Genomic DNA, 42,698 nt, shown 5'->3' with positions numbered 1-42,698 from the left:
AAATACTTTCTTACCATATGGGTCTCAACCCTGCGCGCGAGCCCGCACCTTATATCCGGCTCTTCTTTTTCTGCAAGCTCGTCTATGGCCACCCTATCGCTGGAATACCCCGACAAACCCAAAAGCCCTGATTTTTTGTTGAGCATTTCGTCAAGCCCGTCCGGGGTAAGGTCAGGAATGGAGTCAAGCAGGTATTTAAAGACCCCGGAATCAAGGGATCCCGACCTTGTTCCCATTAGCGGGCCTTCATTCGGAGTAAGGCCCATGGTGGTATCTATGGACAGGCCTCCCCTGACAGCGCAAAGGCTTGAGCCGTTGCCAAGATGCAGCGTGACCAGGTTAACATCCTTAAGATCTGCCCCCATCATGACCGCAGCCACTCTTGACACATAAAGGTGGGAAGTGCCGTGGAAGCCGTACCGTCTTGCGCCAAGAGCGTCCCTGAATTCCAGAGGAAGACCGTAAGTGTAGGCCTCCTCTGGCATGGTCTGATGGAACGCTGTGTCAAACACAGCTACCTGCGGAACTCCGGGGAACAGCTGCCTAGCCGCCCTGATCCCGTTAAGGTTGGCGGAATTATGCAGAGGGGCAAGGGGGATAAGTTTTTCTATCGCGCTTTCAACCGCATCATCTATCAGAGCTGAACAGGTAAAAGAACTCCCCCCGTGAACCACTCTATGGCCAACCCCGGTAAGAGTGGCAACACTTATATCATGGACGCTTAATTCTTTTACTATATGGGAAAGCGCCTCACTATGGTCCGGCGCCTTACAATCCCACTCTCTCTTTACCGGCAGGGACATCTTATACACGGCGTCCCTTCCTATCTCGGTCACATTCCCTGCCGCTACTGATGTTCCGCCTCTGAGCAACTGGTATTTGAGCGAGGAACTTCCTGCATTCAAGACAAGAACCGTTTTTTCTGCTAAAGACATATTGGCGCTACTCCCATTTGAAAGGCTTATCTGTTGGATTTATCGTTAAGAAAAATCTGTAATTTCAGGGAACATCGGCCAAAATTGAGGGATTGTTGGGGAAGCATCCTGGCATCCAAGATTACATGTAAGCCCGCGGTCAGGATCGAACTGACGACCTGCGGTTTACGATACCGCTGCTCTACCAGCTGAGCTACACGGGCCTGACCTGAGCCTGTCGAAGGTTCGCTCGACTCGTCGCTGCGCTCCTCGCTCGGGACAAGCCTATCTGTTGGGCTAAAAGCACCTATCCGATCGTTTCTTTGACCGTCTGTCTCAGCTCTTCCAGATCGAACAGTTTGACTATAAAGGAATTCACTCCCAGAGCGATAGCTTTTTCCTTGTCGATCGGCTCATCCTTTGCTGTAAGCATTATGATAGGTATGCCAAAGGTGTCTTTGTTGGTCTTCAATTTTTCCGCGGTCCCGAACCCGTCCAGATTAGGCATCATTATGTCAAGGATAATAAGGTCCGGCTTTTCGGCAAGCGCTTTTTCAAAACCTTCCCTGCCGTCGGCGGCTTCAAGTATCTGATATCCCTCGTTCTCGAGGATGGCTTTCAGGATCTGCTTAATGTCGCTTTCATCATCTACCAGAAGGATCCTTTTTTGCATGGCCTATCCTCCTTAGCTTTTAGCCCGCGGTCAGGTTTGAACTGACGACCTGCGGTTTACAAAACCGCTGCTCTACCGCTGAGCTACACGGGCCAAAAATGCCGCAGGGCGGAATTGAACCGCCGACACATAGCTTTTCAGGCTACTGCTCTACCAACTGAGCTACCGCGGCACCTCAAACAAAAAAAACGGGCCCGAAGGGATTTGAACCCTCGATCTCATGCGTGACAGGCATGCGTGTTAGACCAGGCTACACCACGGGCCCCCATTTGAGCCACCCGCGACTTGAACGCGGCACCACTTGCTTAAAAGGCAAGTGCTCTACCAGATGAGCTAGTGGCTCGGACACAGATTAAATTATAACACAGCAGAATAATGAAATACTGTTTTAAGAGGACCTTATCTGGAATTTCCGTACAGATAAAGCGTTTGCGTCGGAAAAGCAAATTCAAGGCCGCGTTTTTCGACCTCTTCCTTGATGGCAAGGTTGATTTCCTGCTGAAGGTCCATATAGGTATTGTAATCCGGACTGTTAACATAATACACGACCTCAAAGATAAGGCTGGAATCCCCGAAAGAGGCAAAGTGGGCCCTGTCAAGCTCGGCTTTTCCGGTTTTTCTGATGATACCAGCTATCAAACCCGGGACCTCTTTAAGCTTTACTGTTTCTGTGCTGTAGGTCAGACCAAACTTGAACACCACCCTTCTTCTGTCCATCCTTTTGTAATTACGCACCCTTGAGTTGGTCAGGTCCGTGTTGGAAAAAATGATCTGCTCGCCGCCAAGACTGCGCAGTCGAGTTGTCTTGATGCCTATATGCTCCACGGAGCCCATAAAGTCGCCGATCACGATAAAATCACCTTCTTCAAAAGGCCTGTCAAAAAAGATAGCAAAATAGCTGAACAGATCGCCAAGAACAGCCTGCGCTGCAAGTGCAACGGCAATGCCCCCTATCCCGAGCCCCGCCACAACAGCAGAAACTTTGAAGCCGAGATTATCCATCAAGAAAGTCAGGCCTATTCCCCATATAATGATCTTTAGTGCTGCTACGATGCTCTTGAGGCTCTTTTCTCTTTTTTCATCTTTCTGCTTTTTGATCCATAATTTTTCAAGGGCATGTTCGATGATCGAGACCAGGAAAAAGATAAAGGATATTGAAAGCGCAGCCGTCCAGCTCATATCCACCAGACGCTTTATCTTTTGCGGCAGGACCAAATAATTGAGACTGAGGTAAACCACAAAAACATAGGCCAGAGGCAATAGCGTTCTTTCAAAGATACGCACAACAAGGTCATCCACGGTGGTCGCTGTTCTCTTTGCCTGCACCTTTATCCTGGTCAGCACGACAAAAGCAAAGAGCTTGACCGCAAATACTCCTCCCGCGATGATCGAAGCAAAGATCAGGTAGTCGGAGAGTTTGTTGCCTAAAATGACATTTGACAGTATCGGGTCAAAAGACATATATGACCCCTTTCAAAAAGCATATCAGTTGGCTGTATGGACCTTTGCTCCGTCCCCCTGGAACGGTTTTGCCAGTTCCATCTGCCAGATATTCCAGCTTTTCCCGAGAAAAGAATGGAAGTATACATACTTGCCGTCATAGGAACAGGCCGGGGCTCCTTCATAGCTGTCCTGTATCGTAAGCTGGGTAAGTTCCGTGCCGTCTATCTTCTGGCTCCAGATATCATAGTTGCCCGCGGCGTTGGAGGCAAAGACCAGCCTTCCGTCGGGCGTCCAGGACGGCTCTATCGAGTTATACTCTCCATTGGTAAGCTGGGTCTGGTTGCTGCCGTCAGCATCCATGACCCAGACCTGGTAATACTTTCCCGTCTGTTTATAATATGCGATCTTTTTGCCGTCGAACGACCATACAGGTCTTATACCCTCGGTGAACTGGGTCAGGTTCCTGCCGTCCACATCCACCATCCAGATAGTGGGCATCTCCCCCAGCATTCCCCAGATCATCCACCTTGCCCCGAGGTTGGCGACAGAAAGCGGCGGGGTAAAAAATTTCATAAAAGAGGAGAAGACCACTTTTTTGCCGTCGCGCGAAACATTGGGGAAAAAGTCGTTGGTATTGCTTGATGTCAGCTGTATAAGGCCGCCCTTGCCGGAAGCATCCGCTATCCAAAGTTTTTCGTTCCACATCCTGTTGGAACTGAATATTATCTTTTGGTCGTTCACAAAGGCGGGGAACTCATTTTTATGCTTGTCATTGGTCACCATGCTGTAGGTGTTGCCGTTGCTTATCATGATGTTGAATACACCTACAGGAACTTTGTTGCCCTCGGAGTTAACCGTTTCTTCCTCGGTATATGTTTGAAAGGCTATATCCCCGTCGCCGGCGCAGGCAGGGTATACATTATGCCCCGTGCTTGTTATTTTGGTAAGTTTGGTCATTATGGGCGAAGGTTTTATGACATCCGAAGAGCCCATGAACTTCATCTCGTCCGAGGCCCCCTCCCCCATTGCAAAAACTGCGGCGGTCATTACCGTCAGAAGACACAAACAAACCGGCAGCCTGGCAATTTTCATGTTGTTCCCCTTTTTACTTTCGTATAACAATTATACTGCGGCAGGTCCTTAAGTCAAGGCAACCTACACATGTCCCGAAGAGATTAACAAACAAGATCACTGACACAATGCCGAGAATGCCACATTGATTTTTGCGCATATCCGAGGAGTTTGCTGTATAATTGCAGTGATCATCATACCTGGAAGGAGAACATAATGACTGTAATACAAGCACTTCTTTACTACATCCCTACCTCTTTGCTCGGCTTCCTGCTCGTAGCGCTTTTTTGCGCTTTTGCGGCATCCGGACTGTTCGTTTTTAGAAAACTCATCCCGGTACACAGATCAAGACTGCACAACGACATAGCCGGCTTCATCTTTTCCACAATGGGCGTGATGTACGCCGTGCTCGTGGCTTTTATGGTAATAGTTTCCTGGCAGTCCTTTGATAAAACATCGGTCAATCTGGAAAAAGAGGCAAATTATTACGCCGATCTTTACAGAGATTCCGCTGCCCTGTCTGCTGACGCTCAAACTAAGATAAGGGCAGCCCTAACGGCCTACATAAGCTCGTCCGTAGATGATGAGTGGCCGCTTCTTGCAAAGGGAGGGTCAAGCGAAAAGACGAACAAGCTCTTCCTTAAGGTCTGGGATGTTTACACGGGATATTCCCCAAAAACAGAGATGCAGAAAGTGTTCTTTTCCGAATCCGTCCAGAAGCTGAACGATGCCAGCGAGCTGAGGAGAGAAAGGATATTGGACGCAAGGACCGGGCTTCATCCCGTTCTATGGTTCATCCTTATCCTCAGCGGGGCTTTGACCGTTCTTTTCACTTTTTTCTTCGGGACGGAGAACCGTATCGAGCAGCTTTGCATGACATGCCTTTTGTCCTCTCTAATTGCCATGGTGCTGTTCACCATAATGGTTTTCGACTATCCTTTCACAGGGGGTGTCAGCGTGCCTTCTTCCGTTTTTAAGCAGCTGCTGGGAAGCCTTGGGACTATCTAGCTTGCCGACTTAAAAGAGCGGTTAATTTGGGATCGTCATGTTATATAATGGTCAAGTATTGGTTACGGGTTTGAGTATTTAGTCTTCAGCGCTCAATACTCAAGACTCGCACTATTGCTCAAGACTGTTACGGAGAGGTGGCCGAGCGGTTGATGGCGGTAGTCTTGAAAACTACTGTAGGGGCAACTCTACCGGGGGTTCGAATCCCTCCCTCTCCGAACGAACGAAGCGAGTAAGGAGCTTTCCGCGAACGCGGAAAGGTTTTGCGTCAGCAAAAGAAAGGGAGGAATAAGAATGCCAAAACCAGTAAAATACGCCCCTCAGATATGTACAGCGCTTAGCCTGCTGACCCTTGCCGGGGTGGTCTGGGGACTGCTGATAACCAGCCCTCTTGTCATGCTCATCTTTCTTCTTCCGGCTGTTGCATATGAAGTTTACCGGACAGAAGGGGCCTCAACAAAATGGGCATCATGGGGCATTTTAGCAGTTCTTGTTTTGGAATTTGTCCTCATCTTGTTCCGAATTGATATTGATCTTGCCGCTTTAATGGGCGCCAGTTCGCAGTATGTCGGAGGATACCATGTGCCCCTCGGCAGGATAAGCGCGCTCGGGCCTGTACTGATAGGCATTTTGTCCGTCATACTATTTACAAGGACCAACGGGCCATACACCAAATGGCTCTCGGTAGTGATCCTGGCAACCTGTCTTGCGATGCTGTTCACCATAGACACCGGCATTTTTAAACAGATACTCAGGCTGGGGGTCGACCAGGGTTTTAACAGGCTCAGGTTTTAACCTTTACAAAAGGAGCTCGGCCCCATGAAAAAATTGATCGTGGGCCTGCTGATCGTTCTTTTTGGCGCTTTGGAGGGTATTCCTCTCTATGCCATTGAAAGCCCGACAATCCCCTATAACTTCCGCGTTATAGATGAAAATGTCTGCGCGGGAGGCCATCCCCTTGGTCCTGACAACAATTTTGGAAATTCCGACAAGAAAGTCCTGTCGATCCTGGGCTCCCTTAAAGCCCGTGGGATAGATAAAGTAATTGACCTTGAAAATACAGGACGCATCCAGGACAGGTACCGCAGGCTCCTTGACACGGCAAAGATGAAAAGACTTCATGTCCCGATGCATTCAAGCAGAGTACCGAACTCAAGGGAATGGGCTATGATAAAAGAAGCGATGAAGAGCCCTGTCTATGTTCACTGCAAATGGGGGGCCGACAGGACGGGCGCCGTTATCGGCCGGTATCTTGTTGAAGAAAAAGGTTTTGCGCCCGAAAAAGCCTACAGGGAGGTGATAACAGGAGGAAAGTTTGCCGGGCCCAGAGGAGGGCTCAAGATAGCACCTGCATACGACAATTTAAAGGAGTTCATACTAAAATGATAAAAGATATCCTGACCCTGGCTGCTTCGATCGCCGTCTGTCTGCTGGCCGGAGTGATAGGCTCTATCTACACCTATCCTTCTATCCCCACCTGGTACGCGGGTCTTATCAAGCCGGCGCTTAATCCGCCGAACTGGGTCTTTGGTCCCGTCTGGACAACGCTTTATGTGTTCATGGGGATCGCACTGTTCCTTGTAATAAGAAAATGGAATTTTGACAAGGCCTCAATAACGGCCCTGTCCGTGTTTGCCCTGCAGCTCGCTTTTAATTCTCTGTGGTCTATCGTCTTTTTCGGCTGGCGCCAGCTTTTTGGCGGCCTGCTCGTTATTGCGGTACTGTGGTGCCTTATTGCGGCGAGCATTTATTTGATGGGGAAACTGAACAAATGGGCAGGCGCACTTCTTGTCCCATACCTGCTCTGGGTCAGTTTTGCGTCCTATCTGACCTGGGCCGTCTGGGTACTTAACAGATAATTTGCAACCCTAACACCCTTTTGTTAGAATGAGTCTTGAGCCATAGTGTGAGTACTTAGTCTTGAGCGCTCAATACTCAAGGCTCAAACTCACACTCAATACTGTGCTAACATGTTTGATTTCGAAAAACTAACCGTATATCAAAAAACCAGAGAAGCCAGGAAACTCCTTTATTCTATTCTCCGGGAAAAGCACGGGACAGAAAAAAGCATTAATGATCAATTAAAACGAAGCGTTCTCGGGATATTGCTGAATATCGCCGAAGGTACCGGCAAGGCGACAAAGGCAGACAAAAAGAACTTCTTTACGATTGCCAGAGGGTCACTTATGAAACTGTCGCGATCATTGATATTTTGAGAGATGACCGGATTATTAGCGATCAAGAGCACAACAGTCTTTATTTGATTTTTGAAGAAATATCAAAAATGCTTTTTGGGCTGATAGATTCATTATAATCCGCTATAATTGATTAGTATTGGGTTTGCGGTCCTGATCAGTCTTGAGCCATAGTGTGAGTACTTAGTCTTGAGCGCTCAATACTCAAGGCTCAAACTCACACTCAATACTGTTCTGGAGGGGTACTCAAGTGGCTTAAGAGGGCGGTTTGCTAAACCGTTAGATCCCGGAAACGGGAGCCGTGGGTTCAAATCCCACCCCCTCCGAACTCACAAAAGCAAGTCCAAATAATTATTGATGCGAATGCTATTTTTGCGAGCTTCCTTGTCCTTGAGCAAGTCTTGCAGGCTTGTGTCATCTGTTAGATAATATCCTGAAGGAGGAACGCTAAATGAAAATACTAGAATGGGGCGCGATTTCGCTTCTGGTGCTTGCTGCGGCAATTGTGTCTTTTCTGGTCTATATGGGCGTATTTAGCTCCGTGAAAATTGAAGAAAAGGAAATGGGCCCTTATACTCTGGTTTATGAGCACTTTGTCGGCCCCTACTCCCAGACCGGAACTGTTTTCAGCAGGGTCTATGAGTCTCTGAAAGCCGACAAAATAACGACCCGCGACGGCATCGGCATCTATTATGATGACCCGTCAAAAGTTAGCAAGGACCGCCTGCGCAGCGACTGCGGCTGCTTAATTGACAGCAAGGACATGAAAAAAGTCAAAAGTCTCGGAAAAAAGTATAAGCTCAAAACTATCAAGAAAAGTTTGAGTATGGTCGCGGAATTTCCCATCAGGAACTCTCTGTCGTATATGATCGGCCCCATGAAGGCCTACCCTGCCCTTGAGGCCCACATGAAAAAGAACGGGTATTTTTCCCAGAAGAACGGCAGGTCTGCCGTTCCGTTTGAACTCTATCAAATGGGCTCGAACAGGATCCTTTTTGTGACGGAAATATTTAGATAACCGGACAAAATATACGGATTTGGACCCGCAGTCTTTGCACCCTTGACATCTTATATAGTTTACTATATACTTTTTCATATGAAACCTCATAACTATATAACACAATTGAGAGAGATCCTGGACAAAACGGGCATTTCCCAGGCAAAATTAGCATCCGAACTGGGCGTCACCTTTGCCGCGCTTAACCGATGGCTTAACAAAAGGGCTGTGCCCCGCCTTTTAGCGCAGAACAAAATAAGCGCTTGCTACAAGGAAAAGGTCGGCATCAAGCCGGTCCCCGCAAGCCAGATAAGACGGCTCTTGAAAGACATAAAAGAACTCAAGAAGAGGTTCAAAGACTGCTCGAGGCTCATCAGAGACGACCTGCGCATCAGGGAGGAGATCATGCTTGAGTTGACCTACAACTCAAATGCCATCGAAGGAAGCACCCTGACAAAGAAGCAGACCGACACGATAATTTTTGATAAAGGCCATATTGCCGACAAATCGTACATCGAACATCTGGAGGCTACCAATCACGCAGCAGCCCTTAACATGGTCTTTGACGGAGAGATGGAGGGGCCTCTAAAAGAAGACACAATTAAGAGCCTTCATAGGGTCCTTATGCAGGGGATCAGAAGCGATGCGGGAAAGTATTCCAGGCACCACAGGGCCATAAGAGGCGTTACGTTTGCCCTGCCTGCTCCTGAAGATATCGAGGACGAAATGAGAGCGGCTATCAAAGAAGCAAAAAGACAAAAAGGCAGTATCGTAGAAAGGGCGGCGGCCTTTCATGCGGCTTTTGAAGCGGTCCATCCGTTTGGGGACGGGAACGGAAGGGTCGGGCGCATTCTTGCCATCATGCAGCTTATTGACGCCGGATACGCACCCTGCATAATTGAAAAGAATAGGAAAGCGGATTACTACGAGGCGTTGGAATATGCACAAAAGGGGTCTTTGTCCCATCTGGTCGAGTTTATCGGAACAAGCGTCCTTACCGGATACGGTATCATTGCAAAACATCATCAAAGAAAAAGGAGGGTAAAAAATGGAGGATCAGAACGCCGAAAACAAATATAACGCTCTTGAAAAATACGGCAGGGACCTGACGGAACTGGCTAAAAAGGGAAAGATAGACCCGGTCATTGGAAGAGATGAAGAGATAAGGAGAATAATCCAGGTCCTCTCAAGAAAGACCAAGAATAATCCTGTCCTTATCGGCGATCCCGGCACGGGAAAGACCGCAATAGTGGAAGGCCTTGCCATGAGAATAGCAAGAGGAGATGTGCCATCCGGCATCAAAGACAAGCGTATCGTGGCGCTTGATCTGGCCTCTCTTGTTGCGGGGGCAAAGTTCAGGGGCGAATTTGAGGACAGGCTCAAAGCGGTTCTCAAGGAAATAGTAAAGAGCGAAGGCGGAATAATACTATTTATAGACGAACTTCACACTCTTGTGGGCGCCGGAGCAGCCGAAGGCTCGATCGATGCCTCCAACATGTTAAAGCCGATGCTGGCAAGGGGGGAACTGCGCTGCGTAGGGGCAACGACACTTGATGAGTACAGAAAATATATAGAAAAAGACAAAGCGCTCGAGCGCAGGTTCCAGACCCTTCTGGTAAAAGAACCCACCGTGGAGGAGACTATCGGCATCCTGCGAGGGCTTAAGGACCGCTACGAGGTCCATCACGGTGTAAGGATAAAGGACTCCGCGATAGTGGCAGCCGCCACGCTATCCAACAGGTACATCACCCAGAGATTTTTGCCCGACAAGGCAATTGACCTGATAGATGAAGCCGCTTCCAAGTTGAGGATAGAAATTGACAGTCTGCCTTCCGAGATAGATGAGATCGACAGAAAGATACTTCAGCTCCAGATAGAAGAACAGGCTCTCAAGAAAGAAAAGGACGGGGCCTCTGTCCAGAGGCTGGAAAAATTGAGGAAGGAAATGGAAGAAGCCAAGACAAAGAGCGCTTCCATGAAAAAGAAATGGGAACAGGAAAAGGAACTTATAAATGCCAATAAAGCAGCCAAAGTAGCTATAGAGCAGTTAAAGAACGAGGAGCTTAACGCGACAAAGGCCGGCAACCTGGAAAGGGCTGCCCAGATCAAGTACGACCTCTTGGTAAAAGCGCAGAAGGAGCTTGAGGAAAAGGAAAAACAGCTGAACGCGCTTAAAAAAGAAGGCTCCATCATAAAAGAAGAGATCGACGAAGAGGACATTGCGGAAGTCGTGTCCAAATGGACGGGTATCCCGCTGAGCAAGCTCATGAGTTCCGAGATACAAAGATATGTCGAGATGGAAGAAAGGCTTAAAGAAAGGGTGATCGGCCAGGATGAGGCTGTGTCGATCATCTCGAACACGATCAGAAGGTCCAGAAGCGGCTTGACCGATCCAAACCGGCCGATGGGCTCTTTTATGTTCGTGGGACCTACCGGAGTAGGAAAGACCTTTCTTGCCAAGACCTTAGCCCGGTTCCTGTTCGATGACGAGAACGCTCTGGTCAGGATAGACATGTCCGAATATATGGAAAAATACTCCGTCAGCCGCCTGATAGGCGCTCCTCCGGGCTATGTGGGCTATGAAGAAGGCGGCCAGCTTACCGAAAAGGTTAGAAGGCGCCCTTACTCCGTAGTGCTGTTTGACGAAATAGAAAAGGCGCATCCCGAAGTTTTTAATGTGTTCCTGCAGATACTTGACGAGGGCCGCCTTACCGACGGACAGGGGCACATTGTGGACTTTAAGAACACTTTGATAATAATGACCTCCAATATAGGGTCGGACCTGTACGCCGAGGGACCCGTGCAGAAAGAAACAAAGGACAAAGTGCTTTCTCAGATCCAATCCCATTTTAAGCCTGAGTTCCTGAACAGGCTGGACAGCATAGTGTTCTTTAACCGGCTGGACAAAGAACAGATAGAGCATATCGTAAGGCTTCAGCTTGCCGAGCTTAAGAAACGGCTTGAAGAAAGAAAGATCTATCTTGACCTGAGCGCAAAGGCCGTTGCGGCGCTTTCAAAAGAGGGGTTTGACCCCCTGTACGGGGCGCGGCCATTAAAAAGGCTGATAGAACAGAAGATACAGAACGAACTGGCGCTCTCTATGCTAAAGGGCGACTTTAAGGAAGGCGACAGGATAAAGATAGACCATGACAGCAAGAGCGGGTCTTTTATTTTTTCTAAGGAGTAAAGCGAAATGAAAAAACTGTTCAAACGGCTCGGGATAGCTGCCGCAGCCGTTATCATCCTGGCCGCCGTTGCCTCGGTATCGCTGGCGCTCTTTTTGCCGCTGGACAGGATAAAGGATATGGCAGCCGCCGAGCTGACAAAACTGCTCCGCCGTGAAGTTAAGATAGAAAAGGCATCGTTCAATATCTTTACCGGACTAAAGCTTGAAAAGCTTTCTATCGCCGACCTTGAAAGATACGGAAAAAGGGACTTTATCTCTGCCGATGCCATAGAACTGCATTACGACCTTTGGCCTCTTTTGCGGCGCAGGGTCGTGATAAGGAAGATCGGTCTTCTAAAGCCGCAAATACTCTTAGAAAAGCAGCCCAAAGGAGAATTCAACTTTTCGGACCTCCTTGCTCCGGGTAAAAAAGATGAAATAAAAAAGAAAGAAGAAAAAGCCGGCTTGCCTTTTGAACTCTTTGTCAACAGTTTTTATATCAAGGAAGGAAAGATCACCTACCGGGACAGGGCAGCGGATACGGTATCCGGGCTGAACAATTTTGACATGTCGGTTTCCGGCTTTGAGCTGGCCATGAAAAAACCCATCGGCTTTAAGGCGTCCGCGGATGTTTTGTATCAGGGCAAACCGGTCCCGATAGCGCTCTCGGGCAGGATAGAGTTGGAGCTCGACAAAGAAAAGATAAAGGTCTCCCCTCTCCTTCTGTCGGTAGCAGGCGAAAACGCCTCTGCCTCTGTTCTGGCTTCCAATTTTAAAGGCGGACCTGACATTGTGCTGGACCTGTCCACCAAAAAACTATCCATTGATCCGCTGATAGCGGTGTTTTCCGGACAAAGCGTTAAAAAGTCCAAGCCCGCTGACCTGACAGAAACTGTCAACGCCTTAACAGCCTCCATTCCAAGGACGCTGTCGCTAAAGGCCTCTGCCGATATAAACGCGCTGACCTTCCAGAACTTTACCGTGGACAGGATCGCTCTTTTTGCACAGCTAAAGAATAAAAAGGCTGCTATCGATATAAAAGAGATCGGCTTCTACAAGGGCGTTTTGTCCGGCGCTCTTTTGGCGGACCTCAATGTGCCCGGTCTTGCCTATTCGGCAAAGGACCTCAAACTTGCCGGATTTGACGCTCATTCGTTTTCGAATGTGATCATCGACACTTTCCTGACAAGGCTTGAAGACTACAAGGACCTTAAGGACAAGCTCTACGGAACAATGGATGTCGGGCTGTCTTTTAGCGGCAGAGGGGTGGACCCAAAAGCGGCGCTCAAAAACCTCTCGGGCAGCGCAAAGGTGGATATCCGCCAGGCAGAACTTAAAAGGACAAAGATACTGGCTTCGATAGCAGACCTGATCAGATCCAACTCTCTTAAGAACGACCTCAAACTTGAAAGGCTGACTGCTGACGCAGCTATAAAGAACATGGTCATAAGTGTCAGAACGCTGGCTTTTGCCCACAAGGACCTTATGCTTGATTTTTCCGGCGGGATAGACCTTAACAGCCTGACCTGGGTGCCGGGCAACCGCCTTTCCCTTAACCTGTCTCCCAGGATCACGACAGGGCTCGGCAGGGAATACTCTCTCTTGAGGGGTCCTACGGGCTGGTTGGAGACCGTTTTTGAGCTTACGGGAAGCCTGAAGCTGCCGATCCCCAGGCCTGTGCTGGATAAACCGATAGAGAACCTGAAAAAGAAGGCCGAAGAAAAAATACAGGCTGTGCTAGATGAAGAAAAGAAGAAGGCGGAAGAAGCTATAAAGCAAAAAGCTGCCGAGGGGACCGAAAGGCTTAAAAAAGAAGCTTCCGAAAAACTCAGAGAGCTTATCAAGTTCTGATGCTATAATCTGTACGGACCCTTTTGGGCGGCCAGGCGGTCAAATACTTTGAGAGGAGAATACATGTGAAAGGCAAAACGGCGCTGAGGTCCGCGGCAGTGTGTCTGGCATTCCTAATTCTGTGCCAGGCAAGCGCTCCGGCACAGGGTAAAAAAGAAATAGACCAGACCGGCATCATACTGAGATTAGACCTCACAAAAGAACAAAAAGACAGGATAACAGCAAGGGAAGTGGCTGCAGAAAGCGAAATGGCTGTTCTGGCCGATACGCTGCGCGCCCAAAAAAATGAGCTCAACGAACTGCTTGTTGCAAACCAGCCCGACAGGGCCAGGATAGACAAACTGACAGAGGAAACATCCAGGACAATGACCGAGCTCCAGAAAAAGAAGATCGACTTTATGCTTTGGGTTAGGGAACAGTTGACACCTGAACAGAAGCAGAAATTGAACGAGCTCTTTCAGGCCAGACAAACTCTTTCTCCGGCAGGAAATTGATCACGGACAGAAGTGATAATGAGATCTATTAGTATTGTCCTGTTGACAGCGTTCTTTCTTGCGGCGGTTTGCTGCGCGTCAGCACATGCAGATCCGTCTGCCAGCTACCTGAACGTGACAGGAGGCGTGGGAGCCGGTTATTTCTATCTATATCCCAAAGACATCCAGATAAGGGATTATTACAAGGGAGGAATGACCTACAAAGCCTTTTTGGGCTTTAGGGCAGAAAGCGGCATTTCAGCCATCGGCGACATCTCCTATTATTCCGAAGGCAACCGCTCGCCTCTTGCTCCCTACGGAACGGCGCTTACGATAATACCCGTTACGGCTTCAGTTGCTTATTATCCGTTCAAAAAGAGCTCCGTTTCTCCATATCTGGGCGCCGGCGTCGGCCTCTATTACATAAATGAAAGCGACCCGGACTACAACTATCTGCAGACCACAAAGTTCGGAAAACATATATTTGCCGGAGCGGACCTATACATAGACCGGGGCACAATAATCAGGGCCGAGCTCAGGCAGACCTTTATTGACCCCGTCAGCTCGGCGCTTTTATATCAGGCTTCCTTCAGCGGACTAACGGCTTCTTTGAACATAGCGGTTGAATTGCCCTTTTTCGGGAAAGGCGCTCCAATGACCACAGAAGAGGCCGAGGCCTACCACCAGCGCAGGATAGCCGAGAACGAGCACAGGGCTGTGACGAAAAGGATGGATGACATAGACGCTTTTTTTGACCAGCGCTATTGGGACCACTCAGTCTATTATTATCCCTGGACCACTCCCACAACCTATTTTAACCCTGCCATACAGCCGACCCAGCAGCAGATAGACGAACAGAGGGCAAAAGCCCAACAGGCAAAAGCCGAACAGGACAGAAAGCGACAGGACTACCTCAACCAGAGGCAACAGCTGCGACAGGACAAAAAAGGGTCGGTCAATCCTTCAAGATAAGAAAGCCCTTGCATTCTAGGATGCTCTGTGCTAGTATAAGCATGTCGAAGTTAATGATTGATAACTAAAAAGGCTGTCTGCTTCCTTTTTGTGAGTGTTACCACGCAGTTGGTCCTCTCTATCATTATCCAGCAGAGAAATTTAATAAGGAGTTACAAACAAAATGAAAAGCATTTTCGTAGGCAATCTTCCCTGGTCGGTAACTGACGCGGAACTGTCGGAAAAGTTTTCCCAGTTCGGCAATGTTATCTCAGCCAGAATAGTGAACGACAAGTTCACCGGAAAGTCCCGCGGATTTGGTTTTGTTGACATGGAAGACGCGGACGCCGCCAAGGCTATAGCAGGCATGACCGGCTATAAATGGAACGACCGCGAACTGACCGTCAACGAAGGCAGACCGAAAACCGATCGCCCCAGAGGCGACGGCGGACAAAGACGTTCGTTCGACAGATATTAATTGATATCTTAGATCGATCAAAGACCCCCGTCTAGGCGGGGGTCTTTTTTATTGCCCGACTTACCTGAAATAATGCCCTCTTTCTTGCGATAAACCTTTAGATGAACACAAACACTGCAATACCTGCTCACAACCTGCGCCCCAGGGCCGTATGCGGACTTAGGGAGATAGCGCGCTCCTTCGGGTCCGCAATAAAATCGTCAAAGACCTCCGGACTGGAGCATCCTGTCAATGCCTTTCTGCAGCTGCCGTCATCAGAAGTTGCGGAAATGATCACCAGCGAGATCAAAGGGTTGTCCGGGCTCGGCAGAGCACATCTATACCACCATATGACAAAAGAAGAAAGGGCCGCTTACAGGGATCTCGAAAGACCCTTCGTCGAAAGTATTTTTTCGGGTCTCAGGGACAGGGGCATAGACCTGACCTCGTCCACGCTCCCAGGAGCTTGCGGCTACCCGGACCTGACCCGGCTTTTCATGAACGAACTGCATAGGGCTAACGGCATGGGCTACAGGATGGTAAGTGTTGTCGCCGATGAGGATACCTACAGCGGAAAAGCGCTCCAATTTGCTTTTAGATTGGGCCGGGAATTTGCGGCAAGAAAGCTGCTTCCCGTTGTGGGGCAGTACAACAGGTTTATCCGCGCCTTTGTCCTGGGCCTGGAGGAAAGCTGCGCCCCGGCCGTTGGATTGTTTCCGGGAGATTCTCCGATAAGAGAGACCGACCTCAATATAGTGGCCAGCACCGGAGATATCCGCGCCCCTATCATGGGAAGGGCCGGCAGGGCGCTGCTGCGGATAGGCGGGGACGATATTTTTGGAGGAGCTTTCCAGAACGGAAGACAGAGTGTTTTTGGGGCCTTTGATCAGCAGTTCCCTCTGGGGGCGCAGTTGGTGGCACAAAACGAATTTATCCCGTGCATGAGCGCCGGGGCGCTGGCACCCGGTTCAATGGACAACATATTGGCCTGGATAGATTCTGTAATGCTGCCTGCGGAAGAAGACAGCAAATACGATCTTCTGGCATCAAGGGATCTGTTTCCTATATCGGTGATAGGTTCATCCAATATAGACATAGAATGCCCGGTTGAGAATCTGGCCTCGGACGGGATACTGCTTGGAGAAGCACTGGCAGATAACGGGTTCATCATTATTAACGGCGCCGGTCCGGGGGTGATGCTGCAGGCGGCTATAGGCTCTGCAAGGGCCGGAGGTATCTCCGCAGGGATAGTGCCGGGACTCTCTTATGCGGCTTCCAACCACTCTATTGACATACCTGTTGTGACGGGGATCGGGCTCTCAAGGGACGCCATTGTCGCCAGAAGCGGAAAAGCAGTCATAGCTTTTCCCGGCAAAAGCGGCACAATGGACGAGATATTGATAGCGATGGCAGCGGGAAAACCGATAATAAGCTACCATGCCCCTATCCCGGACAGCTGTTCCTATCCTAAACTTTACAGGGCCGGCTCCATCGATCAGATAATGGATATTCTCTCAAGAATAAAAGCTCACCTGTAGTCTTTCATCATCTTCTTGATAGCGTCCATATCCGCCTTGCTCGGCATTTTTCCCGCGGAAGGAACTGACATCTTTTTGTACCCTGCGGGCAGCTCGAACAAAGACGGCGCCTGCCTGCCCACTTTAACATTCTTCATTTCGCTGGACCACGAACCGTCCTGGGAAGCGCTCTTCATCGGGATACCGTCTTTTGACATCCACAAAAAAAGCACCGAAGTCCCCCCGGCGTTTTTATATGTTATTTTGTATTTGTCGCAGTCCATCCCGCTTATTTTTTCCCTTCCAACTTTTTCCCTTTTAACCTCTCCAGGCACTTCCTTTCCCGAAGCCGCAGCCTGCGCAGGATCCAACTTATTTTCCATATAAGACTTCTGATCGGGCATAAGGGTCCACGAGACTTTTTTGTCTGCCCGGATTATGGAAACAGTGTGTTTTCCCATGAACTTTGATTCCGACCTCCATTTGTTGTCGGAAAAATTCAATTTTCCGGTGACCGGCGCCATGCCCTTCATCTTAACGACCTGATCGGCAGAAAATTCCAGAGCAAACGCCAGTCCGGACAAGGCAAACAAGGCAAGCAAGGCAGACAAAACCGTTTTTTTCATCATATTATTTCCCCTTTCTTTTTAAGGTAATTATAACACCCTTGCCCGCCAGCAACGCGTCAGGTATAATCAAGGCATGAATACAAAAGAGCAGTTTAAGGCGATACAAAAGTTTGTGGAGCACAATTTCAGGCATTTTAACGGCGCTGTTGTAAAAGACGCGTCCGAATCCTATATCTCCCATTTAAAAAGCGGCGGCAAGATGTTTTTGGCAATGGCCGGTGCTATGAGTACTGCCGAGATCGGCATCACTTTGGCAGAAATGATCAGGCAGGACAAGATCCACGCAATATCAACAACAGGAGCAAATCTTGAAGAAGATATTTTCAACCTTGTGGCCCACGACTTTTATGTAAGGGTCCCGGGCTACAGGTACTTTACCAAAGATGACGAGGAAGCCCTCCTTGCCAAACATCTTAACAGAGTAACGGACACCTGCATTCCGGAAGAAGAGGCAATGAGGAGGATAGAGAGGATAGCCCAGCAATATTGGTATAAAGCTCAAAAAGAAGGTAAAAGATATTTCCCTTATGAATATATGTACCAGATGTTGAGGGATGGCGCGCTTAAAGAGCATTACCAGATAGACACAAAGGATTCCTGGATGATAGCAGCCTGCGAAAAGAATATCCCTATCTTTGTCGGCGGCTGGGAAGATTCGACGATCGGGAATGTGCTTGTTGCAGACCACAAAAGAGGCAAGATCAAGGACATGTCCATAGTCAGGTCCGGGCTGGAAACCATGAGCTTTCTTATAGACTGGTACAAGGACACATCCAAAAAGAACTCTGTTGGCTTTTTCCAGATAGGCGGAGGCATAGCCGGGGATTTTCCCATCTGCGTTGTGCCGCTTATTGAACAGGACCTTTTTGAAGAAGGCGTCCAGAAATGGGGCTATTTCTGCCAGATATCAGACAGCACCACCTCTTACGGCTCATACAGCGGAGCGGTACCCAACGAAAAGATAACCTGGGGCAAACTTGGGAAAGAAACACCAAGTTTTGTCATCGAAAGCGACGCTACCATCGTCGCGCCTTTGATGTTCGCCTATATTTTGGGTAAAGAATAGTCCGCAGACCCGAACCTGAAGGTTCGGCTCCTGCCCGAACGGAGCCGACGCTTCAGCGTCGGGTCACCCCTCCCCCACTATTGACACATTTGCGCGTCCCGTGTATCATAGTTATGAACACATGTTCATAACTATATGAGACCAAAAAAGACAAGACATATCAAATGCGACGGAGACTTCCGCTTTTTTAAGCCAAAGTGCGTTCCTGAAAAGCGTCTTGAAGAAGTGATCGTCACTCTGGATGAATTTGAAGCCATCCGCCTGTATGATTTTGAAGGGCTTGACCAGGAAAAGGCAGCAAAGAGAATGAAGGTCTCAAGACCCACATTTTCGAGGATTTTATCGTCAGCAAGAAAAAAGATAGCACAGGGACTGGTTAATCTGCAGGCACTTAAGATAGAAGGCGGATGTTGTACATTTGGAAAATGAGAAATGTCCAATTTCCAATGTCTAATGTCCAATTAAGGAAATACATTATATTAATTTGTAATTGGAAATTGGCAATTGGACATTGGAAATTAAAAAGGAAAACTGATCATGGCTACTAAAAAACTATCATTTATAGACAGGTTTCTTACTGTATGGATCTTTTTGGCCATGGCAATAGGTGTAAGCGCAGGACATTTATATCCTGGTATTGCATCCTTCTGGGACAAGTTCCAGGCCGGCACAACAAACATCCCTATAGCGATAGGGCTTATATTGATGATGTACCCTCCCCTAGCAAAAGTAAAATATGAGGAGCTTGGGGATGTATTTAGAAATACAAAGGTCCTGGGGCTGTCTTTGATACAAAATTGGATAATAGGCCCCGTTTTGATGTTCATCCTCGCGCTTGTATTTCTTCATGGGTATCCGGAATACATGGTAGGCCTAATTATGATCGGCCTTGCAAGGTGCATCGCCATGGTAATAGTATGGAACGACCTGGCAAAAGGAGACACCGAGTATTGCGCCGGGCTGGTCGCTTTAAATTCGATCTTTCAGGTATTCCTTTATTCCGTGTATGCCTGGGTCTTTATCACCGTACTTCCCCAGTGGTTCGGGCTCAAGGGAATTGAAATAAATATCACCATTGGTCAGATCGCCCAAAGCGTATTTATATACCTGGGCATTCCTTTTATAGCGGGGTTTATAACAAGAACCGTTCTTATAAGGGTAAAAAGCAAGGAATGGTATCATGATAAGTTCATTCCTGCCATAAGCCCCCTTACTCTGGCAGCCCTTCTGTTCACCATATTTGTAATGTTCTCGCTCAAAGGGGAATACATTGTAAAGATACCTTTTGATGTTCTGCGGATCGCATTGCCGCTGCTTCTATACTTTGTCATCATGTTCCTCATCTCTTTCTATATGGCAAAAAAAGCCGGGGCGGATTACGGCAAGAGCGCAACACTGTCCTTTACGGCCTCCAGCAACAACTTTGAACTTGCAATAGCCGTGGCAGTAGCGGTATTCGGCATTAATTCAGGAGTTGCTTTTGCGGCAGTGATCGGGCCCCTTGTTGAAGTCCCTGTGCTGATCGGACTTGTTAATGTTTCATTATATTTTCAAAGGAGGTTCTACTGATGAAGAAAAAGAGCGCGGACGAGACAAAGAAACTGGTGAGAGAGAGCTATTCCAGGTTCATTAAGCAGGGTTCCTCCTGCGGCTGCTCCAAAGGCTCTTGCTGCGGGAGCGGGCCTGACACAAAGGCGATTAGCATGGCGGTAGGCTATTCCGAAAATGAGATACGAGCTGTTCCTGACGGCGCCAATCTTGGTTTTGGCTGCGGCAATCCAACCGCGATCGCATCTTTAAAAGAAGGTGAAACCGTTCTTGACCTTGGCAGCGGCGCGGGGCTTGACGCTTTTCTTTCCGCCCAAAAGGTGGGGCCAAGCGGCCGAGTTATCGGGGTGGACATGACCCGTGACATGATAGAAATGGCTCGCCTCAACGCACAAAAAGGCGATTTTAAGAATGTGGAGTTCAGGCACGGAGAGATCGAAGCTTTGCCTCTGGACGACAGTTCAGTTGATGTCGTGATCTCCAACTGCGTCATAAATCTTTCTCCCGACAAAACAAAGGTATTCAAAGAAGCCTTCAGGGTCCTAAAACCGGGAGGAAGGATGATGGTCTCGGACATAGTCCTGACCAAAGAACTGCCGGATGAGATAAAGAAATCCCCCGAGTCTTATGCTGCCTGTATTTCCGGAGCGTGCCTTAGGGAAGAATATCTGGGCCACATAAGATCTGCCGGTTTTGACAATATCAGCATAGCAAAAGAAACTCCTTATGATGCGGGACGATCATCGAGCTTTGTGTCCAGCATTACGGTCGAGGCCAAAAAGACCGGACGGCATTAACAGAAAGGGGTGTTTTACAATGAAAGACAGGTACATTAAGAACATAGATACGGAGGCGGCTCTGGAGCTGGAGGGCCTGGTATCATACCAGAAGGGGCAGATAGTGAGCAAAACTCTGGCGCAGAACGGTTCCGTCAGCCTTACCCTGTTCGCGTTCGATGAGGGGGAAGAGATCAGTTCGCATGAATCAGACGGCGATGCGATGGTGATAGCGCTGGACGGAGAAGGACTTATTACTATCGGCGGAAAAGAACATTTGCTTGAAAAAGGAAAAACCATCGTAATGCCCGCAAAGATACCGCATGCTGTTCATGCAAAAAAACCGTTCAAAATGCTCCTTATAGTGGTGTTTGCAAAATGAGTGCAATAAAACGAGCTCTCTGGATCTCAGCCGGATTTCTGGCCGTATATTTTATGCCGGTAGGATACCCGCGTTTCGACAATGCGGTGTTCGAAGCGCTGGCGCTCACAAAATGGTACGCGCAGGAGCATGTTCTTCTCTGCCTGGCCCCGGCTTTTTTGATAGCAGGGGCTATCTCCATTTTTATCAGCCAGGCTTCTGTAATAAAGTATTTCGGAGCCAAAGCAAACAAGGTGCTTTCCTACGGGATAGCTTCTGTATCGGGAACGATACTTGCGGTGTGCTCCTGTACTGTGCTGCCCTTGTTCGCCGGGATCTATAAACGAGGAGCCGGTCTTGGCCCGGCAATAGCCTTTTTATATTCGGGGCCTGCCGTCAATGTGCTTGCAATAATACTTACTGCGCGCATCCTTGGCTGGCAGCTGGGGCTGGCCAGGGCGCTGGGAGCAATAACCTTCAGCATCGTAATAGGGCTTCTGATGCATTTCATCTTCAGGAACGAAGAAAAGGAAAGGCTTTCCGGTTCGGTGCTTGATCTACCCGAAGAAAAAAGCCATCGGCCGCTGCAACAGACGGCTTTGTTCATCGCCTCTCTTGTCTTTATCCTTGTCTTTGCCAACTGGGGAAGACCTATTGCCGGGGACAGCGGCATATGGGGAGCGGTCTTTGCGCTTAAGTGGTGGTTCACGGGCTTTTCCGCTCTGGGGCTGCTTGCGGCATTAGTTAAGTGGTTCAAGAAGGACGATATAAAGTGCTGGCTTATGGAATCCTGGGCATATGCGGCGTATATTCTCCCGCTCCTGCTGATGGGAGTGCTGATCTCCGGCTTTTTGTTGGGAAGGGTCGGACACGAGGGCATGATCCCTTCAAGATATATTGCAGCTCTTGTCGGGGGAAATTCTATTGAGGCTAACTTCTTTGCCTCAATAATTGCCGCTTTCATGTACTTTGCTACTTTGACCGAAGTGCCCATCCTCCAGGGGCTGCTTAATGCCGGCATGGGAAAGGGCCCCGCTCTTGCGCTACTTCTTGCCGGTCCCGCTTTAAGCCTTCCCGGGATGCTTGTGGTAAGAAGCGTTATTGGAACAAGAAAGACCATCGTTTATGTTTCCCTGGTCGTTGTTATGGCCACGATATCAGGCATTTTATTCGGATGGTTAATGCAGTAAAAAGGAGGACCGGAATGAAGAAACTGGTTAGATACTTTGCGGTTCTATTGGCAGCAGCGGTGTTTGGGCTTTCTATCGGTTTTGCAGCGGAAAAAACTCTAAAGCAGCCCGTTGTCCCCACAAAAGGAATAAAGGTCGTCTATATACAGCTTGGTTCAGAAAAATGCCCACCCTGCAAAAGAATGGAGCCCATTCTTAACGAGATAAGAGCCGAGTACAAAGGGCAGGTCGAGGTGGTTTATCATGATGTCTGGACCAGGCAGGGAGCCCCGTACGGGGAAAAATACGGGGTTAGGGCCATCCCGACCCAGATATTGTTCGACTCTATGGGAAAAGAATACTACCGCCACATCGGATACCTTTCTAAGGAAGAACTTGTTAAGGTTCTTGAGGCCGGGGGAGCAAAACACCCTTGACAAATTAGCACTCGGCATGTTAGAGTGCTAATTGGAAAAAACGATCCAAAGGGGGTGAACACTTATGGCGCTCATCAAGTTCGATCCGTTCAAAGGAGACCTCTTTTCTCTGCAAAAGCAGGCATGGCAGCCGTTCTTTGAGGACATAGCGGAGTGGCCGGAACTGACTATGACCCAGGGCCTTAATGTTTATGAACAGGACGATAGGGTGTTCGTTAAGGCCGCGGTCCCCGGAATACCCGAAGAAAAGCTTGATATCACCTATGAAGACGGCGTGCTCCACATAACGGGCTCAGTTGAAGAAAAAGAGGAAGAAAAGAAGAAGAAAAAGGTCGTTTACAGAAAACAGATGATCTCTTCTGTAGATTACACGACCTATCTGCCGCGCCCGGTCGATGCCTCAGCGATAGAAGCCGAGGTTAAGGACGGCGTGGTGACCATAAAGGCCCCGATAGCAGAAGCGGCCAAGCCCAAAAGGATCTCCGTAAAGGCCGCAAAGAACTAGGCCCTGACTTGCAGTTGAAAAAGCCCCCTTATTCAGGGGGCTTTTTTTTGCCCTTCTTGACAAGCCGCTCCTATTGTCCGTATCATTAAAACATGAAGCTCAAGTTGATATCCGCTTTCCTGGCCGCGGCAGTTGTGCTTTCTATGCCCTGCCTTGCTTCTGAAGAAGTGCACCAGCCGCAGCACGCAAGGGCAAAGGTGCTTTCGGTAAAAGACCTGTCAGAAAGCATGGGCCCCTCCCCTGCCATGAAAACCCTCGTGCAGGAAGTGACCGTCAAAGTGACATCGGGCAGGTTTTCCGGAAAGCAGATGACCTTAGAGCACAGGGCCTCCGGAGGCATGATAGCCTCTGACATGATACTGCGTCCCGGGGACAGGGTCATGCTATATGTGGATGAATATCCGACCCGGGCCGAAAGCCCCGACGGCACCCCGGTTTTTAACATCGCCGATTATGAAAGAGACGCTCCTATATACTGGCTTGCTTTTTTCTTTTGCCTCCTGCTTGTGGCCCTGGGCGGCTTAAAAGGCCTTAAGTCGCTGATTGGGCTTCTGATAACCGTAGTGCTTGTCTTTCTGGTGCTTTTCCCCCTTGCCTTTATGGGGCTTAATCCTCTTCTTGTTTCGGTAGCTATCTCAGGGGCGGTCCTTGTCATCGTTTTCAGGATAATCGCCGGAAGAACGGCCAAGGGCTACAGCGCCGCAATAGGTACTTTTTTCGGCGTTTCTATTGCAGGTCTGCTCGCTTACGCGGTAGGCAGCATGGTCCATCTTTCCGGGCTAAGCAGCGAAGAATCCAAAATGCTGCTTTTTTCGATGAACCTTAAGATAGACTATCAGGGGCTGCTGTTCGGCAGCATCGTAATAGGAGCCCTGGGCGCTGTCATGGACGTAGGGATGTCGATCGCCTCGGCAGTAGAAGAGGTCCATAAGGTACATCCCAATTCCAATTTTAAAGACCTTTTTAACGCCGGTATGAATGTGGGAAGGGATGTTATGGGGACCATGTCCAACACTCTTATCCTGGCCTACACCGCCTCGGCCATGCCGCTTCTTATGCTTTTGATAGCCAACAATATCTCCCCAGACAAGATAATGAACCTTGAGATGATAGTAACAGAAGCGGTCCGTGCGCTTGCCGGAAGCATAGGACTTGTGCTTTGCATACCTATAACCGCCTTCGTATCGGCACTTATGCAGACAAAGAACCGCACATAAGCCCCTTCCCCGGCTTTAAAGAGAAGCTTCTTGACAGGGCGGCCGCCAAACACTATAATGTGCATATGCACACTAAAACCTTTAAGGAGGTCTGACCAAATGACGCCAAGACCAAGAAAATGGAGGTTTTGCGCTCCGCTGGGCGGGGACACCTTCTTTAAACCCAGGGGTATCCCGCTTTCGGGACTGGAGATCATAGAGCTGGGACAGGACGAACTTGAAGCAATGCGCCTGTGCGACTTTGAAGAAATGGAACAGGAAGAAGCATCCAAAAAGATGAACATCTCCAGAGGAACTGTGCAGAGGCTTCTTTATTCGGGAAGAAAAAAGATCTTGAATGCCCTGATAAACACAAAAGCGCTTAAAGTGACCGGAGGGGAGCATATTGTGCCCCCGCCGGGCTTTGGCAGAGGCAGAAGGCACGGAAGATGGGGATCTTTTTGAAAAGGAGGTGAGTGCAATGCCGGGAGGAGACAGAACAGGGCCATGGGGACAGGGACCGGGGACCGGAGGAGGCTTTGGCGGCTGCGTGCCGTTTGGCCGGGGCCGCGGTTTCTTTGGCCGCGGAGGCGGCAGAGGTTTTGGCAGGGGGCTTGGCAGAGGTTTTGGGCTGGCAAGAGGTTTTTTCTGCAAGATCCGCTGGGCAAAAGATGAGAGGAATTCAGCTTGACAAGACCTTACAGGTATATAGACAAGTCAGCCGCTTTCCTAAAAGAAGAAGAGATAAAAGAGAACAGAAAGCGACTGGAAGAAAGGGAGCGAATCCATCTTAGATACGGGATGGACCGTGCATCTGCATACAGCCATATAGCCGGATTGCTGCTTCCCCTGCAAAGCAAAGTGCTGGAGATAGGCACAGGGAGAGGAGTAACCGCGGCCTTTCTTGCAAAATCCCAAGGATCGATAACTACCGTGGATGTTTCGGACAGTGACACCAGGACCGCGCTGCTCAATGCCGCCCATGACAAGACCCTGGACAGGATCTCTTACTGTGTGTGCGACGCTGTCAGCCTGCCGTTTCTCGAAAAAGAATTTGACCATTCCGTGTCGATAAACGGTTTTCACCACTTCAGCAACCCAAAAGCCGTTATGGCGGAAATGCTGCGGGTCACCAAAAATAAAATAGTAGTGGCCGATTTTTCCGAGAGCGGTTTTGAGATCATCAGGGCGATACACGCCATGGACGGCAACACACACGAAGAGCACAACAACGATACAGGGCTTATAGGCAGGATATTCAGGGAACTGGGCTATGAACCGGAAAGGCACGACACACCTAATTTCGTTGTTTATGTCGTGGACAAAAAGAAAGGAAGATCATAATGAGGATAGGAGTTACGCTCGATAACGATTCCGGGCTGGAAAGCAATGTGTGCCCGCATTTCGGCCAGTGCACACACTTTTTGATTGCGGATGTCGACAACAGCACAGTAACGGCAAAAAAGGTCGTTCCTAACAACGCGGTCCACGGAGGCGGGGGATGTTTGGCGGTTGACGAGATACGCAAATACGGGGTGACGCATGTTATTTCAGGCGGTATGGGTATGGGAGCCCAGCAAAAGTTCAGAGAAAATGGCATCATCGTGTTTGGACATGCGGGCAAGGCAAAAGAAGCGATAGAGGACCTTTTGAAGAACGGGCTTGGAGGCTTAGAGGCCTGCTCCCACGGTCATCAGCACAAAGAAGGAGAATAAAATGATCATATGCGTAAGCGCCCAGGATAAAGACCCGGGGGCAAAAGTGGATCCCAGGTTCGGCAGATGCTCCTATTTTATGTTTTTTGATACTGAGACAGGAGAGTTCGAAGCCGTAAAAAACCCTAACCTGTCGGCAAATTCGGGCGCTGGTCCGCAGTCCGCTCAACTGGTATCCTCTAAAGGCGCAAAAAAGGTGCTTACAGGCAATGTGGGGCCAAACGCTTTAGGAACTTTGACCGCGGCAGGGATAGAGGTCCTGTCCGGGATATCAGGAACAGTAAAAGAGGCAATAGAAAAGAACAAATGATAATATCAGTTGCAAGCGGCAAAGGCGGAACAGGAAAAACCACCGCTGCAGTCGGTCTGGCCCTGTCGCTTGATAATACCCAGCTGTTGGATTGCGATGTAGAAGAGCCGAATGCGCACATCTTTTTGAAGCCGGAGATCGAAAAGAGCTTTAAGGCCGGCATTCCGGTCCCTGTTGTTGACAGGGACAGATGCAGCCTGTGCGGCAAATGCGCCTCTGTCTGCAAATATAACGCGATAGCCGTTCTTCCAAATAGCGCAGCAGGTTCGGGAAAGGTCCTGGTCTTTCCGCAGCTTTGCCACGGCTGCGGGGCCTGTTCCATGTTCTGTCCGAAGCAGGCAATTAAAGAAGTTGACCGCCCTATCGGAAATATCGAAACAGGAAAAAAGAACGGGCTACTATTTGCGCACGGAAGGCTTGATGTCGGGGAGGCAATGTCCCCTCCTCTTATCAGGCAGGTAAAAAAACTCGCGGACACCTCAAGAACAGTGATCATAGACGCTCCTCCGGGAACATCATGCCCGGTGATCGCCACTGTTAAAGGAAGCGATCTTTGTCTTTTGGTCACCGAACCAACTCCGTTTGGCATGAACGACCTGGCCCTGGCAGTTGAGGCAATGCACAAATTAAAGATACCGGTCGGGGTTATCATCAATAGGTGCGATATGGGAAATGACAAAGTTGAAACTTACTGCAAAAACCGGAATATCCCGGTCCTGATGAAAATACCCTTTAAGAAGGAAATTGCAAAGGCATATTCTAAGGGCAGCCCCATTATCGAACCGCTGCCGCAGTACAAAAAAGAGTTCAGATCGCTCCTAAAAAAGATAGGGGCGCTGACAAGGAAATAAGAAATGAGAGTTAAAAAAGCTGTTGAGCATTTTCGCGGCCTTAACGGAAAAAGACGCCTAAACTGCGCTCAGTCCGTTGCGGCAGCCTTTGCGGACGACGGCCTGACATCAGATCCCGATATCGAAGGGTTTTCGGCCTGCGGATTCGGCCGGGCTCCCGAAGGATACTGCGGAAGCTTTTATGCCGCCCTTTCCCTTTTAAAAAAGGCCGGTATCGGCAGGGATAAAGAACTGTCGGATGAATTCAAGGCCTGCGCCGGCTCCCTGAAATGCGCGGAGATCAGGGCTGCAAGAAAGGCGACCTGCAGGCAAACTGTGGCAAAAGCTGTAGAACTCGTGGAAAGGCTCAAAACATGAAACAGATAGTAGTTATAAGCGGAAAAGGAGGCACAGGCAAAACCGTAGTAACGGGTTCGCTTGCCTCCCTTGCGGACAGCAAGGTCATGGTCGATTGCGATGTTGACGCGGCAAACCTGCACCTGCTGCTTGGCCCCAAGGTCAAAGAGCGCCATGAGTTCCGCAGCGGAGAAACAGCCGTCATAGACAAGAATATGTGCAGCAAATGCGGCGAGTGTGCGCGCGTATGCAGGTTCGGCGCCATAAGCCGGGATATCGAGGTGGAGCCGTTCTCTTGCGAAGGCTGCGGCCTCTGCGCTCTTGTCTGTCCTAAAAAAGCCATAAAAATGCAAGAAAATTTGGCGGGAGAGTGGTTCCTTTCGGAAACGCGCTACGGGCTTTTTGTCCATGCCAAGCTGGGCATAGCCGAGGAAAATTCCGGGAAACTCGTATCTAAAATAAGAAAGGTAGCTGCAGATCTTGCAGAAACAAATCGGCTGCAATATGTGATCATCGACGGCCCCCCGGGGATAGGCTGTCCGGTCATAGCCTCTTTGTCGGGGGTGGACTTCGCGCTGGTAGTTACAGAACCGTCCCTGTCCGGACTCCATGATGCCCAAAGGGCAATAGACACCGCTCTTCATTTTAAGGTGCCCTCCAAACTGCTGATCAATAAATTCGATCTCAACAGCGATATGTCCGCAAGAATAGAAGAATACTGCAAAGGAAAAGGGGTCCCGGTAGTAGGAAAAATTCCTTTTGACAAAACAGTGGTCGAAGCAGTGGCCAGCGGCAAACCTGCCGTTGAATACTGCAGCGGTCCGGTCAAGGAAACACTTGAAAAGCTCTGGAAAGAAATAAAGGAAGGAGCCAGCTGATGCAGGACGAAGGAAGAAAAAAACTCGACGAACAGAACAAAAGGATAAAGGAAAAAATGATGAGGGTCAAACACACCCTCATCGTGATGAGCGGTAAAGGCGGGGTCGGAAAGACCTCCGTGGCCGTCAATCTGGCCTATGCCCTTTCGCTCAAGGGTAAAAAAGTCGGACTTATGGATATTGACATACACGGACCAAATATCGCAAAAATGCTGGGAATAGAGAAAGAATCCATCTTCGGCTTTGAGTTCGGCATACTGCCTGTTGAGGTGTCCGAAAACCTTAAAGCCGTAAGCCTTGCGCTGACGGGGAATTCCCCTGACCTTCCGATGATCTGGAGAGGCCCGATGAAAGCCTCTCTTATAAGGCAATTCCTGGCCGATGTAAACTGGGGCGGCCTTGATTATCTAGTGATCGACTCTCCCCCCGGCACAGGGGACGAGCCTTTGAGCGCCTGCCAGCTCATTCCCAATATTTCGGGCGCGGTCATAGTTACCACGCCGCAGGATGTTGCGATACTGGACGCGCGCAAAAGCGTTTCTTTTGCAAAAGAGATCAGGGTCCCCGTAGCCGGGATCATAGAGAACATGAGCGGTTTTATCTGCCCTCACTGTAAGACGGAGCTGGACATTTTCAAAAAAGGCGGAGGGGAAAAGGCCGCAGCAGAGCTTGGAGTCCCCTTTCTTGGCAAAGTGCCTTTTGAAATGGAACTGGTAGAGCTTGCGGACAAAGGGACTCCGTTCATGTCCTTTGGAAAAAAGAGCAGATCCGCCGAGGCTTTCACAAAAATAGTGGAAAATATCATGGAATTCGTCGGCGATCAAGGTTAAACATGGAAAAAGCCGAAGAAACATTACCCGAAAGTCCTGATACCGATAAAACACCAAAATCCTTAAGGCTGCAGATAGGCCTTTTTGGAAGGACAAACACCGGAAAATCCACTTTTCTCAACATGGTGGCGGGTCAGGATGTGGCGGTCACTTCTTCCCTGGCCGGGACCACGACCGACACGGTGGAAAAGACCATGGAATTGCTTCCTGCGGGGCCTGTTGTCTTTCTTGACACGGCAGGCATAGATGACAAAGGCCGGCTTTCCAAAAAACGCCTTGAAAAAACAAAAAAGATCTTTGAACGCGCGGATATCGGCCTGATAATCACCGAGCCTTCTATCTGGGGAAGATACGAAGAGAACCTTGCCCTTGAACTCAAAAAAAGGAATACTCCGGTAATTATTGTCGTGAACAAGGCGGACCTGCACGGCCCTTCCGGGACATTCTTAAAGAAGTTAAGATCAAAGGGAGCCGGAATACTGTTTTGCTCGAGCACCGATGCCGTCAGAAGAAAAGAATATGTTAGCGCCTTTAGAGAACTGCTGATAAAGGCCCTGCCAGACGAGTATTTAAGGCCGCGCCCCATCATAGGGGACCTTGTCCCGAAAGGGTCCCTGGCCTTTCTGATAGTTCCGATAGACTTTGCGGCCCCCAAAGGCAGGATAATACTTCCTCAGGTACAGGTTATCAGGGACCTTTTGGACCACGGCTGCGCCTCCCTTACCGTAAAAGAGAACGGCCTCAAAAAAATGCTGGCATCGCTAAAAAGACCTCCTGCAATGGTCGTCTGCGACTCGCAGGTAGCCTTTAAGACCGCAAAAGAAACCCCGAAAAACATAAAGTGCACTACTTTTTCTATACTTTTTTCCAGATACAAGGGGGATCTGGAAGAGTCTGTCAGGGGAGCGGCAGTTCTGGACAACCTGAAAAAGAGCGATAGAATACTTATAGCCGAGGCCTGCAGCCATCATCCGGTCGAAGGGGATATCGGAAGAGTAAAGCTGCCTAAATGGCTGGCTAAACACCTCGGATTTAAGCCCAGGATAGACACCGTCAGCGGAAGGGATTATCCAAGGGATCTTTCAAGATACAGGCTCGTCATACATTGCGGGGCCTGCATGATAACCAGAAAAGAAATGCTCTTAAGGATAGAAAAATGCAAAAAAGCGGGCGTTGCCGTCACCAATTACGGGGTTTGCATCTGTCATCTGTTCGGCATCCTTAACAGGGTGCTGGAACCGTTCTCTATCCGCTAGCAAATCAATATAAGAGAAAGACAAATGAAGCATATTAATGAAGAAAAGCTCCTGGCACTGGCAGAAAAGAGAGGCAGCGTCCCAGAAAAAGAAGTGGAGGAGATATTAAAAAAATCCCTTTCGCTGAAAAGGCTTTCTCTTGAGGAAGCCTCAAAACTGTTATCCGTATCTGACCCCGGGCTGCTCAAAAGGCTGTTTGAGACCGCAAAGGAAGTTAAACAAAGGATCTACGGCAAGAGGATAGTGCTGTTTGCCCCTCTTTACATAAGCAACTACTGCGTCAACAACTGCCTTTACTGCGCTTTTAGATCTGATAACAGAGCTATCAAGAGAGCGCATCTATCTTCTGACGAAATAAAAGAACAGACAAGAATACTGCTTAAGAACGGGCAGAAAAGAGTCCTGGTGGTAGCCGGAGAGGCCCCGCCTCCGGGAAAAAAGAATGAGGATTATTATGTTGAAGCGATCAAGGCTGTTTATTCAGCGCGCTACAAAGATCACAAAATAAAGAGGGTCAATATCAACTGCGCTCCTATTGCGGTAGAAGGGTTCAAAAAGCTCAAAGCCTCAGGAATAGGGACTTTCCAGATCTTTCAGGAGACCTATCACCAGGCCACCTACAAAAAAATGCACCCCAGGGGCCCCAAAAGCGATCCGGACAACCGCCTGGACGCAATTGACAGAGCTTTTGCGGCCGGGATAGATGATATTGGTATCGGGCTGTTATACGGGCTTTACGACTATAAATTTGAAACTCTGGCAATGCTTTCGCATGTTGAACACATGGAAAAGATTCACGGGGTCGGGCCTCATACCATTTCTGTCCCAAGAATAGAACCTGCCGAAGGCGTTGACTTTTATTCCGACCACGAGGTTAATGACCTTGATTTCAAAAAAGTTGTTTCCGTGATACGCCTTTCAGTCCCATACACCGGCATGATCCTTTCTACCAGAGAAAATCCCCGCCTCAGGGACGAATTGCTTGAACTGGGAATTTCCCAGATGAGCGCCGCTTCAAGGACCTCTCCCGGAGGCTATGAAGAGTCACCTTCAAAAAGCGGAGCCCAGTTCGTTCTTGGCGATAACAGAAGTCTTGACCAGATCATGGGGTCTTTGGTAGAGAACGGTTTTATCCCCAGTTTCTGCGCAGCCTGTTATAGGTCTTCAAGGACAGGGGAAGTCTTTATGAACCTGGCAAAACCGGGAACAATAAAAGGCAAATGCACCATGAACGCTCTGATCACATTAAAAGAGTATCTTGACGATTTTGCCTCGGAAAGCGTAAAGCATAAAGGGTATGAATTGATCAAGCAGGCTCTGGTCAATCTTGACCCCAGCGACAGAAAGGAACTTTCGGCTTTTTACGAACAGATAGACAGCGGTTTGAGGGACAAGTATGTATGAATCCGCGGAAGAGATAAACGACCTGCTCTGCTCCGACAGGCAGGCTCTTTTTGACGCTGCCAACAAGATAAAGATACAGCACAAAGGCCGCAGGATACTGCTTCGCGGCATCATAGAGTTCTCTAATATCTGCGACAGAAGCTGCTCTTACTGCGGTATCTCCTGCAGGAACAGGGAACTGGAGCGCTACACCATGAAGGACGAAGAAATACTTTCCTCGGTCAAAAGGATAGCATCAAGCAATATTGACACGGTAGTGCTTCAATCCGGAGAAACCGGCAGTTTGGACGATGATCGGCTGGCCTGGATAATAAGAAAGATAAAGAAAACACATGATAATATGGCGGTAACCCTTTCTGTCGGAGAAAAAAGCCGATCCAGTTATAAAAAGTGGAAGGATTCGGGAGCCGACAGGTATCTCCTCAAGATAGAAACCTCTAATCCGGAGCTTTACCGAGCGCTCCATCCCGGAATGAGCCTTGAGAACAGAATAAGATGTCTATCGGACCTCAAGGAACTTGGATATGAAACGGGCAGCGGTACAATGGTGGGCCTTCCGGGGCAGACCCTGCTTAACATTGCCAAAGACATACTGTTCTTTTACAGGTCGGGCTTTGAGATGATAGGCACCGGGCCCTTTATTCCGCATAAAAAGACAGCCTTAAAGAACGAGCCTGCCGGAGATATCGACCTTGTGCTTAGGACCCTTGCCGCCACAAGGATAGTGATGAAGGATATTAATATCCCGGCAACAACGGCCGTGGGAAGCCTTTCGGCAAAAGACCACCGCTTTGAGGCCCTTGAGTGCGGGGCCAATGTTTTAATGCCGAATTTCACTCCATCGCCCTACCGTGAACTATACGAGATATACCCAAACAAAAGCGGATAGTTCGGTATTATAATATACGAAAGGAGTTCGCAAATGAGAATAGGGATAGTAATTTCGGTCAATGACGGCGAAACCTGCTGGAACGCGTTCAGGTACGCAAATTTCTGCCTGGGACAGAAAGACCGGGTAAAAGTGTTTTTGATGGGAAAAGGCGTGGAGTATGAAAGCATAAGCACTTCAAACTTTAACACCAAAGAACAGGCGGATGCCTTTGTCAGGAACGGAGGCGTCATACTTGCCTGCGGCACCTGCATACAGTCCAGAGGAAAAGAAGGTTCACAAATGTGCCCGCTGAATACAATGAAAGATATGTACGAATTGGTGAAAGAAAGCGATAAGGTAGTAGCTTTTTGACAAGATCGCGCATTGCTGCCGGGCTTGCGGCGTTCATTCTGCTGCTTCCGTCAGCGGCCGCTCCAAAGGACGGCCAAGGAACAACAATGGGAACATCGGAACTCAATATTACGATAACTGTTGTTTTTGACAATAAGGCTTTTTTAAAAGGCTTTGGGACAGGCTACGGCTTTGCCTGCGTTATAGACAACGGCAAAAACACCGTCCTTTTTGACACCGGCTGCTGCGGCAAGACCCTGCTGGCCAATATGAAAAAGGCGGGGATAAGCCCAAAGGATATTGACAGCATCGTCCTGTCCCACTCCCACTGGGACCACACGGGAGGGCTGTTCGATCTTCTAAAGGAGAACAGCGCGGTCTCCGTCCATGTCCTGCCATCTTTTTCAAAAAGATTCAAAGAGGAGATCAAGAACAACGGGGCAAAGATAAAAGAAAGCTCTGCCTCTAAAGAGATGCTCAAAGGCATCCGCACCACCGGGGAGCTGGGGACAAAGATCAAGGAACAGTCACTTATCGTGGATACTGAGAAAGGTTATGTGCTTATTACAGGGTGCGCCCATCCCGGGCTAAGCACTATACTTAAAAGGGCCGGCAGTTTGCATAAGGGCATGCCCTGCCTTTTGCTCGGGGGTTTCCATCTGTACGACAAAAAGGACAAAGAGCTTAAAAAGCTTGCCGCAGAACTAAAAAAGATGCTCCCGGGACAGATCGCGCCCTGCCACTGTACAGGGGAAAAAGCGTCAAAAGCGCTTAAGGCGGAATTCGGCAAGGACTTTATACGCATCGGCGCGGGAAGCATTATTAAACTATAACTTGGATAGCTCTATCAGCCTGCCTTCTATTCTATGATCTGAAAAGCCGAACCTTTCTGCTATGCAAGCCGCAGTTGCCTGCTGATAAAAGAAGACATGGGTAGGATCGTTCTTGTAATACCAGGCAGCGAACTCTTTTTCGCTGTCCCAGGTCTCTGTCATGCAGAACAGTTTTCCTTTGGGCTTAAGCATGGACGACAGGAGCATAAATTCCTTTGCCGGGTCATGAAAGTGCTCTATCACTTCGCAGCAGACAATATAGTCATACTTTTTTGAAAGCACTTGCCTTTCATCCTTGAAAAAAGGGTCATAGAGCGCCACGGAATATCCGTCCTGCTGCAGCAGATGCTTGATGACCGATCGCTGTCCGCAGCCAAAGTCAAGCCCCTGTGACGCCGGCAAAAAAGAGCCCTTGACCGCTTTTACTATCGGCCCCACGAACTTCTGATATCCTTTGTCTTCAACACAGTTTTGATGGGTTAGATAGCGCTCTTTTTCTTCGTCAAAGGAAAGCAGGTTCTCCCGGCCTAAAAAGATGCCTTTGCACAGGGGGCAGGCGTAGTATATGCCGTTCTTTCCTTCAAAAAAGCCTTTTGAAATGCTTTTGCACAGCGGACATTGCATATCTGACTTTGATTATAGAACATATCCGGCGTAATGAGGGACGGCGATGATATAATAGGGACATGAACAATGTGCTATTTCAAGATCTGACGCCGCAGCTGGCAACCTTTTTGACCGCCATGACCCCTGTGGGAGAGCTCCGGGCTGCTATTCCCCTTGCCCTTACGGTCCACGGGATGGGAGTATTAGAAAGCTATGTCTGGAGCGTGGTCGGCAATATGGTGCCTGTGATCTTTTTGCTGGCCGCACTTGAAAAGGTATCCTCTTTCTTGATACAGAAGAGCCCGCGCGCAAGGGCGTTCTTTAACTGGCTTTTTGAAAGGACCAGAAGAAAGTTCAAAGGCCATTATGAAGCTTGGGGCGAGCTGACGCTTATCCTTTTTGTTGCGGTCCCGCTTCCAATGACAGGCGCCTGGACAGGTTCCATAGCTGCATATCTGTTCGGGATACCCTCAAAAAGGGCATTTTTACTGATCCTGGCAGGTGTAATGATATCAGGGATTATAGTGACCATTCTTACGGCCGGAGCTTCCGGATTATTCTTCTAAGGTCTTTACTGCGCTATTTCTGCCGAGGCGCTCTCATCAAAAGGATTGCTCCTCATTTCGAGAGAGAAAAGATACGGATAATTTTCCTTAAGATGTTCCATATACTGAAGCCATTGGATTATGAGAAGCCGGTAAACCCTCTTTATATCGCCGTTAAGATGCGCCCTGTCAGCATCAGAGATCCCTTTCAGGCTGCGTCTTTGAAGCAGTTCTTCGGCAAGGTGAAATACCGCCCACAAAAGATCAGTAAAGGCCTCATGTTCAAGGAGATTAGGGTTCTCTAGCAGATTAAGGAGGAACTGTCGCCTTTGCTTGAGAAAGTCTTTTATCTGTTCAAGGCTGTCATTGCCGCTCTCAATATTAAAATTGTGGAGGGATGTTTCTTTTAGCGCCTTCAAGAAATCCTTCTTGGACCAGGCCTCCCTCACGATAAGGTCTTTGGTTATCTGGCGTGCGTGGGTGTCAAAAGAGGAGAACATCCTCAGAAGTTCGGTGCCGGCCTCGCAAAAAAATGCTCCTATTACCATGTTGAGCTTTCTCATCATGGTCTTCTTTTCCCTGTAGTGAAGCAGCTCGTGCAGGACCAGGGTCACCAGCAGGACTTCAAGAAAAACGAACGCAATATCACCGACCAGATAGATCATAATGTGATGGAGGTCCCTGAAGACCGCATAATGCAAAAGATATCCGAGCAGGGACAGGATGATCAAGAATAAACCAAGGGAGATCCTCCAGCTAAATATATACTTCACAAACTCTACTCCCTTGCCATAGGAGCCGTGCGCCTTGCAGCAAAAACCGCCCTTGCTTTTTTCTCCGTCTCAACAACAATATAGATACCTGCCCCAAAGAGCACGATCGCAAGCCAGGACATAAGCCCCAGAGGTTCGGTCCCGAACAGCCTGTTCATGGTGGGAGAATAGGTAAAGAACATCTGTACCGCGATCATAAGGGCAACACCTATCAGAACTATCTTATTGGACAATATTCCTATTCTAAAAAGGGATTTTTCAAAAGATCTGCAGTTGAACAAATAGAACATCTCGCCAAAAACCAGGACATTGGCAGCGATCGTCTGTGCCGCAGCCACCCCGGTCCCCAGGATCAGTTGGTGCTTGAACAGGACCAGTATCCCTACTATGAGAAGAAAACTGACATAGATCGTCCTTAGTGTCAGCATTCCGTCAAAAATAGGCAGATCGGGGTCATTGGGTTTTTTGAGCATGATGTTGTCTTCTTTTGGCTCAAAGGCAAGCGTCATGCCAAGAAATATAGCTGTCATCATGTTTATCCAGAGTATCTGCAAAGGAGAAATGGGAAGAGCAAAATTAAATATTATAGCCACCATCAGCACCAGTCCCTCAGTGGCATTTGTGGGAATGGTCCAGACTATGAACTTGCGCAGATTGTCGAACACCCCCCTGCCCTCTTCAACGGCAGCCTTGATGGAGGCAAAATTATCGTCGGTCAAAACCACATCGGCGGCTTCTTTGGCAACTTCGGTGCCGTCCAGCCCCATGGCAACCCCTATATTGGCCTGCTTTAGGGCCGGAGCATCGTTAACTCCGTCGCCCGTCATGGCAACAATATGCTTCTGGTCCTGGAGAGCTTTAACTATTTTTAGTTTCTGCTCCGGAGTGACCCTGGCAAAGACCGAGGTGCCCATGGTCTTTTTTCGGTAATCCTCTTCCGTCCATTTTTCCATCTCCGCTCCGGTCACGGCTATGAGTTCCTTTTTGGGGTCATCTGCAGGAAAAGCCTTTATACCGAGTTGAATAGCGATAGCCCTGGCTGTTGAGGCATGGTCTCCGGTGATCATTTTGACCATTATCCCGGCATTGTGGCAGACAGAAACGGCGTCAATAGCTTCCTGCCTCGGAGGGTCCATCATCGCCTGGAACCCGAGGAACACCGCTTCGCCTTCAATATCCTCATAGCCTATGACCGAAGTGCCCGGCTTCATTTCTTTTTTTGCGAAAGCGATAACGCGCAGTCCTGAGGATGCAAATTCCTCCGTGGCCCTGTTGATGGCCTCGGCATCTGACATACGCTCGATATTGCCGGAAGCGTCCAAAAAGAACGAGCATCTCTTTAGAACTGCCTCGTTGGAGCCTTTTATGTATACAACGGGAGCCGCCTCTGTACTGTGGAGGGTCGCCATTATCTGCTTGTCGGATTCAAAGGGGATAGCGTCGATCCTCTTTAGCTGCCTTTCCATGTCCGATCTGCTTAAGCCGGCTTTTTCAGCGCTCACCAGAAGGGCCGCCTCGGTGGGATCGCCCTCTACAGAAAAGGCGCCGTCACTGTGAACTATCTTGGAGTCGTTGCACAACAATCCCGCAAGGAGAGTCTCCTTTAGAGCCGCATTCCGGGAAAGGTCCGCTTCTTTTCCGCCTTCCTGCTCGGTCAGTTTACCCGCAGTGATATAGCCCTGACCTGAAAGCCCGTAAGCCCTGCCGGAGGCAAAAAGCTTTTGGACGGTCATTTTATTCTCTGTCAGCGTTCCCGTCTTGTCGGAGCATATTATCGTGGTGCTTCCAAGGGTCTCGACCGCTGGGAGCTTTCTGATTATGGCCTTGCGTTTGGCCATCCTGGCAACCCCTATAGAGAGAATTATCGTTATCGCCGCAGGAAGGCCTTCCGGTATGGCCCCTACCGCTATGGCAACAGCCGCCATGAAAGAATCCACGGCCGGGTGGCCGTAAATGAAGGTGCCGATCGCAAAGGTGACGGCAGAAAAGAACATTATCACATACAGGAGGAGTTTGCTGAAATCAGCGAGTTTTTTCGTGAGCGGGGTCTGCATATCCTCGGCATTTTCCACAAGCTGTGAGATCTTGCCTATCTCGGTCCTGTCGCCTGTCGAGACCACAACTGCCTTTGCGGCCCCGTTTGTGATAAGGGTCGAGGCATAGAGCATATTTTTCCTGTCGGCCAGAGCTGTGCTTTCCGGAAGACTCTCGGCGCTCTTTTCCACCGGAAGCGACTCTCCCGTTAGCGCAGATTCGTTGGACTTGAGCCCTTTGGAGTATAGAAGCCTCATATCCGCGCTGACCTTGTCGCCGGAAGCAAGCATCACTATATCTCCGGGAACCAGTTCTCTTGAAGCGGTCTTTTTTGAAGAGCCGTCACGCACCGCCGTGGAATAGGTCTTCATGGACTTAGCCAGGGCCGAAAGCGCGTCCACGGCCTTGGTCTCCTGGATATAGCCGACTATGGAATTGACCAGGACCACACCGAATATAACTGAAGAATCAATGAACTCCTTTAAGAACAGCGTCGTAAAGCCCGCCGCAAGCAGGGCATAGATAAGAGGTTGATTGAATTGCTGAAGAAAGCGTACCAGCGGACTTACAACGCGTTTTTTTGTAAGCTCATTAGGCCCGAACTTCTCTTTCCTGAGATAGGCTTCTTTTTCGGAAAGGCCTGTCTCGTCATCAACTTCCAGTTTTTCAAGGACCCTGTCCAGCCCCATCGCATGCCAGGCCTGAAAAAATAATTCCATTAATATCTCCCTTATTTTGCGGTCTCTCTGCTATTTTACCATGCCGGCACACAGTGCTATAATAGGCCCATCATGCTTCAAGGACCTGCCGCAAAACTGCTGCTGCTGTTTGCCGGAGGAGGGGCGGGCACTGTGTTCCGCTATATTGTTTCTTCATATTCGGGCAGGCTTGTCCGATCCGGATTTCCCGTCGGCACGGCAGTGGTCAACCTCAGCGGCTCTTTCTTAATAGGACTGCTGTGGGCAATGACCGATGTCATGAACATTTCACCCAACCTTAGAGCCCTTGTTTTTATCGGCTTTATCGGAGGCTATACCACATTCTCCACCTTTATGATAGAGAACCTTAATCTTATACGGAGCAGCGAAATAAAAGGGATGGTGATGAACCTGCTTTTGAACAATCTTCTGGGCCTTGTGCTTGTTATAGCGGGTTTTATGTTCGGCAAATATTTCATGAATTTAATAAGGGGGTAGGAATATGAAACTTCCGCAGGACTGCATATTGCTGAGGATATTCTTTGGAGAAAGCGACACCTACTCCGGAAAACCGCTCCACGAACAGATAGTCTTTAAGGCCAGGGAGCTCCAGCTGGCCGGGGCAACTGTAATGCGGGGCATTATGGGTTTTGGCGCGGACAGCAGGATCCACTCGATGAAACTGCTGGACCTGTCGCAGGACCTGCCGGTGATAGTTGAGATAGTGGATGTCCAGGAAAAGATAGACCTTCTGCTTCCATTCCTTGATGAGGCCATAAAAGAGGGGCTTGTTACCATGGAAAAAGTAAAGGTGCTAAAATATATCCACAGTTGAGATCCCGCTGAAATCTCCCTCCTCTTTCCGCCGATAGACTGTTGTAATGATATGTAGAACAGAAAGAATGGCCTTCCCCATCGGGAAAGTCCCTCTTGCACAAATTCAAAACCCGGGCGCTGCCCGCCATTTTTTCATGCCGGTCATGAGGGAAGGCGTTTTTGACGAATATGACAAAGCCAGATGTGCCGCCTCTGCCGCGACAAGCTTTGGCGTTATGTACGCTATGAGCGGCGGACAATTTCTTCCCGCAGTCCTTGGAACTCTTGCATGGAACGGCTTGATATTCGGCCGGACAGTCCTGTCAGAAGCTATCCCGTCCCTGCTTTTGACCGGAAAATGGTCTTTTGATTCCATGCCCTGGCCCAAATTCACCGGACAAATGTTTTACAGCGACGCGTCCCTGATAGTCCTTGGAGGGTCAATGACCGTCGCAGAAGGGGTTACAGACTATTTTGAAATGGAAACTTCCGCCCCGGAAACTCTAAAAACACAAGGTTATATTATCGGCGCTATCAATGGAGCAGCTGACTCCGGAATGAGGAAATTGCTGGGTTTTTCTTTTAGCGTAGCGGCTTTGGACTTTTTTAGGGACATTGTGATGTACCAGAGTTCAAAGTTTGCCCAGAACACATGGCAAAACGGATGGCATATGGACCCCTGGTCTAACATAACTTTTGCTCTTGTCTCAAAAGTGATCGGCGAAACCTATGCCGGAACGGTTGAGATGCTTGACAGCTATAACAAATACGCTGCCAGATGTGGAAAGCCAACCTGGCAACAGAACCTGAAGAACATATATCAAAGGAGTCTGTTATGGAAATAGCAAAAACTGTTCCCGGCTTCAGGACCATCATTAGAAGGTGCAGTGTTCCCGATCTTGACAGGATGCCGGAATTAATGAACTGGTGCCGCCGATTCCAGCAAAGCGGGCTTACTCCCGTTTATGAATTGGGGACCCTTGGCAATTTAAGCTTTAGGGTCAAACCCTGGTCAGAGCACCACTTTGTCATTACCGGAACAAAACTCGGGGCAAAAGATCGATTAACAAATGACAGTTTTGCAGAAGTTGTGAGCTGTGACGAATATAACCACATAGTGTACGCTCACGGCACAAGGGAGCCTTCTTCCGAAGTATTTCTTCATTATTCCATATATCAAAACAGGCCGGATGTCTGCGCTATTTTTCACGGGCATTGCGATCTTATATTGAATGCCGCGCAGGTTTTGGGCATTCCGCAGACGGCCAAAGAAGAACCTTTTGGCACTCTTGCATTGGCAAGAGCCGTGCGCTATATACTTGGCAGAGAGAACTTTGTGATAATGAAAAACCACGGTTTCATTTCCATGGGGCATGACATGGATGAGGCAGGAAGAATTGCCATGGACATTCTTGGGTGGGCCGCAAGCCTTGACCGTCAAGAGTAAGCAAGTACTATTTCCTTTTGATCGCCGTATTTGTTAGAATTAAATAGATATGCTTTACCAGGAAGACTGCCGGATAGTTGAGAATATAAAAATAGCCCCCGACCACTACAAGATCTCTTTCACCTGCAAAAACATCTTTAATGACGCAAAACCCGGACAATTCGTCCAGATAAAAGTGTCGGATTCTGTTTCTCCGCTTTTGAGGCGCCCATTCTCGCTCCACAGCATAAAAAAAGAAGGCTTTGAGGTCCTTTATCATGTTGTAGGGAAAGGAACCGAGGCCCTTTCTAAGGCCAAAAAAAGCAGTCTTCTTAATGTAATAGGGCCTCTGGGAAACGGGTTCACGATAATTAAGAATAAAATAGCCGTGCTAATAGGCGGAGGCTGCGGAGCCGCGCCGCTTTACTGTCTTGAAGAAGAGTTGAAAAGACTTGGGATCGAGAGCCATTTTTTTATGGGAGCTTCCACAGGCAGCCTTTTGCTTTGCCAAAGCGATCTGGCAAAACTAAAGACCAAACTCTATCTTTCTACCGATGACGGCTCCTGCGGAGAAAAATGCACCGTCAGCGCTCTCTATTCTTCTTATCTGTCCTCTTTTGACAGGGAAAAGATAGTCATCTATTCCTGCGGGCCAAAGGCTATGCTAAAAGCCGTAAAAGACATCGCCATTAAGGAGGATATTCCCTGCCAGGTATCTCTTGAAGAGCGTATGGCCTGCGGCATCGGGGCCTGCCTTGGCTGTACCGTAAAGACCGTAAGCGGCAACAAAAGGGTGTGCAAAGACGGGCCTGTGTTCAACGCAAAGGACCTTATATGGGAATAGACCTGGCAGGATTAAAGCTCAAGAACCCCGTAATGGTGGCCTCAGGGACTTTCGGGTTCGGGATAGAATTTGCCGACCTCGTAGACCTCAACAAACTTGGGGCCATTGTAACAAAGACCGTTACGCTAAACAAAAGAGAGGGGAACCCCCAGCCAAGGCTGATAGAAGTAGAGAACGGCCTTGTGAATTCTATCGGGCTTCAAAATGAAGGGGTTGAATACTTTATCAAAAACTACCTGCCGTTCTTGAGAAAGCTTGACACAGCTGTGATAGTCAATATCGCAGGCGAGACAGTGGAAGAATATGCCCGCGTAACGGGTATTCTTGCCAAAGAAAAAGGAATTGATGCGATTGAGGTAAATATATCCTGCCCCAATGTCCAAAAGGGCTGCATGGTATTTGGAAAAGATCCTAATTTAACAAAAGATGTGATATCTGCGGTCGTACATGCGCGTCGCGAAGCACATCTGCCTATCATTGCAAAACTATCACCAAACGTTGATGACATAACCATGATCGCCCGGGCAGCTCTTGAGGCAGGAGCGGACATTCTTTCCATGATAAATACGGTCCAAACCACGGTAGAGGTCCCCGTAACAAAAAAGACACTGACAGCCGGGCTGTCCGGGCCCGCCATAAAAGAGACCGCGCTTAAGTTGATAGCACAGGTAAGAAAAGAAGTAAAAGCCCCTATCATAGGCATGGGGGGCATCATGAATGCTTTGGACGCAAGGGAGTTCTTTGAAGCAGGCGCCGATGCCATAGCCGTGGGGACAGCCAGTTTTGTCGACCCACGGACCGCGATCAAGATAATCGAGGGATTGCGGGACCCGGAATGAGGGCTGAAAACAACAAATTATGGTAGTATATCAATATGTTTAATCCTTTCAGGAAAAAGAAGATAGGGCTTGCCCTGTC

Annotated in this window: 51 protein-coding genes and 7 tRNA genes; 45 read left to right on the top strand and 13 right to left on the bottom strand. The window is 49.0% G+C overall.

Annotated elements, in window-relative coordinates; all coding sequences use genetic code 11:
* The 9 genes from WC490_05730 to WC490_05690 all read right to left on the bottom strand — a co-directional run.
* Positions 1–935 (bottom strand): acetate/propionate family kinase (locus tag WC490_05730; protein ID MFA5098104.1); only part of this gene is annotated, 935 nt, incomplete at its 3' end.
* Positions 936–1,065: 130 nt separating this feature from the next.
* Positions 1,066–1,138: transfer RNA gene (locus tag WC490_05725), tRNA-Thr, on the bottom strand.
* A gap of 83 nt (positions 1,139–1,221) precedes the next feature.
* Complete coding sequence (locus WC490_05720) at positions 1,222–1,587, bottom strand: response regulator (GenBank protein MFA5098103.1); 366 nt, start codon at positions 1,585–1,587, stop codon at positions 1,222–1,224.
* 21 nt (positions 1,588–1,608) lie between these two features.
* Positions 1,609–1,680 (bottom strand) — tRNA-Thr (locus WC490_05715).
* Between the two features lie 6 nt (positions 1,681–1,686).
* A tRNA-Phe gene (locus WC490_05710) sits at positions 1,687–1,759 on the bottom strand.
* Between the two features lie 17 nt (positions 1,760–1,776).
* Positions 1,777–1,852 (bottom strand) — tRNA-Asp (locus WC490_05705).
* 5 nt (positions 1,853–1,857) lie between these two features.
* A tRNA-Lys gene (locus tag WC490_05700) sits at positions 1,858–1,930 on the bottom strand.
* Positions 1,931–1,986: 56 nt separating this feature from the next.
* The gene (locus tag WC490_05695) at positions 1,987–3,048 is read right to left on the bottom strand and encodes a mechanosensitive ion channel family protein (GenBank protein ID MFA5098102.1); all 1,062 of its coding nucleotides are present in this window, start codon (positions 3,046–3,048) and stop codon (positions 1,987–1,989) included.
* A gap of 24 nt (positions 3,049–3,072) precedes the next feature.
* Entirely contained in the window at positions 3,073–4,122 is a 1,050-nt protein-coding gene (locus tag WC490_05690; protein MFA5098101.1) for a hypothetical protein, read from the bottom strand.
* 195 nt (positions 4,123–4,317) lie between these two features.
* On the opposite strand from WC490_05690, the gene WC490_05685 reads away from it, so the two are divergent.
* From WC490_05685 to WC490_05615, 15 genes are all read left to right on the top strand, one after another.
* Complete coding sequence (locus WC490_05685; GenBank protein MFA5098100.1) at positions 4,318–5,109, top strand: DUF4239 domain-containing protein; 792 nt, start codon at positions 4,318–4,320, stop codon at positions 5,107–5,109.
* Between the two features lie 131 nt (positions 5,110–5,240).
* Positions 5,241–5,327, top strand: a tRNA-Ser gene (locus tag WC490_05680).
* A gap of 76 nt (positions 5,328–5,403) precedes the next feature.
* Positions 5,404–5,904: a hypothetical protein gene (locus WC490_05675; GenBank protein ID MFA5098099.1), complete on the top strand. Its 501-nt coding sequence runs from the start codon at positions 5,404–5,406 to the stop codon at positions 5,902–5,904.
* 24 nt (positions 5,905–5,928) lie between these two features.
* Positions 5,929–6,495: a hypothetical protein gene (locus tag WC490_05670; GenBank protein ID MFA5098098.1), complete on the top strand. Its 567-nt coding sequence runs from the start codon at positions 5,929–5,931 to the stop codon at positions 6,493–6,495.
* On the top strand, positions 6,492–6,968 hold the full coding sequence (locus WC490_05665; GenBank protein MFA5098097.1) for a TspO/MBR family protein: 477 nt from the start codon (positions 6,492–6,494) through the stop codon (positions 6,966–6,968). Before WC490_05670 ends, WC490_05665 begins: the two co-directional genes overlap by 4 nt.
* Before the next feature lie 111 nt (positions 6,969–7,079).
* Positions 7,080–7,325 carry a four helix bundle protein gene (locus tag WC490_05660; protein ID MFA5098096.1) on the top strand — a complete coding sequence of 82 codons (246 nt, stop codon included), beginning with the start codon at positions 7,080–7,082 and terminating at the stop codon, positions 7,323–7,325.
* Between the two features lie 215 nt (positions 7,326–7,540).
* Positions 7,541–7,630, top strand: a tRNA-Ser gene (locus WC490_05655).
* Positions 7,631–7,755: 125 nt separating this feature from the next.
* The gene (locus WC490_05650) at positions 7,756–8,322 is read left to right on the top strand and encodes a hypothetical protein (GenBank protein MFA5098095.1); all 567 of its coding nucleotides are present in this window, start codon (positions 7,756–7,758) and stop codon (positions 8,320–8,322) included.
* 78 nt (positions 8,323–8,400) lie between these two features.
* The gene (locus WC490_05645) at positions 8,401–9,381 is read left to right on the top strand and encodes a Fic family protein (protein ID MFA5098094.1); all 981 of its coding nucleotides are present in this window, start codon (positions 8,401–8,403) and stop codon (positions 9,379–9,381) included.
* Positions 9,350–11,488, top strand: coding sequence for an AAA family ATPase (locus tag WC490_05640; protein ID MFA5098093.1), 2,139 nt, complete (start codon positions 9,350–9,352; stop codon positions 11,486–11,488). The genes WC490_05645 and WC490_05640 overlap by 32 nt, the downstream gene beginning before the upstream one ends.
* 6 nt (positions 11,489–11,494) lie before the next feature.
* Positions 11,495–13,318: an AsmA family protein gene (locus WC490_05635; protein ID MFA5098092.1), complete on the top strand. Its 1,824-nt coding sequence runs from the start codon at positions 11,495–11,497 to the stop codon at positions 13,316–13,318.
* Between the two features lie 65 nt (positions 13,319–13,383).
* Positions 13,384–13,812, top strand: a complete 429-nt coding sequence (locus tag WC490_05630; protein ID MFA5098091.1) for a periplasmic heavy metal sensor — start codon at positions 13,384–13,386, stop codon at positions 13,810–13,812.
* An 18-nt stretch (positions 13,813–13,830) separates the two neighbouring features.
* Positions 13,831–14,763: an outer membrane beta-barrel protein gene (locus tag WC490_05625; protein ID MFA5098090.1), complete on the top strand. Its 933-nt coding sequence runs from the start codon at positions 13,831–13,833 to the stop codon at positions 14,761–14,763.
* Between the two features lie 163 nt (positions 14,764–14,926).
* On the top strand, positions 14,927–15,220 hold the full coding sequence (locus WC490_05620; protein MFA5098089.1) for an RNA-binding protein: 294 nt from the start codon (positions 14,927–14,929) through the stop codon (positions 15,218–15,220).
* 101 nt (positions 15,221–15,321) lie between these two features.
* Positions 15,322–16,737 carry a hypothetical protein gene (locus WC490_05615; protein ID MFA5098088.1) on the top strand — a complete coding sequence of 472 codons (1,416 nt, stop codon included), beginning with the start codon at positions 15,322–15,324 and terminating at the stop codon, positions 16,735–16,737.
* Here WC490_05615 and WC490_05610 read toward each other — a convergent pair.
* A complete protein-coding gene (locus WC490_05610) occupies positions 16,728–17,345 on the bottom strand; it encodes a DUF4412 domain-containing protein (protein MFA5098087.1) in 618 nt (205 codons plus the stop codon). The two genes, WC490_05615 and WC490_05610, sit on opposite strands and share 10 nt — an antisense overlap.
* Before the next feature lie 73 nt (positions 17,346–17,418).
* On the opposite strand from WC490_05610, the gene WC490_05605 reads away from it, so the two are divergent.
* The 23 genes from WC490_05605 to WC490_05495 all read left to right on the top strand — a co-directional run bounded on the left by WC490_05605 (position 17,419) and on the right by WC490_05495 (position 34,038).
* Positions 17,419–18,411, top strand: coding sequence for a deoxyhypusine synthase family protein (locus WC490_05605; GenBank protein ID MFA5098086.1), 993 nt, complete (start codon positions 17,419–17,421; stop codon positions 18,409–18,411).
* A 135-nt stretch (positions 18,412–18,546) separates the two neighbouring features.
* A complete protein-coding gene (locus tag WC490_05600) occupies positions 18,547–18,840 on the top strand; it encodes a DUF134 domain-containing protein (GenBank protein MFA5098085.1) in 294 nt (97 codons plus the stop codon).
* Between the two features lie 108 nt (positions 18,841–18,948).
* A complete protein-coding gene (gene arsB / locus WC490_05595; GenBank protein MFA5098084.1) occupies positions 18,949–19,980 on the top strand; it encodes an ACR3 family arsenite efflux transporter in 1,032 nt (343 codons plus the stop codon).
* On the top strand, positions 19,980–20,756 hold the full coding sequence (locus WC490_05590; GenBank protein MFA5098083.1) for an arsenite methyltransferase: 777 nt from the start codon (positions 19,980–19,982) through the stop codon (positions 20,754–20,756). Before arsB ends, WC490_05590 begins: the two co-directional genes overlap by 1 nt.
* Positions 20,757–20,775: 19 nt before the next feature.
* On the top strand, positions 20,776–21,117 hold the full coding sequence (locus WC490_05585; protein MFA5098082.1) for a cupin domain-containing protein: 342 nt from the start codon (positions 20,776–20,778) through the stop codon (positions 21,115–21,117).
* The gene (locus tag WC490_05580) at positions 21,114–22,286 is read left to right on the top strand and encodes a permease (protein MFA5098081.1); all 1,173 of its coding nucleotides are present in this window, start codon (positions 21,114–21,116) and stop codon (positions 22,284–22,286) included. The genes WC490_05585 and WC490_05580 overlap by 4 nt, the downstream gene beginning before the upstream one ends.
* Positions 22,287–22,300: 14 nt before the next feature.
* The gene (locus WC490_05575) at positions 22,301–22,702 is read left to right on the top strand and encodes a thioredoxin family protein (GenBank protein ID MFA5098080.1); all 402 of its coding nucleotides are present in this window, start codon (positions 22,301–22,303) and stop codon (positions 22,700–22,702) included.
* Between the two features lie 64 nt (positions 22,703–22,766).
* Complete coding sequence (locus WC490_05570) at positions 22,767–23,207, top strand: Hsp20/alpha crystallin family protein (protein MFA5098079.1); 441 nt, start codon at positions 22,767–22,769, stop codon at positions 23,205–23,207.
* A 92-nt stretch (positions 23,208–23,299) separates the two neighbouring features.
* The gene (locus WC490_05565; GenBank protein ID MFA5098078.1) at positions 23,300–24,424 is read left to right on the top strand and encodes a YibE/F family protein; all 1,125 of its coding nucleotides are present in this window, start codon (positions 23,300–23,302) and stop codon (positions 24,422–24,424) included.
* Positions 24,425–24,523: 99 nt separating this feature from the next.
* Entirely contained in the window at positions 24,524–24,868 is a 345-nt protein-coding gene (locus WC490_05560) for a DUF134 domain-containing protein (protein ID MFA5098077.1), read from the top strand.
* 16 nt (positions 24,869–24,884) lie between these two features.
* Positions 24,885–25,094, top strand: coding sequence for a DUF5320 family protein (locus WC490_05555; GenBank protein ID MFA5098076.1), 210 nt, complete (start codon positions 24,885–24,887; stop codon positions 25,092–25,094).
* Complete coding sequence (locus WC490_05550; protein MFA5098075.1) at positions 25,091–25,747, top strand: class I SAM-dependent methyltransferase; 657 nt, start codon at positions 25,091–25,093, stop codon at positions 25,745–25,747. Before WC490_05555 ends, WC490_05550 begins: the two co-directional genes overlap by 4 nt.
* Entirely contained in the window at positions 25,747–26,118 is a 372-nt protein-coding gene (locus WC490_05545; GenBank protein MFA5098074.1) for a NifB/NifX family molybdenum-iron cluster-binding protein, read from the top strand. The genes WC490_05550 and WC490_05545 overlap by 1 nt, the downstream gene beginning before the upstream one ends.
* A 1-nt stretch (position 26,119) precedes the next feature.
* On the top strand, positions 26,120–26,428 hold the full coding sequence (locus WC490_05540) for a NifB/NifX family molybdenum-iron cluster-binding protein (protein MFA5098073.1): 309 nt from the start codon (positions 26,120–26,122) through the stop codon (positions 26,426–26,428).
* Positions 26,425–27,279 (top strand): ATP-binding protein, encoded by an 855-nt coding sequence (locus WC490_05535; GenBank protein MFA5098072.1) that lies wholly within the window; start codon positions 26,425–26,427, stop codon positions 27,277–27,279. Before WC490_05540 ends, WC490_05535 begins: the two co-directional genes overlap by 4 nt.
* Positions 27,280–27,282: 3 nt before the next feature.
* Positions 27,283–27,636 carry a C-GCAxxG-C-C family (seleno)protein gene (locus tag WC490_05530; GenBank protein ID MFA5098071.1) on the top strand — a complete coding sequence of 118 codons (354 nt, stop codon included), beginning with the start codon at positions 27,283–27,285 and terminating at the stop codon, positions 27,634–27,636.
* Positions 27,633–28,493 (top strand): ATP-binding protein, encoded by an 861-nt coding sequence (locus WC490_05525; GenBank protein ID MFA5098070.1) that lies wholly within the window; start codon positions 27,633–27,635, stop codon positions 28,491–28,493. The genes WC490_05530 and WC490_05525 overlap by 4 nt, the downstream gene beginning before the upstream one ends.
* Positions 28,493–29,323 carry an Mrp/NBP35 family ATP-binding protein gene (locus WC490_05520; GenBank protein MFA5098069.1) on the top strand — a complete coding sequence of 277 codons (831 nt, stop codon included), beginning with the start codon at positions 28,493–28,495 and terminating at the stop codon, positions 29,321–29,323. The genes WC490_05525 and WC490_05520 overlap by 1 nt, the downstream gene beginning before the upstream one ends.
* Positions 29,324–29,325: 2 nt before the next feature.
* Positions 29,326–30,579, top strand: a complete 1,254-nt coding sequence (gene hydF, locus WC490_05515; protein MFA5098068.1) for a [FeFe] hydrogenase H-cluster maturation GTPase HydF — start codon at positions 29,326–29,328, stop codon at positions 30,577–30,579.
* Positions 30,580–30,603: 24 nt separating this feature from the next.
* Positions 30,604–31,983, top strand: a complete 1,380-nt coding sequence (gene hydG / locus WC490_05510) for a [FeFe] hydrogenase H-cluster radical SAM maturase HydG (protein ID MFA5098067.1) — start codon at positions 30,604–30,606, stop codon at positions 31,981–31,983.
* Complete coding sequence (gene hydE, locus WC490_05505; GenBank protein ID MFA5098066.1) at positions 31,976–32,872, top strand: [FeFe] hydrogenase H-cluster radical SAM maturase HydE; 897 nt, start codon at positions 31,976–31,978, stop codon at positions 32,870–32,872. The genes hydG and hydE overlap by 8 nt, the downstream gene beginning before the upstream one ends.
* 33 nt (positions 32,873–32,905) lie before the next feature.
* On the top strand, positions 32,906–33,226 hold the full coding sequence (locus WC490_05500; GenBank protein ID MFA5098065.1) for a DsrE family protein: 321 nt from the start codon (positions 32,906–32,908) through the stop codon (positions 33,224–33,226).
* Positions 33,223–34,038: an MBL fold metallo-hydrolase gene (locus tag WC490_05495; GenBank protein ID MFA5098064.1), complete on the top strand. Its 816-nt coding sequence runs from the start codon at positions 33,223–33,225 to the stop codon at positions 34,036–34,038. The genes WC490_05500 and WC490_05495 overlap by 4 nt, the downstream gene beginning before the upstream one ends.
* On the opposite strand, the gene WC490_05490 is transcribed toward WC490_05495, so the two are convergent.
* Positions 34,033–34,662, bottom strand: coding sequence for a class I SAM-dependent methyltransferase (locus WC490_05490; protein MFA5098063.1), 630 nt, complete (start codon positions 34,660–34,662; stop codon positions 34,033–34,035). The two genes, WC490_05495 and WC490_05490, sit on opposite strands and share 6 nt — an antisense overlap.
* Positions 34,663–34,724: 62 nt before the next feature.
* Between WC490_05490 and WC490_05485 the strand changes: the two genes are divergently transcribed.
* Positions 34,725–35,210 (top strand): small multi-drug export protein, encoded by a 486-nt coding sequence (locus tag WC490_05485; GenBank protein ID MFA5098062.1) that lies wholly within the window; start codon positions 34,725–34,727, stop codon positions 35,208–35,210.
* Between the two features lie 5 nt (positions 35,211–35,215).
* Here WC490_05485 and WC490_05480 read toward each other — a convergent pair whose 3' ends face one another.
* Both WC490_05480 and WC490_05475 read right to left on the bottom strand, forming a co-directional pair.
* Positions 35,216–35,962 carry a hypothetical protein gene (locus tag WC490_05480; GenBank protein ID MFA5098061.1) on the bottom strand — a complete coding sequence of 249 codons (747 nt, stop codon included), beginning with the start codon at positions 35,960–35,962 and terminating at the stop codon, positions 35,216–35,218.
* Positions 35,963–35,967: 5 nt separating this feature from the next.
* Positions 35,968–38,715, bottom strand: coding sequence for a cation-transporting P-type ATPase (locus tag WC490_05475; protein ID MFA5098060.1), 2,748 nt, complete (start codon positions 38,713–38,715; stop codon positions 35,968–35,970).
* A gap of 72 nt (positions 38,716–38,787) precedes the next feature.
* On the opposite strand from WC490_05475, the gene crcB reads away from it, so the two are divergent.
* From crcB to WC490_05445, 6 genes are all read left to right on the top strand, one after another.
* Positions 38,788–39,192, top strand: a complete 405-nt coding sequence (gene crcB / locus WC490_05470; protein ID MFA5098059.1) for a fluoride efflux transporter CrcB — start codon at positions 38,788–38,790, stop codon at positions 39,190–39,192.
* Between the two features lie 4 nt (positions 39,193–39,196).
* Positions 39,197–39,529 (top strand): DUF190 domain-containing protein, encoded by a 333-nt coding sequence (locus tag WC490_05465; protein ID MFA5098058.1) that lies wholly within the window; start codon positions 39,197–39,199, stop codon positions 39,527–39,529.
* Positions 39,530–39,596: 67 nt separating this feature from the next.
* Positions 39,597–40,355: a hypothetical protein gene (locus tag WC490_05460; GenBank protein ID MFA5098057.1), complete on the top strand. Its 759-nt coding sequence runs from the start codon at positions 39,597–39,599 to the stop codon at positions 40,353–40,355.
* Positions 40,346–40,957 (top strand): class II aldolase/adducin family protein, encoded by a 612-nt coding sequence (locus WC490_05455; GenBank protein ID MFA5098056.1) that lies wholly within the window; start codon positions 40,346–40,348, stop codon positions 40,955–40,957. Before WC490_05460 ends, WC490_05455 begins: the two co-directional genes overlap by 10 nt.
* 49 nt (positions 40,958–41,006) lie before the next feature.
* Entirely contained in the window at positions 41,007–41,780 is a 774-nt protein-coding gene (locus WC490_05450) for a dihydroorotate dehydrogenase electron transfer subunit (protein MFA5098055.1), read from the top strand.
* Positions 41,771–42,619, top strand: a complete 849-nt coding sequence (locus tag WC490_05445) for a dihydroorotate dehydrogenase (GenBank protein MFA5098054.1) — start codon at positions 41,771–41,773, stop codon at positions 42,617–42,619. Before WC490_05450 ends, WC490_05445 begins: the two co-directional genes overlap by 10 nt.
* Positions 42,620–42,698: the final 79 nt, after the last annotated feature.

The sequence above is a fragment of the Candidatus Margulisiibacteriota bacterium genome, assembly GCA_041650635.1.
GTDB lineage: Bacteria > Margulisbacteria > WOR-1 > JAKLHX01 > JBAZKV01 > JBAZKV01.
Note: the sequence above shows the minus strand (reverse complement) of the source record. Positions and strands in the feature narration are given on the sequence as shown.

Bases quoted from the DNA above. Each gene is read 5' to 3' on its own strand.
- WC490_05720 (MFA5098103.1), bottom strand. From the start codon at position 1,587: ATGCAAAAAAGGATCCTTCTGGTAGATGATGAAAGCGACATTAAGCAG.
- WC490_05695 (MFA5098102.1), bottom strand. From the start codon at position 3,048: ATGTCTTTTGACCCGATACTGTCAAATGTCATTTTAGGCAACAAACTC.
- WC490_05690 (MFA5098101.1), bottom strand. From the start codon at position 4,122: ATGAAAATTGCCAGGCTGCCGGTTTGTTTGTGTCTTCTGACGGTAATG.
- WC490_05685 (MFA5098100.1), top strand. From the start codon at position 4,318: ATGACTGTAATACAAGCACTTCTTTACTACATCCCTACCTCTTTGCTC.
- WC490_05675 (MFA5098099.1), top strand. From the start codon at position 5,404: ATGCCAAAACCAGTAAAATACGCCCCTCAGATATGTACAGCGCTTAGC.
- WC490_05670 (MFA5098098.1), top strand. From the start codon at position 5,929: ATGAAAAAATTGATCGTGGGCCTGCTGATCGTTCTTTTTGGCGCTTTG.
- WC490_05665 (MFA5098097.1), top strand. From the start codon at position 6,492: ATGATAAAAGATATCCTGACCCTGGCTGCTTCGATCGCCGTCTGTCTG.
- WC490_05660 (MFA5098096.1), top strand. From the start codon at position 7,080: ATGTTTGATTTCGAAAAACTAACCGTATATCAAAAAACCAGAGAAGCC.
- WC490_05650 (MFA5098095.1), top strand. From the start codon at position 7,756: ATGAAAATACTAGAATGGGGCGCGATTTCGCTTCTGGTGCTTGCTGCG.
- WC490_05645 (MFA5098094.1), top strand. From the start codon at position 8,401: ATGAAACCTCATAACTATATAACACAATTGAGAGAGATCCTGGACAAA.
- WC490_05640 (MFA5098093.1), top strand. From the start codon at position 9,350: ATGGAGGATCAGAACGCCGAAAACAAATATAACGCTCTTGAAAAATAC.
- WC490_05635 (MFA5098092.1), top strand. From the start codon at position 11,495: ATGAAAAAACTGTTCAAACGGCTCGGGATAGCTGCCGCAGCCGTTATC.
- WC490_05625 (MFA5098090.1), top strand. From the start codon at position 13,831: ATGAGATCTATTAGTATTGTCCTGTTGACAGCGTTCTTTCTTGCGGCG.
- WC490_05620 (MFA5098089.1), top strand. From the start codon at position 14,927: ATGAAAAGCATTTTCGTAGGCAATCTTCCCTGGTCGGTAACTGACGCG.
- WC490_05615 (MFA5098088.1), top strand. From the start codon at position 15,322: ATGAACACAAACACTGCAATACCTGCTCACAACCTGCGCCCCAGGGCC.
- WC490_05610 (MFA5098087.1), bottom strand. From the start codon at position 17,345: ATGATGAAAAAAACGGTTTTGTCTGCCTTGCTTGCCTTGTTTGCCTTG.
- WC490_05605 (MFA5098086.1), top strand. From the start codon at position 17,419: ATGAATACAAAAGAGCAGTTTAAGGCGATACAAAAGTTTGTGGAGCAC.
- WC490_05600 (MFA5098085.1), top strand. From the start codon at position 18,547: ATGAGACCAAAAAAGACAAGACATATCAAATGCGACGGAGACTTCCGC.
- arsB (MFA5098084.1), top strand. From the start codon at position 18,949: ATGGCTACTAAAAAACTATCATTTATAGACAGGTTTCTTACTGTATGG.
- WC490_05590 (MFA5098083.1), top strand. From the start codon at position 19,980: ATGAAGAAAAAGAGCGCGGACGAGACAAAGAAACTGGTGAGAGAGAGC.
- WC490_05585 (MFA5098082.1), top strand. From the start codon at position 20,776: ATGAAAGACAGGTACATTAAGAACATAGATACGGAGGCGGCTCTGGAG.
- WC490_05580 (MFA5098081.1), top strand. From the start codon at position 21,114: ATGAGTGCAATAAAACGAGCTCTCTGGATCTCAGCCGGATTTCTGGCC.
- WC490_05575 (MFA5098080.1), top strand. From the start codon at position 22,301: ATGAAGAAACTGGTTAGATACTTTGCGGTTCTATTGGCAGCAGCGGTG.
- WC490_05570 (MFA5098079.1), top strand. From the start codon at position 22,767: ATGGCGCTCATCAAGTTCGATCCGTTCAAAGGAGACCTCTTTTCTCTG.
- WC490_05565 (MFA5098078.1), top strand. From the start codon at position 23,300: ATGAAGCTCAAGTTGATATCCGCTTTCCTGGCCGCGGCAGTTGTGCTT.
- WC490_05560 (MFA5098077.1), top strand. From the start codon at position 24,524: ATGACGCCAAGACCAAGAAAATGGAGGTTTTGCGCTCCGCTGGGCGGG.
- WC490_05555 (MFA5098076.1), top strand. From the start codon at position 24,885: ATGCCGGGAGGAGACAGAACAGGGCCATGGGGACAGGGACCGGGGACC.
- WC490_05545 (MFA5098074.1), top strand. From the start codon at position 25,747: ATGAGGATAGGAGTTACGCTCGATAACGATTCCGGGCTGGAAAGCAAT.
- WC490_05540 (MFA5098073.1), top strand. From the start codon at position 26,120: ATGATCATATGCGTAAGCGCCCAGGATAAAGACCCGGGGGCAAAAGTG.
- WC490_05535 (MFA5098072.1), top strand. From the start codon at position 26,425: ATGATAATATCAGTTGCAAGCGGCAAAGGCGGAACAGGAAAAACCACC.
- WC490_05530 (MFA5098071.1), top strand. From the start codon at position 27,283: ATGAGAGTTAAAAAAGCTGTTGAGCATTTTCGCGGCCTTAACGGAAAA.
- WC490_05525 (MFA5098070.1), top strand. From the start codon at position 27,633: ATGAAACAGATAGTAGTTATAAGCGGAAAAGGAGGCACAGGCAAAACC.
- WC490_05520 (MFA5098069.1), top strand. From the start codon at position 28,493: ATGCAGGACGAAGGAAGAAAAAAACTCGACGAACAGAACAAAAGGATA.
- hydF (MFA5098068.1), top strand. From the start codon at position 29,326: ATGGAAAAAGCCGAAGAAACATTACCCGAAAGTCCTGATACCGATAAA.
- hydG (MFA5098067.1), top strand. From the start codon at position 30,604: ATGAAGCATATTAATGAAGAAAAGCTCCTGGCACTGGCAGAAAAGAGA.
- hydE (MFA5098066.1), top strand. From the start codon at position 31,976: ATGTATGAATCCGCGGAAGAGATAAACGACCTGCTCTGCTCCGACAGG.
- WC490_05500 (MFA5098065.1), top strand. From the start codon at position 32,906: ATGAGAATAGGGATAGTAATTTCGGTCAATGACGGCGAAACCTGCTGG.
- WC490_05490 (MFA5098063.1), bottom strand. From the start codon at position 34,662: ATGCAATGTCCGCTGTGCAAAAGCATTTCAAAAGGCTTTTTTGAAGGA.
- WC490_05485 (MFA5098062.1), top strand. From the start codon at position 34,725: ATGAACAATGTGCTATTTCAAGATCTGACGCCGCAGCTGGCAACCTTT.
- WC490_05475 (MFA5098060.1), bottom strand. From the start codon at position 38,715: ATGGAATTATTTTTTCAGGCCTGGCATGCGATGGGGCTGGACAGGGTC.
- crcB (MFA5098059.1), top strand. From the start codon at position 38,788: ATGCTTCAAGGACCTGCCGCAAAACTGCTGCTGCTGTTTGCCGGAGGA.
- WC490_05465 (MFA5098058.1), top strand. From the start codon at position 39,197: ATGAAACTTCCGCAGGACTGCATATTGCTGAGGATATTCTTTGGAGAA.
- WC490_05460 (MFA5098057.1), top strand. From the start codon at position 39,597: ATGGCCTTCCCCATCGGGAAAGTCCCTCTTGCACAAATTCAAAACCCG.
- WC490_05455 (MFA5098056.1), top strand. From the start codon at position 40,346: ATGGAAATAGCAAAAACTGTTCCCGGCTTCAGGACCATCATTAGAAGG.
- WC490_05450 (MFA5098055.1), top strand. From the start codon at position 41,007: ATGCTTTACCAGGAAGACTGCCGGATAGTTGAGAATATAAAAATAGCC.
- WC490_05445 (MFA5098054.1), top strand. From the start codon at position 41,771: ATGGGAATAGACCTGGCAGGATTAAAGCTCAAGAACCCCGTAATGGTG.